The following is a 57,671-nucleotide window of genomic DNA, read 5'->3' as shown; positions in this document are numbered from 1 at the left end:
GCGACGGCCTGGATGGTGCAGCCGGCTCCATCGCCACCGGCAACTGCACCGGTGCCTGCGCCGATGCCATCCGCAACAACCCCGATGCGGTTGGCCCGAGCTCGGTCAGCGCGCACTTTTTCGAACAGGAGCGCAAGCGCAACACCTACTCCGCATCGTTGCAGTTCCAGCCGATCGAGAAGTTGAACGTCGAACTCAATGCAGTGAAGATCGACGCCAACTTCGACCACATGGCCCAGGCCATGTTCGCCTGGCAGGGCAACACGTATGGCAGCCTTGGTTCTCTGACCGACATCACCATCGAGGACGGGCTGATCACCGCCGCCAAGCACAAGGGTGCACGCATGGTGTTCGACATGCAGAACCGTCGCGCCAAGATCGAGTCGGAAACCTACGACATCAAGGCGGATTGGAACGACGAGCGCTGGTTCGCCTCCACCCACATCGGTTCGACGAAGGCCGAAGGCGGCCCGGAGCAGGTGTTTGGTGAATTCCTGGCAAGCGCCGACTACGACTGGTCAGTCCAGAATGGTCCTGGCACCCCGGCAACCTTGAACATCCACGGCCCCAATCCGTTCACCACGCCGGAGCTCTTCCGCATGGACGGCGGCTATGCCAGCACCAACTGCGCAACCACCAACAACTGGTGCTCCGGCTGGGGCGGCAATCTGGTGGAGAAGCCCACGCTGGACAAGGAGACCTACGGCCAGGTCGACTTCGGCATCAAGCTGGACTCCCCGGTTTACATGCTGCGCTTTGGCTACAAACAGCGCGCCCATGAAACCGGCCAGATCCAGCGTGGCGTCACCCTGCCCTCCGTACAGGGCTGGGGCGATGCCACCGCCGACATGTTCAAGCCACGCGACCTGCCGGACAACTACCTGAGCGGCTTCAGTGGCTATGGCGACCTCAACCGCCGCTTCACCATCGATGGCTGGGCGTTGGCAGACTACATCCGCGGCAACACCTGGCTTGCGCCGTACCAGACTGCACCGGTCCCCACCACGAAGGGCAATGCGGAGTTCATCCGCAACACCTGGACCATCGAGGAAGACATCCAGGCCGCCTACGTGCAGGCTGACTTCAGCTATGAGCGCCTGCGCGGCAACATCGGCGTGCGTTATGTCAGCACCAAGCTGGATTCAAGCGCCTACTCCTGCAACACCGGCTTGAATGGTTGCACGACCAGCCAGATGACACCGGCCCAGGTCGAAGCTTCCTATGACTACGTGACCCGCAGCAACAAGTACAGCAACGTCCTGCCGAATCTGAACCTGGTCTACGATGCGAGCGACGACGTTGTGCTGCGTTTCTCGGCGGCCAAGACCATGGCCCGTCCCAACTATGCGGATGTGTCCAGCTACCTGTTCCTGTCCGACCAGTCGCTGACGGGTGGCGGTGGCAACCCCAACCTCAAGCCCTACCGCTCCACCAACCTGGATTTCTCCGGCGAATGGTACTTCTCGCAGGATGCCATCCTGGCCGCCTCGATCTTCTACCGTGACGTCAGCGACTACGTGCTGCGCATCTCGCAGGAAGAAACGCACTACAACATCAACCAGCTGCGTGACGCGGTATTCCTGGTGGATCGTCCGCAGAACGCAGGGGATGCCAAGGTCAAGGGCTACTCGCTGGCATGGCAGCAGAACATCGGTGCAGGCTTCGGCATCATCGCCAACTACACCTATTCGGACGGCGAGGCTACCAATGGCAAGCCCCTGCCCTTCAACTCGAAGAATCAGTACAACCTGAGCCCGTTCTTCGAGAACGACAAGTGGAACGCCCGCATCACCTACAACTGGCGTGACAAGTACTTCACCCGCGTCAGCGGCGGCCGCGATGTATGGACGATGGAGTACCGCTCACTGGATGCATCGGTGGCCTACAAGGTCAATGACTACCTCAGCATCGGTCTTGAAGGCATGAACCTGCTGGACGAGCAGTATCACAGCTACTTCGGCAACGAGAAGTTGCTCAATGGTGCCTACAAGAGTGGCCGTCGTTACATGGCCTCACTGCGCTTCGCCTTCTAAGCCGTAATGCAACACCGCCTGGCGGGAGCCGAGTGCTCCCGCCAGGTTCCTGCCAGCCAACCAGCACGCACCGGGCATCACTGCATGGAACAGCCGAAAGCCAATACCCTTCATCGCCACCTTCCGCTGCTGGCGGTCCTGGCTTGCCTGCTGTTGCTGCCGGCACGCGCTGCAAGCGCTGCCGACGACCTCTCCGGCTACTGGCTCGGCGAGATCGGCAGCCCACGCGAGAAGGTCAGCATCGGGCTCAACCTGCAGGCCGACGCCAACGGCCGCTATGACATGCAACTTGATCTGCCCATCGCCCACCTGCGCTCACTGCCCCTGCACGGCAAGGCCGATCTCGACGACAGCAACACCCTGGTCCATCGCACCCTGCACATGGCGCTGCGGATGCAGGACAAGGAATTGACCGGCACCTTGCTGGGCAGCGGCGAACGCCTGCGCCTGCGCCGTGGCACGCCCGCCGCGCTTCCCAACGAATCCGCAGCAAACACAGCGCCCCAAGCCCTGCCAGGCCCGCGCTGGAAGGCCCACCTTGGTGGCCAGATTTTCGCCTCGCCGGTTGTCGCCGATGGCATTGCCTATATCGGCACCACCGCTGGCACTCTGTTTGCCATCGACCTTGCCGATGGCAGCCTGCGCTGGGGCAGCGCATTGGGCTACCCGGTCTATGCAAGCGCACAGGTCACCGACGATGCGGTCTTCATCAGCAGCGATGGTGGCTACCTGCATCGGCTTGACCGCAAGACCGGCCGCGAGCAGTGGCGCTCGTCGATCCAGGACGCGCGTAGCAGCCGCGAGCCCCCACAACCGCAATCGGCGGCCTGGGAATGGCAAGGCCCGCGCCCGCTGCTTGGCAACGGCCAGATCTATATCGGCGGCAGCGACGGCAGCGTGCAGGCGCTGGACATGCGCACCGGCGCCAGTCGTTGGAAGCGCCAGCTTGCTGGCCGTATCCAGCATGGACTGGCCAGCGACGGCACCCAGCTGTTCGCAATCACCGAGGCCGGCGTGGTGCAGGCCCTCAATGCACGTACCGGCACGCCGCTATGGCAGTACCGCCTGGCCGCACGCCCGGGCGCAGCACCGGTGGTGCATCGCGGCCGTGTGTTCTGCAACGACCGCAGCGGCGTGCTGCATGCAATCGATGCCAGCACCGGCAACCCGCTGTGGCTGACCCAGTTCTGGACCTCGTGGATCGAATCCGAGCCCTCCTTCGACGGCAACACGCTGTACATCGGCTCCTCGGACCTGCGCAAGGTGAGTGCCATCGATATCGTCAGTGGGCGTGTGCTGTGGCGCACCGATGTTGGTGGCTGGAGCTGGGGCACACCACTGGCGCTGGGCGATCATCTGCTGGTCGGCATGGCCGCTGGCCATCCCTATTTCCTTGAGCACGGCGCTGGCGTGGGCGTACTCGACCGACGCGATGGACGCCTGCTCGCCACCCATGCACTGCCCTCCGGGCGCGGCTTCCAGTGGGGCATCGCCGGCAACCTGGCCCATCATGCGAATGTGCTTGTTGCAGCCGATATCGAAGGCGTGCTGATGGGTTTTGCACTTGATGCGATGATCCAGTCGAGCACCGCAACCACCGCCCAGGTCTCTGTCGGGCCGCCCGTCTTGCCTTCCTCCCCCAGCGGATCGCAGCAACCGCAACATCAACTGTAAACGCAACAGCGGCTGTCAACGCGCCAGCCGTCAACAACGAGGAACCATGATGCACCGACACCGACTTTCCACCCATGCCCTGCACGCTGCGCTGCTGCTCGCCCTGGGCGCTGCCAGTGGCCATGCAGGTGCTGCCGCCAACAGTGCAAGCGTCCAACTGTTGCCGGTCGAAGTGACCGGCGCCAGCATCATCCCGCGCCCGGTATCGGTGTTGCCGGGCAACGGCCGCTTCTCCGTCGATGCATCCACCCGCGTCATCGCTGCCGAAGGCGCAGGCGAGGTCGCCAGCCAGTTCACCCAGCTGCTGGCACGCACCACGCCGTTGCAGCTCAAGGCGGACAGCAGTGGCCCGGCAAAGGGTGCCATCCAGTTCCGCATCCGCAAGGACAAGGCTGCGGCCTCGCCTGAGGCCTATGCACTGAGCATCAATGGCGACGGTGTGGTGATCGAGGCCGGCGACGCGCGCGGCCTGTTCTATGGCGCGATGTCGTTGTGGCAGCTGCTGGCAGCTGCGCCTTCGGCCAGCATCGCCCTGCCTGCGATGCAGGTCGAGGATGCACCGCGTTTCAACTGGCGCGGCTTCATGCTCGACTCGGCGCGGCACTTCCAGAGCATCGACGACATCAAGCTGATCCTTGATGCCATGGCCACGCACAAGCTCAACACCTTCCACTGGCATCTGACCGATGACCAGGGCTGGCGCATGGAGATCAAGCGCTACCCGAAGCTGACCGAAGTGGGCAGCTGCCGTGCTGCCGCGGGGGAAGCGGGCGTTGGTCCTGACGGCAAGCCGCACCTGTATTGCGGTTACTACACCCAGGAACAGATCCGTGATGTGGTCGCCTATGCCGCCGCACGTCATATCACCGTCGTTCCCGAAATCGACGTGCCGGGCCATGCACAGGCGGCCGTGGCGGCCTATCCGGAGCACGGCGTGGTCGACGGCCCGACCCAACCATCCGCCAATTGGGGCGTTAACCCCTATCTGTTCAACCCGCGCGAGGAGACGCTGCAGTTCCTGGAGAACATCCTGGCCGAAGTGCTGGAGATGTTCCCCGGCCAGTACATCCATATCGGCGGCGACGAGGCGGTGAAGTACCAGTGGCAGGATTCGCCGCAGGTGCAGGCCTATATCCGCGAGCTTGGCCTGAAGGACGAGGAAGCATTGCAGTCGCATATGCTCAAGCGGCTGGAAAAGTACCTGGAAGACCGCGACCGCAAGCTGATCGGCTGGGACGAGATCATCGAAGGCGGCCTGCCGCCGCAGGCCACGGTGATGTCCTGGCGCGGCATCGAAGGCGGCATCGAAGCGGCCACCCATGGCCACGACGTGGTGATGACCCCGGGCAACACCTTGTACCTGGATTTCCTGCAGACCAATCTGCCGGAAGAACCCACCGGCCGTCCGAAGTTCACCTCGATGCAGCGCGTCTACGCGTTCGACCCGGTGCCGGCCGAGCTGACCCCGGCGCAGCGCAAGCACGTGATCGGTGTGCAGGCCAACATGTGGACCGAACACACCCGCAACGGCAAGGACCTCAAGCACAACGTGTTCCCACGCCTGGCCGCGCTGTCCGAGATCGCCTGGACGCCGCTGCAGAACAAGAGCTACGACGACTTCCTCGCACGCCTGCCAGCGCAGTTGCAGCGCTACAAGGCATTGGGCATCGCCTATGGCCAGACCGCGCTGTCGGTGGCGATGAAGCGCCAGGATGATCGTGCAGCTGAAAAGGTGACGGTGGAACTGTCCAACCCGCTCAGCTACCGCGACATCCGTTACACCACCGACGGCAGCACGCCGACCGCGCAATCACCGGCCTATCCCGGCGCGCTGACCTTGCCGGTGCCGACCGTGCTGACCGCGTTGACCTTCTTCAACGGCAAGCCGGTCGCCGACAAGCCCAGCCAATGGAACTTCGATGCGCAGTCACTGCTGACCCGCACCGACAAGACCCTGGCGCAATGCCCGCAGGGCGGCCGTCTGCTGCTGCGTCTGGTCGATGACAACCCGCTGCACGGTGAGCGCGACAACTTCGACGTCACCATCTTCAACCCGTGCTGGCTGTGGGAAGACGCGCAGTTGCAGGACATCGCCTCGGTCAAGGTCCGCGCCGGCCGCATTCCCTACAACTTCGGTCTGCTGCGTCCGGAGGAAGCCAAGCGCGGCTTCCGCAAGCCGGTGAGCCAGCACGGCGAATTTGAAGTGCGTGCCGGCTGCGAGGGCCGCGTGCTGGCCACCGTGCCGCTGCCGCAGCAGCCGGGCAAGGATGGCTTCATTGAACTGGAAGCACCGCTGCAAGCCGGTGCCGAGCAGATCACCGACCTGTGCATGACCTTCAGCGGCGATACCCGTCCGCAGATGTGGGTGCTGGACCAGGTGCAGCTGCAGCCGAAGAAGTAAGGCCCGGGGAGAAATCGCCGGGAAGGCGCGGTGCGGTACGTGAGTCCTCTCCACCCACGTCCCGCACCGCACCGACTTTGCAAAATCACCGGCGCCATGACGGTGCCTGTGATGGCGCCAACGTAGCAGCCCAAGGGCCGCCTGCGTAAGTGCCATGACAGCGGAAATGGCTGATTTATCTAAAGAATTAAGTTGCAGCCGCAACCAGGCCCGGTTCTGACACCGCGCAGGCGGGACGCTATCGGCTCAACGCCCCTGCAGCCGCAGCAGTAAATCCCGCAGCGGCGTCAGCACAGTCAGCATGCCGATCAGTACACCACTGGTGTTGGCCAGGGCATCCATCGGATCGGCCATGCGCGTGGCGGTCAGCGCGCCCTGCGCCCACTCAATGCCAACGCCCATCGCCACCAATCCTGCGGCCACCCAGCACAGCGCGCGGCGGCTGCCGAACAGCTGCACCGCACTGGCGGACAGGATGAAGTAGGCCAGCAGGTGCTCGACCTTGTCGCTGTTCTGCGGCAGGTTCAGTTCGGGCGGCGGGATCAGGCACACCACGATCACCGCCAGCACCGCCGCACACCACAGGCCCAACCAGAACCCCTGCCGCCGCAGTGGCTTCAGCGTGGTGCTTACAGCCGCCACGTCAGGTCACCGAGCAGGAAGGCCGCCGACATGTCGACGTCACGGCTGAAGCCCATCACCTGGAAACGCTCGCCCATCTCGGTCGGCAAGGTCAGCCGCTTGAGCTGATCGCGCAGGCGCAGTTGACCGACTTCATCGGTGCGCGCTTCAGCCTGCAGCAGCAGATCGGTGATGCCATTGCCGAGCAGGAAGTTGGCCTGGTTGCTGTATCCGGCCAGGTCGAAACCGGCGTTGGTACCGGCTTCCGCCAGTGCGGTGAAGTCCACCGAGGCGGTGATGTCCTGCAGGCCCGGCCACAGGAACACGTCGTTGTGCACGCGGTGACGGTAGAACGCACGCATCGTGCCGTCATTACGCTCGCTCTGGTAGAACTCGCTGCGCGAATAGCCGTAGTCGACGAACAGCATCGCACCACGCTGCATGCCGCCGGCCACCGCCTGGATCCAGTACGGCAGCTGCGGCAGCACCTCGGAGCGGTAACCGTGCGCGAACGGCCGCTCCAGATAGCGCTCCACGTGCCGCACTGCGCCCAGCAGCAGCGGGTCCGCCGGTTGCGCACCGCGCACGAAGCGGCCTTCACCGTCGAGCTCCACGGTCTCTTCATAGATCTCGCCTTCGTCGGCGAGGAAACGCGGCGTCGGCAACGCATCGATCACCTCGTTGGCGAACAGTACGCCGTCCCAATCGTCATCGAACGGCCGGTCCAGCCACTCCACCAGTGCGAACACCGGCGGAATCAGTGCGCGCTCAAGGCGTTCGCGCTGGCGCTCGCGCAGGTCGGCGCTGGGTTCGAGGATGGCGTAGCGCTCGGGTAGCGCATCCAGTTCCAGCAGGCGCTTGAGCATGACTTCGGCAAACGCGCCACTGCCGCCGCCCAGTTCCAGCATGCGTGCCTGCGGGCCAAGCTGCTTCAGCACCGGCGCCACCGCGTTGGCGGTGGTGGCGGCAAACAGCGCGCCGATCTCCGGCGAGGTGACGAAGTCACCGGCGGCACCAAACTTGCTGGCACCGGCGCTGTAATAGCCCCAACCCGGCGCATACAGTGCCAACTCCATGAAGCGTGAAAACGGCACCGCACCGCCTTGGGCAAGAATTTCCGCACGCAGGTGCGCGGCCAGCTGCTCGCTGTGGGCAAGCGCGTCTGAATCGGGGATTGGCAGGTCGGAATGCATGATGCGGCGGTTTGCGAGGACAATGCACAGGATAGCTGAGTAAGGAAATCCCAGATGACAGAATCCCAACGGGTGGCCCTGGTCACCGGCAGCGCGCGCCGCATCGGCGCCGGCATTGCCCGTCACCTGCACGCCCATGGCTACCGCATCGCCCTGCATGCGCACCAGTCCAGCGAGGAGCTGCAATCACTGGCCTTCGACCTGGAGAGCGAGCGGGCGGGCAGCGTGTTGGCGCTGGAGGCCGATCTGCGCGACGTGGCCGCCCTGCCCGACCTGGTGGAACAGGCGGTCAGCCACTTCGGCCGGCTGGATGCGCTGGTCAACAATGCCTCCAACTTCTTCCCTACCCCGTTCGGGCAGGTCCAGCCGGAGCAATGGGATGAATTGTTCGCGGTGAATACGCGCGCACCGTTCTTCCTGGCGCAGGCCGCCGCCCCGCACCTGATCAAGCAGCGCGGCGCCATCGTCAACCTGACCGACCTGCACGCCACCCAGCCGCTGCGCGAGCACCCGGCCTACAGTTCGGCCAAGGCCGCGCTGGAGATGGTGACCCGCTCGCTGGCGCTGGAGCTGGCGCCACATGTACGGGTCAACGCGATTGCCCCCGGCGCCATCCTCTGGCCCGAACAGGGCAAGAGCGAGGCGGCCAAGCAGAAGCTGATGGAGCGCACTCCCCTGGACCGCCTCGGCACCCCGCACGAGATCGCCTCGGCGGTGCGCTGGCTGCTGGACGACGCCGGCTACATCACCGGCCAGACCCTGCGCCTGGACGGCGGCCGCCTGCTGACTTAGTGCCGCACCTGTAGTGCCGAGCCATGCTCGGCAGGGGGCTTTACCAGCGAAAGGCTGCCCTCACCCCAGCCCCTCTCCCGCAAGCGGGAGAGGGGCTCAAGAGCCCTTGGCCGCCCAAGACTCCCGTAGTGCCGAGCCATGCTCGGCAAGGGGCTTTACCGGTAACACCTATGCCGAGCATGGCTCGGCACTACAGGTACAGCGTTACAGCTCCACCGTATCGAACGCCTGCCCATGCTGCGGGTGCTGTTGCCACATCTGCTGCAGGCTCAGCCCGCGCACCGGGTCGATGAAATCCGGGGCGATGTCGGCCAGCGGCTTGAGTACGAACGCGTGCTTCAACTCCGGGCGAGGAATGCGCAGATGCCCCGGGCCTTCCACCACCAGGTCGCCGTAATAGACCACATCGATATCCAGGGTCCGGTCACTGAAACGCGGTCCGGAACGATCGCGGCCGTGCGCGTCCTCCACCGCGTGCAACCAATGATCCAACTCGCCCAGCGGCAGGTCGGTGTCCAGCATCACTGCGTTGTTGAGGAAGTCGGGTCCGTCGAATCCCACGGCCGGGGTGCGGTAGGCCGGGGAGACGCTGATCGCGCCAAAACGTTCGCGCAATACGGCAACAGCCGCTTGCAGGTAGTGCTGCGGTTGCAGGTTGCTGCCCAGGCTGAGGAGCACGGTGGTCATGAGTTGGTTTGCCTGCAGGCCCGCACGCGCCACGATGGACGAGCTTGAGCACCGCATCGTAGGGAGGGGGCGCACATGATAGGCCAGCCATCGCCAGCCCGCATATGCTTCAGCCCACGCCCAGTGCGTCCGCTACCGCACGGAACACCCGCTGCATCTCCAAGGGCTTGGGCAGCACATGCACGCTGAGACCCGAAGGCGCCTGGCCATCGGCGAACGCCGGCGCGTTGGCATCCTCCAGCACGATCGCCGGGCCGCGATAACCCATCGCCTGCATCTCCGCCAGCAGTTGTCCGGCCGACAACAACGGAATGCCGCTGTCCACCAGCACCACGTCCGGCAGGCCAGCCTCCTGAAGATGCCGCATCGCCACCGCGCCATCGCTGGCCAGACGCATGCGATAACCCTGGCTGGACAGCGCATTGCCCAGCAGCGACAGACGTGTGGCCTCGTCATCCACCACCAGCAGGCGCTCACCATGGCCGACCCGGGTTCGTTCCAGTGGTTCGGCATCTTCGCTGGCGGTGCTTTCGCACATCGGCAACAGCAGTTCGAAGGTCGTGCCTTCGCCAAGCTGACTCTGCACCTGGATCTGACCGCCTATGCTCTCGACGATGCGATGGCAGGACACCAGCCCCAAGCCGGTACCATCCGTCTTGGTAGTGAAGAAAGGCGTGAACAGGCGTTGCACCGTCGCTGCATCCATGCCGATGCCATCATCACTGACACGGATGCGCACCCTGTCGCTTTCGCCAGCCACACGCTCGGCGACCAGCCTCAGGCTGCCGCCGTCGGGCATGGCCTGGATGGCATTGAGCGCAAGATTCAGCAGTACCTGCTGCAGCTCGGTGTAATTGGCTTCAACCGCCATGCGGTCGTCTGAGACTTCAAGGTGCAGCTCGGCATTGCGCGGCAGGCTGCTCTTCAGCAGCATGCCCACCGCCTGGAACAGGCGCTGCAGTACGATCCGTTCGCTGGGCTGGCGTGAGCCGCGCACGAAGGACAGCATCGACTCGACCATCTCGTGGCCACGGCGCCCGCATTCGGCAATGACATCGGCCAGGCGGACGACCTTGGGATCATCGCTGCGGTCGCGGATCAGGTCGGGGATGATCAGCAGCGGTTGCAGGATGTTGCGCAGGTCGTGGCTGAGCCCCGCAGCGAGCAGGGCCAGGCTCTCCAGCCGTTGCGCACGCATCAACTCATCTTCCACCCGCAGCCGTTCCAGCTCACTGCGGGTCTCGCGCACCAGACGCGCCACCGCCGAGGGCAGCCGCGCCGGCTGGTGCTTGATGATGTAGTCATTGGCGCCATGCTGCAGCGCCTCCACCGCGGTTTCCTCACCCATCGTGCCGGAGACGAAGATGAAAGGTGCCCGGGGGTGCAACTCACGCAGGATCTGCAATGCCTGGTAGCCGGAGAAGCCCGGCATGCTCAGGTCGGACAGCACGACATCCGGTACGCCATCCGCCAAGGCAGCGCGCATTGCCGGCTCGTTGTCGACACGCTCGAACTCCAGCTCCAGGCCAGCCTCGAGCAACTGGTCGATGACCAGTTCGGCATCCTCCGGCGAATCCTCCACCAGCAGGATCCGCAGCAGCCCCAATGGCGCTCCCTTGTTCGGCATCTGTGTTTACTCGTGCTCCGGTGCCTGGTTGATCACCGCCCAGAAGGTGCCGATGGTACGCACCGCCTGGAAGAACTGGTCGACATCCACCGGCTTCACCACGTAGGCGTTGACCCCCATATCCCAGCTGCGGGCCAGGTCGCTTTCTTCGCGCGAAGAAGACAGGATCACCACCGGCAGGCGCTTGAGTTCCTCGTCTGCGCGGATCAGCCGCAGCACCTCCAGTCCATCCATGCGCGGCATCTTGATATCCAGCAGCAACACGGCCGGCAAGCCCTCCTCGCGCTGGGCGAAGGCGCCGCGCCGGAGCAGGAAGTCCATGGCCTCGACCCCGTCCTCGACATGCACGATGGGGTTGGCCAGGGAGGCATCGCGCAGCGCGTCGATCGCCATTTCGGCGTCGGCTTGGCTGTCTTCGGCAATCAGGATGGTACGCAGGGGACTCATTCCACGGTGTCCTTGTTGGATGTTTCGGTTGCCTGGGGAAGAACGAAGGTGAAGGTGGCGCCTTTATCGACCTGTGCGTCGGCCCAGATGCGGCCGCCGTGACGGGTCAATACCCGGCGTACGCTGGCCAGGCCAATGCCGGTGCCGGGGTACTCCGAGGCCTTGTGCAGGCGCTGGAACACACCGAACAACTTGGAAGCGTATTGCATGTCAAAACCGGCGCCATTGTCGGTGATGCTGAACTGGTGGCTGCCATCCGGCAGCTGCCTGGCGCTGACTTCGATCACCGCCTTGTCGCGACCGGCGGTGTACTTGACGGCGTTGCCGAGCAGGTTCAACCAGACCTGGCGCAGCATGTTCTCATCGCCGACCAACACCGGCAGCCTGCCGATCTGCCACTCCACCTCGCGTAGCTTGCCGTCCGCCCCGGCTTCGTTCTTCAGGTTGGAATCGAGCAGCGCGCGGGTATCGGCCACCAACGACTGCATGTCCACGCGCTGCAGGCGCATCGCTCCGCGGCCCAGCCGCGAATAGACCAGCAGATCATCGATCAAGGCCGCCATCAGCTGCGCCGAACTGCTGATCACCTCGAGGTAGTGCTGGGTCTTGCTGTCTATCGTCTCGCCCAGATGACGTGCCAGCTTGTCGGAGAAGCCGGCTACATGCCGCAGCGGCGCACGCAGGTCATGCGACACGGAGTAACTGAACGCTTCCAGCTCACGGTTGACGTCGGCCATCTGCTCTACTTTGCCTTCGAGCTGGCGGTTCAGCTCCTCCACGTGCTGCTGCACCGCACGCTGCACGGTGACATCACTGATCGTCATCAACACCACGTCATCTTCAGCGTCCGGCAAGGCCATGCGCCGTGCGTTGATCAACATCGTCCGTTGCATGCCATCCACGCTGCGTTGCTGGTGTTCGAAATCCCACAGCTCGCGCCCACGCAGCAGCACATCGGCCAGACGCTGGCGGACCAGCGGGTCTTCCCACGCACCCTCGCCTATGTCCTGCAGCTGACGCAGACTGATATCGGCGTCGTCGACGCCGTACAGCTCGGTGAATGCGGCGTTGTGCAGTACCACCCGCAGCTTGTCGTCGAGCAGCACGATGGGTTCACGCACGGTCTGCAGCACTGCGCTTGCGCGGGCACTGGCCTTGCTGAGGCGAAGCTCGACATCGGCACGGCCACCGATCTGCCGCTGCAACAGCCACAGCACCAGCCCCAACAGCAGCAACTGCACCGCCAGTGCGGTCCAGGTCACCATCGACGCAAGCTGTTGCTGGTCCCTCGCCTTGGCTGCGCGCTGCACCAGCAGCGCGTCCTCGTGATCCTGCAGCTCCTGCACCAGTTGCCGGATCGGGTATTGGAAAGTCATTTCCTCGATCAGCTCACGCTGTCGGGGTGAATCGGTGCTGGCGGCGATTTCCCTGGCCAGCGCCATGCGCCGCTCCAGCATCGAGTCCATCTTGCCGATGCGCACCAGCTGTTCCGGGCTGTCGCTGACAAGTTGCGCCAGTTCGGTCAGGTTGACGCCGATGCGGTCGGCTGTCTGCAGGCGCTCCTGCAGTGCCGGCGAATCGATGCCCTTGGACAAGGTCAGCGCCGCCGATTCGACGTCACGGATATCCGCCTGCAGGTTGTACAGGCGCGCGCCCACCGCCTGGGTATGCACGACCCAGTTGGACGCATTCACGCTGTCGGCCGCCAGCCGTTGCAGGGTCAAGGCCGGCACCACGATGATCAACAACGCGGCCAGCCCCAACCCGAACAGGCGCCAGCGGCTCCAGCCATCATCGGTCAATCGTGTTGCCATTCCTTCCCCTGCGTGCTGACGGACCGGCGCGTGTCGCGACGGCCCGGGGTTCATCGACGGTGTCGATCCGGAATCAGTCGATGGCAGCGTGACCAGCACGACAGCATCGCTGACTGTCGGCCAAGGATTGCACGAATAGGTGTACCCGTGCACTCCCCTGCAGCCGGACCTGCAGATACCGCCAGGCACACAAGCGGAAAAGCCTCAGCCAGCCTCGCCTGCGGGCTTGATCGCGTGCCCACCGAACTCGTTGCGCATCGCCGCCAGCATGCGGTCGCTGAACGAATTTTCCTGACGCGAGCGCAGCCGTTCCAGCAGCGACAAGGTAATCACCGGCGCAGGCACATCCAGATCGATGGCCTCGGCCACGGTCCAGCGGCCTTCGCCGGAGTCCTCCACATACGGCGCGATCCCGTCCAGCGCCGGATTGGCCTGCAGCGCGTTCGCACTGAGGTCCAGCAGCCAGGAACGCACCACGCTGCCATGTCGCCAGACTTCGGCCAGCTGGGCCAGGTCCAGCCCGAACTCGGCCTTCTTCTCCATCAACGCAAAGCCTTCGGCGTAGGCCTGCATCATTCCGTACTCGATGCCGTTGTGGACCATCTTGCTGAAGTGTCCGGCCCCGACCGGCCCCACATGGGCCCAGCCGCGGTCTGCGGCCGGCGCCAGCGCCTTGAACACGGGCGACAGGCGCGCCACCGCCTCGGCCTCACCGCCGACCATCAGGCAATAACCTTCCTGCAGTCCCCATACACCGCCGCTGGTGCCGCAATCCACGAACGCGACCCCGGCCTCGGCGCTGCGGGCGGCACGTTGCAGGGACGCCTTGTACCAGGAGTTGCCGCCGTCGATCACCACGTCGCCGGCCGACAACAGCGGCAACAACACATCGAGCGTGGCATCCACCGCCTTGGACGGCACCATCAACCACAAGGCGCGTGGCGCCGGCAGCGCCTGCACCAGCGCCTGCAGGCCATCCACGGTAGCGATACCGTGCCCGGCCACCTGCGCACGCGCCTGCTCACCGGGATCAAAGCCGGTGACCGCAATCCCCGCACGCTGCAGACGCTGCGCCATGTTGGCGCCCATGCGGCCCAGACCGATCATTCCCAATTCCATGCTGAAGCTCCTCCGACGGTAGTGGATATCCTGCTGCGCAGGCCCGCAGACGGGCCTGCAGCCAGCGTTGGTAGATGGTGGTGTGCAGATTGTGCAGCACCAGTTCGATGACAAACGGCGTACGCGGGTTGCGGTCCAGCAAACGCGCCACGTGATATCCAAGTGGGCGCACGCCCTGGCGGTGCACGTACAGCATCAGCTCGCGGTACACCGGGTCGGCCAGTACGGCATCCATCTGCGCCAGCACATCCTGCTGTGCCTCCGGCAGCGCCGCGCGCAAGGGGCCGTCACGCTCGTACAGCAGCCGCTCGAAGCGCCGCCAGCCGCTGCCTGGCAACTGCTGGGCCAGCTCCCACAACCGTTTGTTGAGTGCATCGTAATGGACGAAGCCGCCATGCCGCGCCAAGGCCCCGGCGGCCGCGGCACTGACATCGGTGATGACGAAATTCTCGGCCTGGTTGTTGATGTCATCCAGATAGGTGGCATCGAAAGCATGCACGATATAGCCCGGCGCACCCATGAACGCCTGCCGGCCCAACGCGGAGGTGCGCACCGCCTTGCCGTCACCGAACAATTCACCTGCGCTGCTGCCCAGCAGGATGCTCTGGGTGTCATGCAGGCTCAGGAAGGTGCCGATCGACAGTTCGCCGGAACTGAACGCAGTATCGAAGGCGGCATCACCGAACAACTCGCGCAGCGTCGCCAGCTGCGCCACCTGCCGCCCCACCCCGCACTCGGAACGTACCCGGCCGGAATAGAACGCCTCCAGCGCCACGGAATTGCGGGCCTGCGGCGCGTAGCCGCGACCAAAACTGCGAAAGCGTTGCCAACCCTGTGCACGCGCACCGCGTGCGCCAAACCCGATCCAGCCCAGTTGCAGCGCCGTGAAGCGATAACCCGGGTTGTCCTGCAAGCGCGAACTGGCGGTGCGCGCCGCATCCCCCAGCTGGAAGGCGTAGGCGCAGATGCTCGCCTGCTGCTGCAATACCTGCTCGGCCAGCTGTTCACGTTGTGCGGCGCTGTAGCCGCTCGGCACCTGCAAGCGCAGATCACCCTGCGCCTGCGCGTCGGCCAGCGAAGCGCGCCGGCATGGATCACCGCCGTTGATCTGAGGCGTGGGCCTCCCGCTCGCCTCAAGCTGCCAACCCAACTGCTCCAGCAACGCCATATGGCAGCCCGCCTCAGCCAACAACGGCATCGCCAGCGCGCACAGCAACAAGGTCCATCGGCCAGCCCGCTGCTTCGCGCGCCAGCCGAACCTCATCGTGCCGGTTCCGTCGGAACAGGCTGTGCCGCCTGCTCCACGTAGTACTGCAGGCGGCCGAAGAAATTGCGGTAGAACTGCGCGTCCTGCACGGTGCTGCTGGCAACCCGCACCAGCGAGTCGTCGTTGCTGCCAAACGGCAACGACACCGAGCCCAGCGCGCCGACGCCGACGCTGGCCGAAGTCGGCGATTTCTTCAACGCGTACCGGTCCTGCACCGCGCTGACGAACACCTGCGCCTTGTCCACGCCCTGCGCCGCGCAGGACACCCGCAGCACCAGTTGCTCATGCACCTCGTCCTTGGGCTGGAAGTTCTTGTTGCCTTCCACATTGCTCGCGTCGGCATGGGTGATCGCATAGCCCTGGCCCAGCAGCGCGCGTCGCGCGGCCTCGCAGGCCTGCGCCGGTGCAGCATCGACGCTGCGCGTATAGGTATCGCCCGAATCGAAGGATTCGCGCAGCAAGGTGCTGTTGACGGCTTTGTTTCCGCAGGCGGTGAGCAGCACGCTCACAGCGGCCAGCGCATGCAGCAGATGTCGGCGCATGGGCACCTCCACAGTCAGCGTAGATCCACAGCATAACGCCGCCAACGTAGCGCTACGTTGACGGCGTTGAATGCGTGCGCAAGCCATTGTCGCTGCGCTCAGCCAGGCTATGCGCAGCGTTTTGCTGCGTTCAGTCGGCCCAGCGGCCCGGGCCGGTGGACTGCGGCAGCACCTGCGCCGACAGCGGGCGGTCCTTCTCCAGCAGGTTCACGGCATCGGCCAGGATCGAGGCCGACTCCTTCAACAGCGGATCAGGGCGCTTTTCGGCGGCCTTCTCACGCGCCGCATCCTTGACGATGTCACGCTCGTTGCCGGTCAGGCCGTCGTCATTGCTGTCCTCGGCCAACGGATCCAGCGGCAGGCCAAGGTCCTTGCGGATCTGCTGGCGCTGCTTGCGCTGCGCTTCCTGCTTGTCGCGTTCGGCGCGGCGTTCTGCCTCGTTGAGCGAGACGTACTTCTTGGCGGCCTCGGTGCGGAACTGCTGCACGTCCTCTTCCCACCACTGGAACTCGCGGTCGGCGCGGATGCGGGTGTCGTGCTGGGTTTCCAGGCGCGGCACGATCGGAGCGAAGTTACCGTACTGGGTATGCGGCACGGCAGCGATGCGGGTCCACGGCAGCGCGTTGTCGTAGGTGCTTTCACCAAACTCGCTGGCATCGACGCTGGCCGGGAAGGCCAGGTCCGGCACCACGCCCTTGTGCTGGGTGCTGGAGCCGCTGACGCGGAAGAACTGGGCGATGGTCAGCTTGACCTGACCAAAGCGTTCCTTCTCGCTGGCCGGCCAACGGTCCAGCGGCACCACGTTCTGCACGGTGCCCTTGCCGAAGGTGGTTTCACCGATCACCAGTCCACGACCGTAGTCCTGGATGGCACCGGCAAAAATCTCCGAGGCCGAGGCCGAGCCACGGTTGATCAGCACCGCCAGCGGGCCGTCCCAGGCCACGGCCGGGTTGCGGTCGTTGTTGACGGTGACGCGGCCGCCGGATTCACGCACCTGCACCACCGGACCCTGCTCGATGAACAGACCGGTCAACTCGATGGCTTCGTCCAGCGAACCACCGCCGTTGTTGCGCAGGTCCAGCACCACGCCGTCCAGCTTGTCGGCCTTGAAACCGGCCAGCAGCTTGGCGACGTCGCGGGTAGCGGAGGCATAGTCGGCGGCATTGCGGCGACGGCCTTCGAAGTCCTGGTAGAAGGTCGGCAGCTTGACCACACCGATGCGGCGCTCCTGCTGGCCGGCAGTGCCCGGAATGGTCATGGTCTCGCCCTTGGCGGCCTGCTCGGACAGACGGATCTTCTGCCGGGTCAGGGTCAGCATGCGGTGCTTGCCGTCCACACCCTCGGCGGCCGGGATGTATTCCAGGCGCACCTGGGTATCCTTGGCACCGCGGATCTTGCCGACCACATCGTCAATGCGCCAGCCGATCACGTCTTCGATCGGGCCGGAACGGCCCTGGCCGACACCGACGATGCGGTCACCGGCCTTGAGCGTGCCGTCCATCGCCACCGGACCACCCGGCACCACCTCACGGATCACCACCATGTCGTCCTGGCGCTGCAGCTGGGCACCAATGCCCTCCAGCGACAGCGACATGGCCTGGTTGAAGTTCTCGGCCGTGCGCGGGGTGAAATAGTCGGTGTGCGGGTCGACGGCGCTGGTGTAGGCGTTCATGTAGAACGAGAACACGTCATCGCCCTTGAGCTCATTGATGGTCTTGAGCAGGGTGTCGTAACGCTTGTCCAGGGTCTTGCGGATGTCAGCGGCCGGCTTGCCGGCCAGCTTCAGCCGCAGCCAGTCGTTCTTGACCGACTTGCGCCACAGCTCGTCCAACTCGGCGTTGGTTGCCCACGGCACGTCCTTGCGGTCGTAGTTGAAGCGCTCTTCAACAGTGAAATCAGGCTCCTGCCGCAGCAGGCGACGGGCATAGGCCACGCGCTCGCCCACCCGCTGGCGGTACACCGCGAACACCTGGTAGGCCGGATCCAGCTCGCCGGAACGGATGGCGTCACCGGTCCGAGCCGCCAACGGCGCGAAGCGATCCACGTCCTCCTTGGTGAAGAACTGCTTGCCGCTGTCCAAGGACTCCAGGTAACGCTTGAACACGTCCTGCGAGGTCGCCGCATCCAGCTGGCGCGGGCGGTAGGCGTAACGGCTGTCCGACAACAAGCCGTAGACCAGCTTGGAGGTGGTGGCCTGGTCGATGGTCGCTGCCGAGGGCAAGGCCGTATCGGCGCGCGCCAGCAAGGCGGCGGGAGCGGTCAGCGCGAGGGCCAGCAGGAAAACGGGAACTCGGTAGTTCATCAAAATACTCGTGGCACCGAATGTTGTGGGGAGACTGCGGGCAAGTTCGACACGCCGACAGTGCCGAAAGTTTCGGCACTTGTCACCTTGCTTGGCTCCAGAGTAGCTGCCGCCCCGTAGCAGTTTGTGAATCGCTGCCGTGGCACCACTCGAATCGACGCGATCCCGGCTGCGGCAACGGGCCGCAGCGGGATGCGGGGGACTGGTTCAGACAGCGACGCCGGCACCGGCCGCCTGCTGGTCGGCATGGTAGGACGAACGCACCATCGGGCCGGAGGCAACATGGGTGAAGCCCAGTTCGTAGCCGTAATCCTCGAACGCCTTGTACTCCTCCGGCGTCCAGTAACGCAGCACCGGGTGGTGGTGGGCAGTCGGCTGCAGGTACTGGCCGATGGTCACCATTTCCACCTCGTGCGCGCGCAGGTCACGCAGGGTGGCCTGCACCTGCTCGAAGGTTTCGCCCAGGCCGAGCATGATGCCGGACTTGGTCGGCACGTTCGGATGCTGTGCCTTGAAGTTCTTCAGCAGGGTCAGCGACCACTGGTAATCCGCGCCCGGGCGTACGTTGCGGTACAGGTCCGGCACGGTTTCGATGTTGTGGTTGAACACGTCCGGCGGGTTCTGCGCGAGGATTTCCAGCGCGCGCTCCATGCGGCCCTTGCCACGGAAGTCCGGGGTCAGCACCTCGATGCGGGTGCCCGGCGACTTCTCGCGGATGGCAGTGATGCAGTCGACGAAGTGCTGGGCACCGCCGTCGCGCAGGTCATCACGGTCGACGCTGGTCACCACCACGTATTTCAGGCCCATGTCGGCCACGGTCTGTCCCAGGCTGGCGGGCTCATTGGCGTCCGGCGGCTTGGGCCGGCCGTGGGCCACGTCGCAGAACGAGCAGCGGCGGGTGCAGACCTCGCCCAGGATCATGAAGGTGGCGGTGCCATGGCCGAAGCATTCGTGGATGTTCGGGCAGCTGGCTTCCTCGCACACCGTCACCAGACGGTTCTCGCGCAGCTTGGCCTTGAGGTTGGCCACGGCATTGCCCGAGGGAATGCGCACGCGGATCCAGGAAGGCTTGCGCAGCATCGGCGCGTCGGCGAACTGCACCGGCGAGCGGTTGATCTTGTCGCCGCCAAGCTGTTTGACACCGGCCTGCAACGGCGCGGACGGGATGTCGCCCTGCACGACCTGCAGGGGAATGGAGCGCGTGGTGGATTCAGTCATGGCGTTATCAGCGGTCTCAGAGCCGCGTAGTCAGATCGGGCAGTTCGGGCGTCGGCTGCAAGGCCAGGCCGAACTGCTGGGCCAGATGGGACAGCAGCACCGACTTGACCGCTTCGATGCCCGAAGGACCGCCCAAGTCTAGCACCGAGGTCACCTGCATCCCGGCGTAGCCGCAGGGGTTGATGCGGTGGAAGGGCTCCAGGTCCAGCGACACATTGAACGCCAGCCCGTGGAAACTGCAGCCGCGGCGCACGCGGATGCCGAGCGCGGCAATCTTGGCCCCGCCGACGTAGACACCGGGCGCGCCGTCCATGCGTTCGGCACCGATGTTCCATTCATCCAGCGTATCGATGATGGCCTGCTCGATCCGGCACACGTAATCACGCACACCGATGCCGAGCCGGCGCAGGTCCAGCAACGGGTAGACCACGATCTGGCCGGGGCCGTGATAGGTCACCTGGCCACCGCGGTCCACGTGCAGCACCGGGATGTCGCCCGGCGCCAGCACATGCTCGTCCTTGCCGGCCTGGCCCAGGGTGAACACCGGATCGTGCTCGACTACCCACACCTCGTCGGTGCTGGCATCGGTACGGGCATCGGTGAACTGCTGCATGGCGTGCCAGACCGGCTCATAGCCTTGCCGGCCCAGATCACGCAGCAATGCGGGCCGCAGCGTCTTGCCCTGCGTTTCTGCCGCACAGGCGGTTACAGCGTCCACTTCACTTCCGGATGCTCACGCATCGCCGTGTGCGCGGCGTCGTACTGTTCACGGCTGTCGGCCTTGAAGGCGATGCGCACCGAGACGTACTTGCCGTTGGAGGACGCTTTCCAGCTGATGCGCTCTTCCAGCACCTCGATACCGGCGCTTTGCAGCAATTTGGGCAGCTCCGTCTCCAGACCGATATTGGCCGCGCCCATGGCGCTGAGCTCAAACGTACCGGGGAACTGGAAGCCGTGTTCAGGGTTGTCGGACTTGATTTCCATGCCGCCATTATCGGGGCGAACGCCTACAAACCCAAGGCCACTGCCGGATTGCAGCCTTCCATGCCGGCCACCTGTAGTGCCGAGCCATGCTCGGCAAGGGGCCTCCCGGCATCGCTCGCTGTGGGAGCGGCGTCAGCCGCGAAGCTCAAGGATGTTCAGGTTGCGGGCATTGCCATTGATGCAGATGGCCAGCTTCGCGGCTGACGCCGCTCCTGCAAGGCGCGTTGTCGGGGAGGCCCCTGCCGAGCATGGCCCGGCACCACAGCCCCGCCCAGAAACCAGAAGGGCCGCTTGCGCGGCCCTTCTGCGGGATAAACCCAGGCTTACTTGGACAGCTGCAGCAGGGTGGACGACACCCAGCCACGGTTGCCCAGTTCATCCTCGACTTCCCACATCACGCCTTCCTTGGTGCCGGTCGGGTACAGCATCATCCCGGCTTCCAGGGTGCGTACCGGCGCACCGGTACCGCGCGCATTCGCCAGCAGGCGACCGGCACGGGTGACCGTCACTGCCTGCTGCGCATTGGCGGCAGAAGCGTTCTCCGGCAGACCACCCAGCTGGGCGATGATGTCGGTATAGGCCTGCAGGTAGGCCATGGTGATCACCTGGCCGATCTCAGTGTTGGCATAACCACCAACGCCGGCCGCACCCAGGCCGCTACCACCGAACAGGCCGCCGCCGGCGCCAAAGCCCATGTCGCTCTTGCGCGCCGAGCCTTCGGAAATGGCCACCTGCTCCGACGAACGCACGTCGGTCACGGTCAGCACCACGTCAGCGGTCTTGCTGGTGAAGTTCAAGCCACCCACGATCGCGCCAGCGCGACCGCCGATCAGGCCACCCAGCAGGCCGCCAATGGCATTGCCACCGGCGTTGCTGTTCTGCGAGACCAGATCCGGGATCATCACGTAGTCGGCGGCCTTGATCTGGCCCTTGCCGACGTTGGAACGACCACGCAGGTCACCGCTGGCCGCCAATTCACGTTCGAACTGGCCTGCGGCCATACCGGCGCCACGGTCCACCAGGGTGAAACAACGCGAGCGGTTGACGAAGGCCTTGATCAGGCGCGACGGCGCCGGCAGCTGCTGGCCGGTCCACCAGTTGGTGGAGTCTTCCGGCTCGATCACCGACAGCGTACCGATCGGGCGCTGGCAGGTCGGAATCTGCGCGGCAGCCTGCTGGCGCTGCTGCTGCGCCTGGGTGCCCTTGGTCTTGAACGCGGCATGGGCCGGCTGGCTGCTGACTGCCGCAGCGATGCCCAGAGTGAGGACCGCTGCGGTGAGCGGCGAAAAAACGTTACGCATCTGATACTTCCCCATTAACCTGCACCTTACGAGGTGCGTTCCTTTGGCTTAGAGACCTTGCGGTAAGACTCTGTCCCTGATGTTACCTAGCAGACGAGCACGGTCCGGTCCGCCGGAATCCTAACCCAGACGGGCATCAGGATGCATGACGTTTTTGTGAGGGGGCTCCCTTTATGGGGCTGAAACGGCCGCTCCGCCCCCGGTTTCGGGCAACAGGAGCGCCAGACAAGGTCCGGCGACTGGCGATGGGCGGCGATCCACAGGACAGCCTGCCCTGCCCGGCCCCTCCGCCGGGGCCGCCGCACCGTCCCATCGGTGGCCGGCACAATCCCCGCCCCCGGACCCGCACCTCATGCCCAGAGCTCAGCCGGATCAGCGTCGCCAGGCCAACCTCCTGCCGGAACCGGACCGGCTCATGGCCAGCGGCGTCAGCGGACACGCATCGAACACCCTCCTGCAGTACCGAACCGCAATTTTCGAATCACGGCCTGCGCGCAACCCCGGGGACGGATGATGACTGTCCCACCGGAGCAAACCTCTATCCCGCCAGTCCGGCCAAAGGCAGGCGCGGAAAGAAGCGAAAATAGCCGTCGCGATCCGACATGCCACCTGCACCGCTGCTACCGCGCAGGAATCACGGCAACGTCCACGAACGCCACCTGTTGCGCGCACATGCGCATGAAAAGCCACCATCACACTCACAACAATCTGTCCGCTCGATAGCGATATGCCGGTCAACAACGCACCACTAAGCTGCATGTCATCCTGCTGGCGTGGAGCCTCCCCATGAAAAACGCTGCCCGAATGCTGTTGTTTACAGGCAGCCTCGCAATCGCACCGGCCTGGGCGGCGCAGCAATGCACGCAAAGTGCCCTGGATGATCACCCGCCTGCAATCAACTTCCGCGTCGACAATGATCTGCTGGGCGGCGCGCAGCAGGATCAGGGATACACCAATGGCGCGATGTTCACCTTGGTGTCGCCAAACCTGCAGGACTACACCGACGACCCCTGCCTGCCGCGCCTTGCGCGCTGGATGAATCGGCACCTGGAACGTTTACACCCCGGTGAGTTCCAGCAGCAGAACATGATCTTCAGCTTCGGCCAGGGTTTGTACACGCCTACTGACAGCACCCGCAGCGACTTGATCGAAGATGACCGCCCGTATGCGGCGGTGTTGATGGTCAATTTCGGTTACAACGCGCGCAACGGCAACCACCTGCGAACCACCCAGCTGGCCTTGGGAATGATCGGCCCTTCGGCACAGGGCAAGCAGGTACAGGACGCGGTGCACAGCGTCCTGGGCGATGAAGAATTCATGGGCTGGGACAACCAGTTGCACGACGAGCCGGTATTCAAACTGCTGCATGAGCGCATGCAGCGCTGGCCTGCGGAAGGCAACGCTGCAGGTTGGGGCTGGGACGCGATCAGCCATTGGGGCGGCGCTATCGGCAACCTTGCCACGTATGCCAATGTTGGCGGTGAAGTACGTTTTGGCTGGAAGTTGCCAGATGACTTCGGCAGTTCACCGATGCGCCCGGCCGGCGAAAACACGGCACCCACCCGCCGCGGCCGCGCCGAAGGCTGGTCCAGCCACCTGTTCGTCACCAGTGACGCGCGTTGGGTACTGCGCGACATCACATTGGATGGCAACACCTTCCGCAACAGTCACAGCGTGGACAAGCGGGCCTTGGTAGGCGACATCGGATATGGCGTTGCGGTGATGCGTGGCAAATGGAAATTCGCCCTGGCCCGCTACCACCGCACCCGCGAATTTGACGGTCAGAAACAGACCCCGGTATTCGGCAGCTTCACCATCAGTCGCACGCTTTGATTGCAGCGGTGAACAATTGCAGCCACTCGCGCTGTAAAAGCGACAAGGCAAAAAGCGCCCTCACCCCAACCCCTCTCCCGCACGCGGGAGAGGGGCTAATGTACTAGCAGCCGACGCATTGCCAGCCCCTCTCCCGCGTGCGGGAGAGGGGTTGGGGTGAGGGCGCTTTCGCTCCGGCTTTCGCTCCGGCTTTTGCTTTTGCTTTTGCATTTGCTTTTGCATTTGCTTCGGCTTTCGCTCTTCAGCTTTTGACTTACCGGGCCCCTTCCGCAGCGACGGAGCTGGCAGACAAGACCCCGGACGGGGCGGCGCACATGGATGTGCGTCGTTTTTCGACGAGACAGGGATGTCTCGTCGAAAAATCCTGCCAGCGGAGTGGACCCGCGCCGCGCAGCGGCGTGGGCGCGGAGGCAGGGTGTGCTTTCTTTGGGCCACGTTTCTTTGCACAAGCAAAGAAAGGTGTGCTCGCGCGCCGCAGGCGGGCGAAAGCTCTTGATCTTGATCTTGATCTTGGTTGCGGTTGCGGTTGCGGTTGGAACAAGAGCAAGAGCAAGAGCTTTCACTCCCCTTCGGGGAGCGAGTTACTTTTCTTTGCTTGTGCAAAGAAAAGATAACCAAAAGAAAGCACACCCTGCCTCCGCGCCCACGCCGCTGCGCGACGCGGGTCCACTCCGCCAGCGGGATTTTTCGACACGACATCCCTGTCGTGGCGAAAAACGACGTGCATCCATGCACGTCGCCCTTCGGGTTCTTCCCACTGGCTCCGTCGCTGCGGAAGAGGCCCGGTAAGTCAAAGTCCAAAGCAACCGCGACTGCAGCTGCAACTGCAACTGCGAAAGCTACCCCTCCCCAACCCTCCCCTTGCCTGCGGCAAAGGGAGGGAGCAAAGCTGCACTTGGGGCCAAAACGGCATCTGGAGCTGAGCTGCACTTGGCCAAGGGGCGACTGAGCGGCGCTCCGCAGGCAAAACAAAAGCGGCGTCGCTGCGCCCCATCAACCTGAACTCCAGTCGACAGAACACCGCAACGCCGCTCGGCCTTTCAGCCGGTAAGAGCTCTTATTCGGACTTCCACCACATCATGAAGGCATCCCACAGACGCTTGAAGAAACCACCCTCTTCCACCGCCTGCACCGCCACCAGCGGCGCCTCGGCAACCACCTTGCCGTCCAGCGACACCTTGACCGTGCCAATCTGCTGACCTGCAGTGATCGGCGCCACCAACTCCTTCGGCACGTCCATCGACGGCTTCAGATCGTTGTAACGGCCACGCGGCACGCTCACCAGCATCGGCTGCGCCACACCCAGCTGCACCTCATCGGCCGCACCCTTCCACACATGCTGCGTGGTCACCGCCTTGCCCGGCTCATACATGCGGTGGGTTTCGAAGAAACGGAAACCCCAGTTCAACAACGCCAGGCTGTCATCGGCACGCTGCTTCTCCGACGCGCCGCCCATCAGTACCGCGACCAGACGCTGGTCACCGCGCTGCGCCGAGCTCAGCAGGCAATAACCGGCAGCCGAAGTGTGGCCGGTCTTGATGCCGTCCACGCTCTGGTCACGCCACAACAGCAGGTTGCGGTTCGGCTGGGTGATCTTGCCTACCGTGAATTCCTTGATCTTGTTGTAGGCATAGGTCTCCGGGTAATCACGCACGAAGGCGCGACCCAGCAGTGCCAAGTCGTAGGCGCTGGACTGGTGGCCCTCGGCGTTCAGGCCGTGTGCGTTGACGAAGTGCGAGTCCTTCATGCCGATCTTGGCGGCGTAGCTGTTCATCAGCGCCGCAAAGGCTTCCTGGCTGCCGGCAGCATGTTCGGCCAACGCGATCGCCGCGTCGTTGCCGGACTGGATCGCCATGCCCTTTTCCATGTCTTCCAGACGCGCCGTCTGGTTGACCGGGAAACCGCTGTAGCTGCCATCGGTGCCTGCGCCGCCCTCACGCCAGGCGCGCTCGCTCATCATCACCTGGTCGTCCGGCTTGATCTTGCCGGTCTTCATTTCCGCAGCCAGCACGTAGGACGTCATCACCTTGGTGATGCTGGCCGGCGGCAGCGGGGTATGGATATTCTCGCCCGCCAGCACCTGGCCGGTGGCGTAGTCCATCAGCACCCATGCCGTGGCCGTGGTCGGAACCGGTGCCGGCGGCGTTGCCACCTGTGCCGGAGCGGCAGCGGCGGCCGGTGCAGGCGTCGGCGTCGGGGTGGGTGTCTGGGCGGAGGCCAGACCCACGGCGAGCGTGGTGGCCAGTGCAACGGCGGCAAAACGGAATTTCATCGGAAAACGGTTCCTGATGGACGAGGAAGAAAAATTCGGGCGGTCATTGTAGGGCGACGCCAGCCAGACGGCGGCACCCCGGTATGGCTGGGGTTAATCGCGGACCACTTGTGGCAGGCCAAATCCAAGACCGGCAATGCGCCCGGCAAGTTCCGTGGCGCTGTTGTTGTCGCTGGCCGGCACGCGCAGGCGCCACAAGGTACGGCCGCCGCTGACGATGTCACTGAGGCTGGCCCCGACGATACCGGCCGAGGTCAGCTGGCCCAAGGCCCTTGCAGCATTGTCACGGGAGGAGAAACTGGCCACCTGCAGCAGGATCGCGCCCAGCGCGCGGGAAGCAGGGTCAGGCTGTGCCGCTGGCGCGGCCTTCGGCACCGACGCTGCGGCCACCGCGCCGCCGGCCGGCGGCGTGAACTGCAGCAGCTCCGACGATGCCGGCAAGGCCTGGACGCGTACCGGGGCTGCCGCCGTGCTGGCCGCGCTGGTGGTGGCTGGACGACCGGTGGCGACACGCACCCCGTTGTCCTTCATCCAGGTTTCGAAATGGTCGGCGCTGCCGGCAACCGGTCGGGCCGGGGCGGCCGGCAGCTTCTCGACCAACTGGTCCATGCGGCTGGGTGCCGCTGCTGCGGGCCGCGTCGCCGGCACTGCGGCGGCAACCGTCGCAGCAGCACGCTCACGACGGACACGACGGCTGTCACCGGAGGCCTGCAGGTTCTCACTGCCGGGGGTCAGGCCATGCACCTCCACCCGGCCGGTGCCGCGCTGGGTGATGCCCAGCCGCACGGCAGCGGCATAGCTGAGGTCAATGACCCGGCCTTCATGGAACGGGCCACGATCATTGACGCGCACGATCACAGACTCGCCGTTGTCCAGGTTGGTCACCCGCGCAAAACTCGGCAGCGGCAAGGTCTTGTGCGCGGCGGTGAAGGCGTACATGTCGTACACCTCACGGTTGGAGGTGAGGCGCCCGTGGAATTTCTGCCCGTAGTACGAGGCAGTGCCCTGCTCCACGTAGTTATCGACGCGATCCATGATCTGGTACTGCTTGCCCAGCACCGTATACGGCGACCGATTGCCGACCGCCGAGCGCGCCTCGTTGGTCACTACCGGCTCGGGAATGCAATCCACATTGGGTATGTAGCTCGGCGTGGAGTCGCTTACACCGGGCTTGTACAGGCCGCCAGCGGTGTAGTTGCCACGGGTGGACAGGTCTTCCTGCGCCTTGGCATAAGGTGAGCCCTCAGGGCATTCACCGCGTGCACTGCCACGCCCGTGCACCACCGTCGCCGGCCGCGATGCCGAGCTGGCACCCGCTGTACCGGATGCCGACTTCTTGGGGGCGCTGCTGCAGGCGGCCAGCCCGAGCACGATCAACGCAGGGACCAGCCACTTGATGTTCATGCCGGGGGGAGCTCCTTGCCGGCGATGGCCTGGGACAGCTGGAACACGGCCATCGCGTACATTTTGGAGATGTTGTAGCGGGTGATTGCGTAGTAGTTCTGGAAGCCCAGCCAGTACTGCTTGCCGTCGCTGCCTTCCAAGGTCACCGGGGTAGCCTTGGCGTTGACCGCGCGCACCGGCGTGACCGGCTGGTAACCACGCGCCGCCAGCTCGGTAACGGTGTAGGTCGGGGTCCAGTCGGTGGGATTGAACTCCTCGAAGCCGGCCTGCAGCGTCGCCGGTACCGCAACGGTGCCACCGCGGATCCAGCCGCCCTTCTTGACGAAGTAATTGGCGATGGACGAGAACACATCGTCATAGCTGTTGAACAGGTCACGGCGGCCGTCGCCATTGCCGTCCACCGCGAAGTCCAGGTAGCTGGACGGCATGAACTGGCCCATGCCCATGGCGCCGGCATAGCTGCCCTTGATGCTGGTGATGTCCAGCTTCTCCAGCGCACTGAGTTCGAACAGCTTGGCCAGTTCGTCGCGGAAGAACAGCTCGCGGCGCACTTCGCGCTCCAGCTTGGCCGGGTCGCCGCTGCGCGGGTACTTGAAGGCCAGCGTGTACAGCGCATCCAGCACGCGGTGGTTGCCGGCATTGCGGCCGTAACTGGTCTCCACGCCGATGATGGACACGATCACTTCGGCCGGCACGCCGGTGCGCTCCTGCACCCGCATCAGCTCATCGCGGTGCTGCGCCAGGAAGTTGCGACCGCCATCGATGCGGGCCTGGGTGATGAACATCGGCCGGTATTCGTTCCACGGCTTGACCCGTTCGGCCGGACGCGACATCGCCGCGATGATCGGCTCGCGGATCTGCGCCTGGGCCAGGGTAGCTTCGATATAGGCCGGGTCGATGCGGTACTTGGCCGCCGTATCGCGCACGAAATTGGCGCGGGCGGTTTCAAACGGCACCGGGGTCAGATCCACCGGCGGCAGGCTTGCCTGGGCCTCGGGGACGGCCTCGGCCGGGCCGGCATTGGGCTTGACCGGCGTTTCCGCCGGGGCCGGCAGGGGGGCAGGAGACTTCGGCTGGGTTGCGCAGGCAACCATGCCGAGGGTGAGGCAACAAACCAGGGCGCGTCTAATCATCGGGCGAGATTAGCAGGTCGAAGATGAATTTCCATCAATAAGACCATGAATCACAACAGGATTGAAGCGCTCGGCCACTGCTCGCGGCGGCCTTTGAACGTGAATGCGCCAGACAGGCGGCCAACTCTCCCAAACACGGCATTGGCCCCCAAATGGAACGCAAGCCCTCCGCCCCGCCCGGACTGCCCAGCGGGGTGGTTCGATCTTGCGAGTGCCGTACCGGTGCCTTCCACTTCTGATGGGGGCAACCACGGGCGAATCGGCCTGATGGCGTTGCAGTCCTTCACATAGCAGCTGCACCCACTGCCGACGCCTCGGGCTGGGAATCCCGCAACCGCTGCGGGTCAGGGCTCCGTAATCTGAATGATCTTCGCGCCAAACCCTTGGAGATCATCAAAACTCAAAATACGCAGACGACCTTCAGGATCTTCAGAAATGCGGAAAGGGCGCGGCAATGTTCCGTCAATCTCGGCGCGCGCCGTCTTTCCAGTGGAGAGGGTGTAGATATAAACCAGCGTATCCCGAGGCGGAAGCGAATCCTTTTCCGAAAGGGTCATCCCCCCCGGATCCAGCGAAGGAAGGTCGGCCTGCCCTATCAAGTGATCGTCGTCGAGAATGACCCAATAAATCGCGGTTGCGTCATCGAAACCATCGGGGTCTCTCGGCGGCGTGTCGATGTCTTCGAATGATTTGGCTAAATATTCAGCGGAAGCAATCGCATACCCCGCTTCACCGATAGAGAGCAACGCCCATTTCCGGTCCGGGCTGACTTTAGCATCAGAAATCCTTCCCGATTGGGAAGCAGTCCTTATCACGCCCAGATTGTGTCTAATGATCTGCGCGCGCTCAGGCCCAGACTCGTCCAGCCAGACTGGCAAGTCTCGTAGCCGTCGCGGTGCTACCTCGTCCACTGGCACACCTGTCAGCCGATAGCGAACTGCCCGCTGGTCCGGCGACGCTATCGATGACAACGTTGCAGGCTTTTCTTCCGGTGACGAAACCGCCACCGCCACCGCTTCGGATGTGCAACCCGACACGAGAACCGCGCCAAACAGGATCAGGCAAAGCAGCACCCGGCTGCTGTGAAAGAAGGTCGCACTGTTCCGCGATAGGCGTAGCTGCTTCATCGATTCATCCTTAAATCTTCAGGCAATACGTCGGCGACGGCATCGCGGATGTTCCGACCGACCTGCTGCAACCCGGACACGCACCCGCTCTTTCAAAAATACCCGCGACGCATGACGCTCGGGCACACACGAAAGCATACAAACGCGCTCTTCGGAGCCAGGGGATCAAGGCTCCGGAATCTGAATAATCTTCGCGCCAAGCAATTCGAGATTAAAATTATTTGCAATAACGATACGGCCCCCAGGACCTTCGATAATATCGAAAGGACGCGGCAATGTTCCGTCAATCTCGGCGCGCGTCGTTGTTCCGCTGGAAACGGTGTAGATATAGATCAGCGTATCCCGAGGCGGAAGCGAATCCTTTTCCGAAAGGGTCATCCCTACCCCCGGATCCAATGAAGGAAGGTCGGCCTGCCCGATCAAGTGATCGTCGTCGAAAACCATCCAACCAATAGCGGTTGCGTCATCGAAACCATCAGGGATCCTCGGCGGCCTGGGGATATCTTCAAATGATTTGGCCAGTGATTCAGCGGAAGCAATCGCATACCCCGCTTCGCCGATATCGAGCAAAACCCATTTCTGATCCGGGCTGACTTCAGAACCAGAAATCTTGTCCCAACCGGGAGCAGACCTTATCACGCCCAGATTGTGTCTAATGATCCGCGCGCGCTCAGATCCAGATCCAGATCCAGATCCAGATCCGACCAGCATGTCTAGCAATCTTCCTAGCCGTCGTGGTGATGCCTCGTCCACTGGCACCGTTGTCAGCAGATAGCGAACTGCCCGCTGTTCAGTCGGCGGTCGCGATGGCGATGTTGTGATGGGGGGCTCAGCAGATGAGGCCGCCACTGCCACCGCTTCGGATGTGCAACCCGTCACGAGAATCGCGCCAAACAGGATCAGGGAAAGCAGCACCCGGCTGCTGTGAAAGAGTGCATTGGTCCGCAATAGGCGTAGCTGCCTCATTGATTCATCCTTAAATCTTCAAGCAATGCGCCGGCGATGGCATCGCAGATACTCCAACCGACCTGCTGCAGCCCGGAAAAGCAGCCGCTCTTTCCAGAAAGTGTAAGCGGCGCATGACGTTCGGGCATGCGAGAAAGCATACAAACCCGGCCTTCGGGGTCGGGGGATCAAGGCTCCGGAATCTGAATGATCTTCGCGCCAAACTTCTCGAGATCATAAAAATTCACCACAAAGAGACGACCTTCAGAATTTTCAGAAATATTAAGAGGGCGCGGCAATGTGCCGTCAATCTCGGCGCGCGTCGTTGTTCCGCTGGAAATGGTATAGATATAGATCAGCGTATCGCGGGGCGGAAGCGAATCCTTTTCGGAAAGGGTCATCCCCACCCCCGGATCCAGCGACGGAAGGTCGGCCTGCCCGATCAGGTGATCATCATCAAGAATGAACCAACTGAATCCAGTCGCATCCTCGAACCCATCAGGCCGCTCCGGTGGCCTGGCGATATCCTCAAATGATTCAGCGGAAGCAACTGCATATTCCCCTTCACCGAAATAGATAAGAACCCACTTCCGATTTGGACTAACTTTGAAACTAAAAATTGTCCCCCCCGCCGGAGCGGACCTAATTGTCTTGCGATTTTGATCAACGATCCGCGCGCTCTCAGACCCCGACCCGACCAGCATAAAAGGAAACTTCCCGAGCGGTCTCGATGGCGCCTCGCTCACCGGAATGGGCGTCAGCATATAGCGAGCTACCCGCTGGTCAGACGACGCCAACCTTGCTGGTTTTTCTTCCATTGACGAAGCCGCCACCGCAACCGCTTCCGATGTGCAACCTGACACGAGAACCGTGCCCAACAGGATCAGGCAACGGAGTACGCGGATACGGTGAAGGATTGCATTGTTCCGCAATAGGCGTAACTGGTTCATTGATTCATCCTCAAATCTTCAAGCAATGCCCCGGCGACGGCATCGCAGATATCCTGCCTGACCTGCTCGTAGCCATCATCGATGCTGAGCAACCTATCGACGCTCTCGTTATCGATGAACTCCACCTCCAGGAGTGCAGCACGCAAGGGGTGATAGACGGCTGTATTCTCCAACGTGTCATCACTTAGAACCGCAAGTGCCCTTTCAGATTTAATCCCACGATTCCTTGCCCCGGCATCATGCGCGCGAATTGCGTTGTAAGCCGCGTCATTCACTCTTTGCGCCAACGCAGTGTCCTGATCAAAATTTACATTGCTGGCACGAGGGCGCACCAGTGTCTCGGTGCCTCTTGCCACCGTATTTGCGCCATTGAAATGGATGCTTAGTAGAATATCGCCCCCCTTGTTCCGGCCCACAGATGCGCGCGCTTCCCCGCTTAGGTTTCTGTCCTCGGTTCGCGTCATGTAAACCCGTAGATTTTGATTCTCACCGACACGCAACGCGCGCAATGCCGTTCTGGTCCGCAGGCCAAAATCAAGCGTCAGTTCCTTTTCCAGAACGCGACTGGTATGTGATGTCGCATTGTTGGCCGAGGAGCCCGCTGCGTTGCCCTCGCCCCCATGCCCCGGGTCGATCACGATGATGCCCGGCACTTCCAGGTCGATCAGCTCGACTGCTGCAGCCTCGCCTTCCAACTGCACGCTGATGCGCGCGGCATTGAACGCGATGGGGGGAAGGTTGATGCGGATGGCCGTGTGGCCGGTAGCGTCCACGGTGGTGGTTGCCTGCTCCTGACTGACGCGAGCAAACCCGGTGGCGGTGAACTCGGCGGGGGTCTCAAAGCGGTCACGATGCGCCACTGCCGCCTGCGCCCAATCGCCGCGAAAAACAGCGCCGGCTGCCTCCTCGCCTTCTGCCACAGGGCGCACGAACAGCGGCACCATCGTCCATGTCACCGTCTTGCCTGCATGGAGATTGTCGGGGCGACCTTCGCTCCAGATGCGAATCTTCAGCTCGCGGTGCGCGATACGGTTGTCCGCGGGCTCAACCTTGACCATCGGGTGTCTATGTGGAACCGCCTGCGGCTCGGTTGAGCCTTCGACCGCCACACCGTTTTCGTTTGCGTCGCCATCATCCACGAAGATTTCCGGTGCAAGCGCAATGGCGTCGATATGCAGTACGTTCTCCGGCCTTTCGACCAGAACTTCCCTGCGTGCCGTCTTGGATATGGGCGAGGTGGCGGATTCGGCAATGCGGCGAAAGATGTGCTGCGCGACAGGGACAATGATCATCGGCTCAAACCCCCTTCACTTCCAAAGACAGCATTTCGGAGCTTGCTGTTTTCACCACCTGCGTGCGCCCGAGGGAATCGGTGACGCCCTCCAGATAGCTGCCGTCCTCGAGCAGGATGCGATAGGAAACGTTGGGCAGAGGCTCGCCGCTTGTCTTGTCCTTCAGCACAAAACCTTCGTCGAACAACTTGAGCCGGGTGTCCGGTAACTTTGGCAGTCCAATTACCCTGAACTCGCCCTGCAGAAATGGGTGGTCACTGGCCTTGACGATGAAGTTACCGGGCATGTCATAGTTCCTTTATCTACGATGCACTTCCATGGAGATTTATAGCAGTGACGCTGATCATCGCCGCCGATACGCAGGATCATCTAATCCTCGCCGGAGATCATTGCGCAGTATTGACGCAGCAGTCAAACCCAGACGCACCGGAGTGTGTGCTCACCAATTACCGCAAGGTTTACCCTTGGAAATACGGTGCTATCGCCGCTTCCGGCGATGTTTTTCTGAAGATCAATTTTTTGAGATTATTCTTAAAAAACGTGAGCGATGGCGGCCCCATAAATCTTGCTCAGCTTGCCAAAACTGCCAAACAGATCCGTACAAACAGCGGTGTCCCACCTGATATCTCCACCGGAAATATCTTCTTCACCGCACCTGGACGCGTAGGGTTTCAGCTGCATTGCGTATCAGTCAAAACCGACCGCATCCTTTGCGAGATCATCAAACCTTTGGTCACGCAGTTTTCGTCCGCAGACAAGCTGCTTGAACAAGCCGAATACAATGCATTCAACAAGCAGCTGCGCCCGGCCTTCTTCTTTGATGATATCCATGCGTTCCATCGCCACCACCTTGATCTGCTGACGGCATTTTTTGCCGGTTACAGTGCAGGCGATGCGCGGGTAACGGCATCGTTTGATGTGTGCATGCTGGACAAGAAAACCGGTATCGGGACGTTCTGGCATATGTCGAAACCGCCAAAACAACTGGCCTATGTCCATCTTTCCGAAGATGAGAGCGACGCCGCACCCGGATACCCCTGCTACGTTGGCGGCATAGACAACAGTTTGCTGGCAGGCTTGTCCTGTCAGTGACGGCTACCAGCCATGCAGAAAGGGCGCGTGACAGCGCCGGCGACAGCTTCACAAGCGGCGCTCAAAGGTAAAAAAGGAGCGTCGGCCATCTCCCCATCCCGCAGAGATGACCGACACTCGCGTCAGCGCCCGGGGGACCCGGGACGACGGCTCCCCCCGTCATCCCGCCAGATGCCAACCTGCCAGCAGCCCCATACGGCGAGCTGGCAGTCACAGCGCGATGCGCGCGCCAGTGACGGGACATAGTGTGAAGGTTTAGTGAAACCAGGTGTTTGATCTGGATCAAAGCTCACAACATTGGCGCGGATCAATACGCGATCCGCGCAACAGCATTGCGTCAGCCGCCGTGCACCGGGCGATGCGCACGCACCGCCATCACCAGACCAAAGCCGGCCAGCAGCGACACCGCCGAGGTGCCGCCGTAGCTGATCAAAGGCATCGGCACACCTACCACCGGCAACAGCCCGGAGATCATGCCGCCGTTGACCAGGATGTAGACGAAGAACGCCAGGCCGGTGGCGCCCGCCAGCAGGCGCGAATAGGTATCGCGCGAATCCACCGCGATCCACAGGCAGCGCCCGATCACGAACAGGTACAGCGCCAGCACCACGGCCACGCCCACCCAGCCGTACTCCTCACTGAGCACCGAGAAGGCGAAGTCGGTGGTCTGCTCGGGGATGAAGTTCAGGTGTGACTGCGAGCCCAGCCCCCAGCCCTTGCCGGTCAGCCCACCGGAACCAATGGCGATCTTGGACTGGATGATGTTCCAGCCCGCGCCCAGCGCATCGCTCTCGGGGTCGAGGAACATCATGATGCGGTCCTTCTGGTACGGCCGCAGCAGCCAGAACCAGGCCACCGGCGCGGCTGCGGCAACACCGCCCACGCCCACGCCCACCCACCACCACGGCAGGCCGGCCAGCAACAATACGAAGGCACCGCTGGCGGCGATCAGCACGCCGGTACCGAAGTCCGGCTGCAACATCACCAGCCCGGTCGGCACGCCGATGATCACCGCCGCCACCAGCACCACCGGAATGCGCGGCGGCAAGGGCATGCGGTTGAGGTACCAGGCCACCATCATCGGCAGGCTGACCTTCAACAACTCGGCCGGCTGCAGGTAGAACAGCCCCAGGTTCAACCACTGTCGCCCGTACTTGCCGGTGCCAAGTACGAATACCGCCAGCAGCGGCAGCATCGAGAATGCATAGATCATCGGCGTCCACGCGCGGATGCGCAGGATCGATACCCGCGCGATCGCCCACATGGCCACCAGCCCCACCGCGAAGCGGGCGCCCTGCGCCATCACCAGGCCGCTGCCACCGGCGCTGTCCAGCACCGACAGGCCAATGGCCATCAAGGCAAGCAGGGCAAACAGCAGCGGCCAGTCCAGGCCGCGGCTGAGCCGCTGGCCCATCTCCAATGCCCAGCGCAGGAAATCCCTCATCGACGTGCCTCCACAGGCGTTGCTGCCGGCGTCGGCGGACGTGTCGTCGCCGGCGCAACGCCGGGCTGCGCCTCAGGCACCGGCTGCGGCGGCGCAGCCGGCAACGGCGCAGGCGCGCCGACCATGATCGGCAGATCGGCAAACTGCGGCGCAACCAACTCACCGCGCGCGCGCCAACCCGCGTCTTCGGTATCAAAAGTGGCCACGCCCACCGCCACCGTGCCGCGCTCGGCATCCAGCGGCTGCAGGCCTTCGGGCATGACCCCGAGCAACCAGGCATCAAACACCTTGCGCGCGATCGGGGCGGCGGCAGAACCACCGTAGCCACCGCCTTCCACCGCGATGGCAATCGCGATCACGGGCTCCTCGGCCGGCGCAAAACCCACGAACAGCGCGCGATGGCGCAGATGCATCGGCAGGCTGCGCGGATTCAAGGCAGCCGTACCCTTGCGGCTGATGACCTGGGCGGTACCGGTCTTGCCTGCCATGCGGTATTGCGCACCGGCTGCGGACCGCCAACCACTGCCGCCGGGCTGCATGGTGCCCATCATGCCCTCGCGCACCGCCTGCACGTTGGCCGGATTGGGGCTGATCGGCCGGCTCGCCGGTTGCGGCGTCGGCGCCCAGTCGTGGTCGAAGCCGGCACGCTGCTCCATGACCAGATGCGGCCTGCGCAACTGGCCGGTGGCCAGGCCGCCAACACCACGCACCAATTGCAGCGGCGTGACCTTCCACAGGCCCTGGCCGATGCTGGCATTGACGGTGTCACCCGGATACCAGCGCTCCTTGTTGGACTTGAGCTTGGCCGCCGGCGACGGCAGGATCCCGCCGATCTCGCCGGCCAGATCGATGCCGGTGGGCTGGCCAAAGCCATAGCGGTTGCCCATGTAGTCGTCATAGCGCTCGATGCCCATGTCGATACCGAGCTGGTAGTAATAGGTATTGACCGACTGGGTGATCGATTTGCGCAGATCGGTCCAGCCATGGCCGCCACGGTTGGCGTCACCCCAGCCACGACTGACACCCGGCAGGTAGAACATGCCGCGCGACAGGATCTTGTCTTCCGGGCGGCGCAGGCCGCTGTCCAGGCCGGCCAGGCCGAGGAAGGGCTTCACCGTCGAACCCGGCGCCACGCCGCCCAACACCAGGCGGTTGAACTGCGGCCGCGAGGGATTCTCGTTGAGCATCTTGAAGTCGGCGTGGGAAATGCCGTTGACGAACAGATTGGGATCGAACGACGGCAGGCTGACCATGGCCAGGATCTCGCCGGTGCGCGGATCGATCGCCACCGCCGAGCCTTCCTGCTCGCCGAACGCCGCCACCATGGCGCGTTGCAGGTCGGCATCGATCGACAGCCGCAGATCGGTGCCCGACTGCGCCGGCACCCGCCCCACCGTACGGATCGCACGGCCCTGCACATTGGTCTCGACCTGCTCGTAGCCGATCTTGCCGCGCAGCTGGGTTTCGTAGAAACGCTCCAACCCGGACTTGCCGATGTGCGTCAGTGCCGCATTGCCCTCGCCCAGCTCTTCCAGATCCTTGTCGTCGACACGGCCGACGTAGCCGATGATGTGGCCGAACAGATCGCCGTAGGGATAGCGGCGGGTCAGATAGGGTTCCAGTTCCACGCCCGGATAGCGCCAGCGGTCCACGGCGAAACGCGCCATCTCGTCGTCGCTGACCCGCAGCTTCAGCGTCACCGGCATGAAGCCGCGGCGCGCCTTGCGCGATTGCTTGAAGCGCTCGATGTCTTCTTCGCTGAGCGAGAAGATCTTCTGCAGCCCGGCCAGGGTGGCGTCCATGTCCGCGACCTTGTCGGCAGTCACGTCCAGGCGGAAGGCCGGCACGTTCTCGGCCAGCAGGCGGCCGTTGCGGTCGTAGATCAAGCCACGCCCGGGCACCACCGGCCGCGCCTTGATGCGGTTGGCTTCGGAGCGGGTGGCGTAGATGTCGTGGTCCAGCACCTGCAGCTTGAAATACCAGGCCGCCAGGAAACCCAGGGCCAGTACCACCCCGAGAAAACCGATGGCCGCACGCCGCCGGAACTGCTCGGCCTCGGCATGCGGGTTCTTGCTCTGGCGGCGCGACGCCATACGTCAGCGCCCGCGCTTGCCCAGCCGCACCGCATCCAGCAGTACATACAGCGGCAGCCACAAGGCCATGCCCAGCAGCGGCGCCACCCAGTAGCTCCACGGCAGCAGCGGCTCACCCACCAGCAGGTGGATGGCAGCATCGATCACGCGATCGTTGAACAACAGCCCGCCCATGGCCAGAGCCTGCTGCGACAGCGGAAAGAATCGGATACGCGCACGGAAGCGCTGCAGGATGAAGGCCATCACCACCAGCCGCAGCGCCTGCTCGCCGAGAATGCCACCAAACATCACATCGGCCAGCAGACCGATGCAGAAGGCGAAGCCCAACCCGACCTTGTCCGGGGTTTCGATCACCCAATAGGCCAGCACCAGCGCCAACCAGTACGGGCGCACCGGCAGCAGCAGCTCGGGCAGCGGGATCAACGCCAGCAGCAAGGCCAGCACGAAACTGACCGGCATCACCCAGCCCTTGTTGCGCAGACGACTCATGGGCGCACCTGCGGCGGGCTTGGGTTGTCAGCGCTCGCCGGTGCTGCCGGGCGTGTGGGCTCGGTGGCTGGCGTTGTCGCCGGGGCGGGTGCTGGGCCTACAGCAGCCGGCTCGCTCGCTGGCGTGCTTGACGGGGCCTGCGTGGCCACCGCAGCCGGAGGATTGGTGGCGTTGCCGGCGGCAGGAACAACGGCAGCTGCCGCGCCCATGCGGTTGACCGGAGCCATGGATGGGCCGCCCGCAGCCGTGGCTTCCGGCGCCGATTCGCCTGCATTGCTGTCCGGCAATTGCGGCAGCGCCGGCACCGAACGCAGCAGCAGCACGTTGCGACCACGGTCCAGCTTGGCCGCCGGCTCCAGCTCGCCGACCAGGAACGCATGGGTATCGTCCGGACGCAGCTTCAGGATCTTGCCGACCGGGAAGCCGGCCGGGAAACGCCCGCCCAGACCGGAGGTGACGATCTCATCGCCTACTTCCACGCCCGCGCTGAGCGGGATGTCGCGCAGTTCCAGGCGGTCGCCACGACCGTAGACGATCAGCCGCACGCCGTTGCGCGCCACCGCCACCGGTACCGCGTGGTCCGGATCGGTCAGCAGCAGCACGGTCGAATGTGCAGGCGTCACCGCGATCACCTGGCCCATCAGGCCACCGGCATCGATCACCGCCTGGCCCACGTGCACGCCGGCGCGGCTACCCGAATCCAGCACCAGACGCTGCTTCACCGGGTCCAGGTCGATATCGAGGATGGGGGCCAGCTGCACGTCCAGGCCATTGCGCTCGGCCACGTTGAGCAGCTCGCGCAGCTGGGCATTGTCCAGCGCGGCGGTCTGCAGCCGGGTCAGGCGTGCATTGGCGATCAACAGCTGGTTGCGCAACTCGCGGTTCTCGCTGACCAGTTGGTTATGGCTGGCCGCATTGTCCTTGACCGAGGCCCCCACCCGGCCCGGCACACCGGCCAGCGCCCACACCGGCTGCACCAGCACATTGGCCTGGGCACGCAGACGCGACATCCAGCCGCCCTGGTCATCCAGCACGATCAAGGTGATGGCCAAGGCCAGGTACGCCAGCAGACGCAGCGTGCTGCTGGCATCCCCCTGACGGGAGGCTACGGGAGGACCGGCGTAAGGGGGCACGACAGAAGGCTGGGAGTGGGAAATGAAGAATCAGGTATGGAAACGGCGCGACTGGCGTCACGCCGATGGTTCGGGGAAGCGGATGCCGGAGAGTGGAACCAGATGCAGGAAGCCCTGCCCCCCATTCCCGCTTCCCCAGCCCCCATTCCCTGCGGATCACTCCGGCGCAAAGAACTCGTTGCCGTGCATGTCGACCAGCTCCAGCGCACGACCGCCACCGCGGGCCACGCAGGTCAGCGGGTCATCGGCCACCTGCACGTGCAGGCCGGTTTCCTCGGAGATCAGGCGGTCCAGGTCACGCAGCAGGGCGCCACCACCGGTCAGCACGATGCCGCGCTCGGCGACGTCGGCGCACAGTTCCGGCGGGGTCTGCTCCAGTGCCAGTTTGACCGCCGAAACGATGCCCGACAGCGGCTCGTGCAGGGCTTCCAACACTTCGTTGGAGCTGATCTTGATCATCTTCGGCACGCCCTCGGCGAGGTTGCGGCCGGAGATTTCCATCTCGATCACTTCCGCCTGCGGGTAGGCGCAGCCCAGCTCCACCTTGATGCGTTCGGCGGTGGCTTCACCGATCAGCATGCCGTGGTTACGACGCACGTAATTGGTGATGGACTCGTCGAAACGGTCGCCGCCAATGCGCACCGAGGCCGAATAGACAATGCCGTTCAGCGAGATGACTGCCACTTCGGTGGTGCCGCCGCCGATATCGATGACCATCGAGCCGCGCGCCTCGGTGACCGGCATGCCGGCACCGATCGCAGCTGCCATCGGCTCCTCGATCAGGAACACATCACGCGCACCGGCCTCCTCGGCCGATTCCTTGATGGCGCGGCGCTCGACCTGGGTGGAGCCGGCCGGCACGCAGACCAGCACGCGCGGGCTGGGGCGCAGCACGCGCGACTTGTGCACCTTCTTGATGAAGTGCTTGAGCATCGCCTCGGTATAGGTGAAGTCGGCGATGACGCCGTCCTTCATCGGGCGGATGGTGGTGATATGGCCCGGGGTACGGCCGAGCATCTGCTTGGCCTCGGCGCCGACGGCAGCCACCGAACGGGTGCCACCGATGGCACGGTCCTGGCGCACGGCGACGACGGATGGCTCGTTCAGCACAATGCCCTGGCCGCGCACATAGATGAGGGTGTTGGCCGTGCCCAGGTCAATGGACAGGTCATTGGAGAACATGCCACGCAGCTTCTTGAACATCTGGGAAGTGATCCTGAGGGGTGTCGCGCCCACGCCGGTTGGCGAAAAAATGGGCAGAAAATGAGGGCAGTTAGCCTATCAACCCACCCCCGCCCGAGCAAGGAAAATCCACGGAAAATCGAGGCTTTCGACCACGCCGGGCAGCTGCGGTACATCCTTGCTTGTGGCCGTGGGCCGCCGCAGCCGGTAACCTTACGCACTTTGGCGCGCCATCGCGCCGGGTCGTCTGCGCGTGCGCGACGGCCTTTCCCTTTTACGTATAGGCCTGTTCGCAATGTCCGCTTTGATCTGTGGTTCCCTAGCCTTTGACACCATCATGGTGTTCCCGGACCAGTTCAAGAACCACATCCTGCCGGACAAGGTGCACATCCTGAACGTGTCGTTCCTGGTACCGCGCATGCGCCGCGAACTGGGCGGCTGCGCCGGCAACATCGCCTACAACCTGAAGCTGCTGGGCGGCAGCCCGATCCCGATGGGCACCGTTGGCCAGGACTTCGGCCCGTACCGCGAGCACTTCGAGCGCATGGGCATCGACCTGAGCCAGGTGCGGGTGCTGGAAGACATGTTCACCCCGCAGTGCTTCATCACCACCGACCACGACAACAACCAGATCACCGCCTTCCACCCGGGCGCGATGATGCGCTCGCACGACAACCACGTGCGCGATGTGCCGGGCGTCACCTTCGGCATCGTCGCGCCGGACGGCCGTGAGGGCATGATCCAGAACGCCGCCGAATTCGTGGAATGCGGCATCCCCTTCATCTTCGATCCGGGCCAGGCGCTGCCGTTGTTCAACGGCCCGGAACTGCGCGAATTCATCGAGCAGGCCGACTATGTGGTGGTCAACGACTACGAGTCCAACCTGCTGCAGCAGCGCACCGGCTGGAGCGAGACCGACATCGTCGCCCGGACCAAGGCCTACATCACCACCCAGGGCCCGCGCGGCGCCATCATCCACACCCCGGAGAAGAGCTTCGACATCCCGCCAGCGCACGAGCGCCGCGTGGTCGACCCGACCGGTTGTGGCGACGCCTTCCGCGCCGGCCTGATCTTCGGCATCGAGAAGGGCATGGACTGGCTGACCGTCGGCCGCATGAGCAACCTGATGGGCGCGCTGAAGGTGGAACACCCCGGCACGCAGAACCAGCGCTTCGACTTCGCCGAGTTCAACGAGCAGTTCAAGCAGCAGTTCGGCTACAGCCTCTGAGAAAAACGGCGCTTCGGCGCCGTTTTTTTTGCATGGGCCGCCGACCGTGCAAACGGCAAACGGTAGTGCCGAGCCATGCTCGGCAGAGGCTTTCCTGGCAATCCATCGGCCGCGTGACATCTGTAGGAGCGGCGTAAGCCGCGAAGCTGGCAATGCTGGATTACAGGCGAATCCGGCCATCTGTTGGTGCGCCAGCTTCGAGGCTTCACCGGTAACGCCCCAGCCGAGCATGGCTCGGCTCTACCGGGATTCTGCGGCCTGCCACTGCTGCAGCAACTGCGCACAATCGCGCAACTGCCACTGCGCCATGCCCGGCCACGGGTCATCCGGCACATTGATCAGGATGCCCGGCACGCCGGCAGCCTTCGCGGTGGCCAGATCGTAGTAATGATCCCCAACCATCCGCATCTGCGCCGGCAACACGTGCCAGCGCGCCGCAAAGAACTGCAAGCCAGCCGGTGACGGCTTGGGCGCCACTTCCCAGCGGCCGATGATTTCCTCGCTGGCAAAGCAATCCGCCACACCAATCGCCGCCAGGGTCACTTCCGCCAGCTCGCGTGCATTGCGGGTAAGGATGCCCAGCCGACAACCAGCGGCATGCAGCGCGCGAACCAGGGCCACCGCCCCCGGCGCTGCGACCGATGCCTCGGCCAGCTCCCGCTCGTGCTGCATCAGCCAGGCGTGGCTGTCAGCGGCCTGCTGCGGCGGCAGGCCGGCCAGGTGTTCAAGAATGTCCGCACCGGAAGGAATCTGCAGCTCGCGCCGGATCAATTCGAAATCATGCACCGGCTCGGTCAGGGTGCCGTCCATGTCGAACACCCAATGACGGCTGGCGGCGACGTCGCAACGCCCCGCCCTGTCTGCAAGCACCGGCCTCAATCCCAGTTCGGCATCTGGCTGCCGTCCAAGCCACCGACCTCGAACACCGCCTTGCGGGTGCCGCCAGCCTGCACCGGGAACTCGATCTCGATGACCTTGGCCTTGCGTGCCTGCCGCCACAGGCCGCGGTTGTCATCGATGAACATGGCAATGGCCTCGTCGGTATCCGGGCGATGCGCGGCCATGCTGCGGGCCGGCGCACCATCAACGCTGACCTTGACCTGGCAGGCGCGGTAGCAGGCCTTGGCGAAGTCGCTGGACTGCAGTACCAAGTAAGCGTGGCGCTTCCACTCCGGGTGATCGCGGAACACCAGGTTCACCTGCTTGGGACCGGTGCTATCCACTTCCACCCGGTCCTTGCTGAGGATCGCGGCCGAGCGCTGGGTACCGCCCTTGACCGGCACCTGGTTGTAGCTCCACAAAGCCTGCATGCGGCGCAGTTCGCTGGCGGCTGCGGCCTTCTCCCGCACTTCGGCAAAGCCCGGCTCGATGCGCTTGGCGGTTTCCGAGTCCGGGTACTGGTCAAGCAATGCAGCACCATGGATCCGCGCCCGCTCCCAATCGGCGCCCGTAACCGCCGTGTCGTAGAGCTTGCCGATGCCCTCGGCGTCGGCTTCGCGCTTGGCGCGCTCCTGCGCGGCAGCGGCCTCCTGTTGCTGGCGCTCGGCCTCCGGGTTGCTGCAGGCGGCGAGGGCAAAGACGCAGAGGGCGCCGAGGATCAGGGGTTTCATCAAACAGCTCCGGTGAACAGGGCGCGTGGTGAGCGCGATGGGCTTCACTTTAGAGCATGTTGGGGATTGGGAGGCACGATCCTTTTCCGCATTCGCGTTTGCCTGCGCTTTTGCTTTGCCCTGCCTTTATGCCGTCATTCCCGCGCAGGCGGGAATCGCTCTGGCTCTTTGGCTTCGCGTAACACCAAATGCAAAGGCAAGGGCAACAACAAGAGCGATTCCCGCCTGCGCGGGAATGACGGCACTAGAAGCAACAGCAACAGCGGCAACAACAACAGCAACAACTACAACCGCAGCCCTCACTCCCCGCCCATCCGCCACCAATGCGTCGAAGGCGCAGGCGCACGGATATCCAGACGCTCACCCATCTGCGGCGCGGTCAGCAGCACGCCCTGCTCTGCCGCCAATGCGGTGATCCGCTCGAACGGCTCGGTCCAGGGATGCAAAGCCAGGTCAAACGTACCGTTATGGATCGGCATCATCACCTTGCCGCGTACATCCAGATGCGCCTGCAGGCTCTGCTCCGGCTGCATGTGCACGCCGGGCCACTGGGCGTCGTAGGCACCGGTCTCGACCATCGCCAGATCAAACGGGCCGTAGCGTTCGCCGATCTTCGCAAAGCCATCGAAGTAACCACTGTCGCCACTGAAGAAGATCCGCGTGCTGCCGGTATCGATCACCCACGATGCCCACAGGGTGCGATTGCCATCGGACAAACCGCGACCGGAGAAATGCTGCGCAGGTGTGGCCGCGATTTTCAGGCCCTCCACCCGGGCTTCCTGCCACCAGTCCAGCTGGGTGATCTTTTCCTCAGGCACGCCCCAGGCCTGCAGGCGATCGCCCACCCCCAGCGCAGTGACGAAGTGCCGCACTTTCGGCGCCAACGCCAGCACCGCGTCGTGGTCGAGGTGATCGTAGTGGTCATGCGAAATGATGACGCCGGTGATTTCCGGCAACTCATCAATCGACAGCGGCGGCGCATGGAAGCGCTTGGGCCCCATGAACGAGAACGGCGAAACGCGCTCGGAGAATACCGGGTCGGTCAGCCAGAAGTGACCATCCAGCTTCATCAGCATGGTCGAGTGACCCAGCCGCCACAGGCTGTCGTCCGGTGCGTCCAGCAAGGCCTGCCGGGTCAAGGCATGTACCGGAATCGCCACCTGCGGCGTCGCATCGGCCGGCTTGTCGAACAGGAACCGCCACCACACCTTCACGCCACGCACGAAACCAAGCGGGGCCTGCTTGGCCACGTTGTGGAAACGCCCCTCGCCGTATTGCGGCGACTGGTCATAGGAAGCGGCGGGATGCGCGCCGCAGGTCAGCAGGCCAATGGACATGGCAATCAGCACCGTAATCGGAAGGAGGAAACGAGGCAGGCGACGCTTCATGGCTGGGCTTGCCGGTAAAAGTACACTGGCGAGTCTACTTCCATTTCAAGGAAAGTAAACTGAACGGTGTAAAATAAGCGGATGACCGACGCCAAGCGCCCGCTCCGCCTGACCGACCGCAAACGCGAAGCCATCCTGCGCGCGGCAGTGGCCGAGTTCCGTGAACTGGGCTTTGCCGGCACCAGCATGGACCGCATCGCCGCCACCGCCGAGGTATCCAAGCGCACCGTCTACAACCACTTCGCCAGCAAGGACGAGCTGTTCACCGCCATCCTCTGGCAACTGTGGGAAGCCAGCCAGTCGCTGGACGCGCTCGCCTACGATCCAGCCAGACCACTGCGCGAACAGTTGCTGGGCTTCGTCGCGCAGAAGCTGCGCCTGCTCAGCGACATCAGCTTCATCGATCTGTCGCGGGTGGCCATGGCCGAGCTGGTGCATGCACCGGAACGGGCACGGGTGATGATGGACAAGCTGGCCGAGAAGGAAGAAGGCCTGACCACGTGGATCCGCGCCGCGCAGGCCGATGGCCGCCTGCGCGACGACATCACCCCGGCCGACGCCGCCCATCAGCTGCAGGGCATGGTCAAGGCGTTCGCGTTCTGGCCCCAGATCGCCATGGGTGCCGCGCCCTTGGACGCCAGCGCGCAGCAGCGGCTGATGCACGACTGCGTGGACATGTTCCTGGCCGTGCGCGCGCCCTGAGCGCAGCGCACGCCCACTCCGGTAGCGTGCAGCCTGCCGCAGGAATCATCACCCGGCTGCACGAACAGCCGGATTGACTACAAATGTAGTTACCTTTGACACTGCGACGGCGACCTGCCCGTTCGTACACTCCGCGAATACGCCCGCCGGGCCCTTCGCAGACACACGCAACGTGCGCACCTCCCTGAGATGGTCATCGCTATTGCTGTCCGTACTCCCGCTCCATGCCCTCGCCGCCGATCAATGGATCCTGGCCACCGATCTATGGGGCAACAGCGCCAGGCAGACCTTGAATCTGGATGTGCAAGGCACGCAGGTCAGCGGAACATTGGGGGGCGACCCGATCAGCGGCAGCTTGAACGGCGCGCAGCTGAAGTTCACCGCAACCGGCAGCGACGGCCAGGTCTATCACTACGATGGCCGCATCGATGGCAGCCGCATGCAGGGTCGCAGCGACGAGCCGGACACCAACAACCGCAGCGCGCGTGCAACGCATGATTTCAGCGCCTGGCGAGTGCCGTCACGGCCGGACAAGGTACCGCGCCTGCATGACTTCACCCCAAGCGACTACTCCAATACCTTCAGCGCCGAGCGCGCGCCGGCGTTGGTGATCTGGCCTGGCGATTCGGTGCGGACCAAAACCCTGGACTCCGGTGGCGTCGACGAACACGGCATCACCCGTGCCTTGTTCGGCAATCCGCAGGTCGGGCCGTTCTTCGTCGCCGGTGCCGAGCCCGGCGACACGCTGGCGATCACCCTCCGTTCGCTCAAGCTCAATCGCGACTACGCCGACAGCCTCGACGGTATCGTCGGCCGCCTGAAGACACCGCGCATCGCCATCGAGACCGCGTCGCTGGGCAAGCCGGTGCGTTGGGAACTGGATCGCATGCGCGGCATGGCGCGGCCGCAGGGCGCCAGCGGCGCATTGAAGAACTTCGAGATTCCGGTCAAGCCGATGCTCGGCGGTCTCGCGGTGGCACCCGGCTTCGGCTATCCGCCGCTCTCCACCGGCGACACCGGCGACTTTGGCGGCAACATGGATTTCAACGCCGTGGTCGAAGGCAACACGGTCTACCTTGAGGTGCAGCAACCCGGCGCATTGCTGTACGTCGGCGACGGCCATGCCCTGCAGGGCGACGGTGAAACCAGCCAATGGGCATTGGAGACATCGCTGGACGTGGTGCTGAAAGTGGAGCTGATCAAGAAACAGTCCATCGCCACACCGCGCGTTGAATCCCCCACGCAGATCATGACCCTGGGGCAGGCGGGTTCCAGCGACGATGCGCTGCGGCTGGCGACGTCGGGGATGCTGCAATGGCTGCGCCAGTCCTACGGGCTGGATATGTCGCAGGCTACCCAGGTGCTGGGCGTGGCGGTGCAGTACAGCGTGGTCAATCTTGCCGGTCGCAGTGTTGGGGTGGTGGCAAAGATCGACAAGGCGATATTGAAGGAGCTTCCGCTTGCGGCGGCAAAGAGCGGCAATTGAGGCTGCGGTCGAGTCTGATTGCGGCTACGGCGCAGGAAGCCGAAGCGCTCGGGAGCGCCGTACAACCTGCACAATAACGCCGCCGCCCGGTAGTGCCGAGCCATGCTCGGCAGAGGCCTTACCGGTAACGCCCAGCCGAGCATGGCTCGGCTCTACAAAAAGGCTCCGCGCAAACGGCCCCGGCTGCGCAGCGCTTACCCGGGCTACAACTACCTGCAGAATTCGAGGCAGCACAAAAACAGACGGCGAGCCGAAGCTCGCCGTCTGGGTTGAAGCCAACTGAAGCCGATTACTGCTTCGGCGCAGCTTCCTGCTTCGGTGCAGCTTCCGCCTTGGCGATCATGTCTTCCACCGACGCGGTGGTGATCGGGTGGTAGCCCGGCTTGGCCTTGGCGAACACTTCCTTGGCGAAGGCCAGACCTTCCGGCGTCTTCAGCAGTTCAGCGTAGATCGGCAGCACCAGCTTGCGGCGGCCCACCTTCTGGATGAACTCGCCAGCGGCCGCCTGCGCATCGGTATAGCCACTGCGGATTGCCAGCGGATACCAACGCATCGCGATCTCGCCGTTCGGGGTGCCGGTGAAGTGGTAACCCTTGTCCAGCGCGGCCAGCTTCTCGATCGGCTGGGTTGCACCCAGGCCGTCAATGAAGCGTACCCACTCCTGGGTGTTCCACTCGCGGGTCACCTGGTTGCTCGGCAGCGCGCTGCTGCCGAGGAAGGCGATGCGTGCCGTGTCGACCACCGCAAAGTTGCGCGAACGTGCCTTGGTGGCGAACGCCGGAATACCCGGCTCTTCCAGCCATGCCTTCAGCTCGGCCTCGGTGACCGCCGTCGGATTCTTCGGCAGCAGATTCTTGGTCATGTACGCGACGAACTGGTCGGTGTTGGCGCTCTGGAAGGCATGGTCGTTGAACCAGCCACGCAGGAACGGGTCAAACACCGCACGGCCAAAGCGCTGCTCCAGGAACTGCAGGAACCAGGCACCCTTGACGTAGGCGACATTGCTCAGCGCTTCGTCCGGATCACGCTCGTTGAGCGGCGGCAGCGCCAGTGCCTGGTCGGCCGGGCTCATGTCCTTCACTTCGTTGAGCAGATCGGTCTGGTCGATCTCGCGCTCCATCTCGGCCATCTCCGTGCCATACAGCGCCTCGGTGATGCGGCCCTGCACGTAGGTGGTGAAACCTTCGTTGAGCCAGATGTCCTTCCAGCTGGCGTTGGTCACCAGGTTGCCGGACCAGCTATGCGCGAGCTCGTGCGCGACCAGCGACACCAGCGACTTGTCGCCAACGATGACGGTCGGGGTGGCGAAGGTCAGGCGCGGGTTTTCCATGCCACCGAACGGGAACGACGGCGGCAGCACCAGCATGTCGTAACGGCCCCAGCGGTATTCGCCGTACAGGTTCTCGGCGGCACCGATCATCTTCTCGGTGTCTTCGAATTCCTTGGTGGCCTTGCTGACCATGGTCGGCTCGGCCCACACGCCGGAGCGCTCGGAGATCGGCTCGAACACCAGGTCACCGGCGGCAATGGCCAGCAGGTAGGACGGGATCGGCTGCGGCATCTTGAAGGCGTAATCGCCATCACGTGCAGCCTTCGGATCGTTGTCGGCGCTCATCAGCACCATCACGTCCGGGCGGCTGGTGACATGCGCGCTATAGGTGAAGCGGACGCTCGGGGTGTCCTGCAACGGCACCCACGAACGGGCGTGGATCGCCTGCGACTGGCTGAACATGAAGGGCAGCTTCTTGCCCTCGGTCATCGACGGCTCCAGCCACTGCAGGCCAGAAGCGGTCGGCGCGGTGTGGTAGGTGATGCGTACCGAGGTCGGCTGGTCCGGGGTTTCGATGCTCAGCTTGCTGCCGAACACCTTGTCGGCCGGTGCCAGCGCGAACTGCAGCGGGGTGGCAGCGCCGTCCGCGGCGAGGGCCTCGACCTTCTCCACGCTCAGCTCGCGGGTGTCGAGCAGCAGCTGCTTGGCCGCCTTGTCCTTCCACTCCAGCGTATACGTGGCGGTGCCACCGATCTGCTTGGCGTCGAAATCGACCTTCAGGTCCAGCGCCACGTCCTTGATGACGACCTTTTCGGGCTCTGCATAGGAGCTTTCATCGTGGCTGCGGCTGACGGTATTCACGGCGGCGGCGGGCTTCTGGGCGACGGGGTCGACGGTGGGGGCTGCGGGCTCTTTGGCGCAGCCAGCGACGAGCGCCACGGCCAAGGGCAGCATCAGGAACGAAGAACGCATTGATCTGGAACCGGTTCAGGGAACAACCGTTGATTTTAAACCCGAAAGTCCCCGGCCGATGCGGCAGTGCGGCAAGCAACGTCCTGCAGGCTTTGCACAAGCTGCCGGCATGCGTGAATCAGCTCCCGAACCACGGTAGTGCCGAGCCATGCTCGGCAGGGGCCTTACCAGCAGAGCCAGAAGCTGAAAAGCCAACCCCTCCCCAACCCTCCCCTTGGCCTGCGGCCAATGGGAGGGAGCACAGACGTAGTGCCGAGCCACGCTCGGCAGGAGCCTTACCAGCAGCGCCAGAAGCTGAAAAGCCACCCCCTCCCCAGCCCTCCCCTTGGCCTGCGCCAAAGGGAGGGAGCACAGACGTAGTGCCGAGCCATGCTCGGCAGGAGCCTTACCAGCAGAGCCAGAAGCTGAGAAGCCAACCCCTCCCCAGCCCTCCCCTTGGCCTGCGGCCAAAGGGAGGGAGCACAGACGTAGTGCCGAGCCACGCTCGGCTGGAGCCTTACCAGCAGCGCCAGAAGCTGAAAAGCCAACCCCTCCCCAACCCTCCCCTTGGCCTGCGGCCAAAGGGAGGGAGCACAGACGTAGTGCCGAGCCGTGCTCGGCAGGGGCCTTACCCGCAAAAAACAAAACCAGCAGCACCGCTTCCCCATACGAAAAAGGCGGCCCATGGCCGCCCTTTCCTCAACCCACCCAGCAACCAAGCCTCAAAGCTTGTAACCGGAGTGAATCGACACAATCCCCGCACTCAGGTTCTTGTAATGGCAGCGGCCAAAACCGGCCTCGCTCATCATCGCCTTCAGCTCTTCCTGCGGCGGGTGCTTGCGGATGCTCTCAGCCAGGTACTGGTAGCTGTCGGCATCACCGCGCGCAAACAGCTTGCCCAGCTTCGGCAGCACCTTGAACGAATGGAAATCGTAGACCGGCTTGAACCAGTCCACGGTCACTTCCGAGAACTCCAGCACGCGCGCCTGCCCGCCTACCTTCAGCACGCGGTACATCTCGCGCAGCGCCGCTTCCTTGTCGGTCACATTGCGCAGGCCGAAGGAAATGGTCACCAGATCAAAACTCTGGTCCGGGAAAGGCAGCGCCTCCGCATTGAGCTGCACCCACTCGAAGCCTGAGACCTGGCCGCGGTTGGTCAGACGGTCGCGTCCCACCGACAACATGCCGGCGTTGATGTCGCCCAGTACCACGCTGCCTTCGGCACCGATGCGCTCCTTCAGCAGCACCGCGATGTCACCGGTACCGCCGGCCAGATCCAGCACGCGGTCGCCCGGCTTCACCTGCGCGGTAGCGACGAAGTAGCGCTTCCACAGCCGATGAATACCCAGGCTCATCAGGTCGTTCATCAGGTCGTAGTTGTCGGCCACGGAAGTGAACACCTGGCCGACAAGCTTCTGCTTGTCCTTGGCCGGTACATCGCGGAAGCCGAAGTGGGTGGTGCCGGTCTTGTAGGGGGATTCGCTCATGCCGCTGATTATCGCACCGACAGCCCGATTGCGCCGCCAGCAGGCTGAATCCGGCCGCTATGATGATCGCCACGGCACCACAAGGACCTTGCATGATCACCACCCCGGACTACCGCGCCCTGCTCGAAACCGCCATCGCCGAGGCCCGCGAGGGCCTGGCCGAAGGCGGCATCCCGATTGGCGCGGCGCTGTACCACAACGATGGCCGCCTGCTCGGCTGCGGCCACAACCGCCGCATCCAGGAAGATGATCCCTCCATCCATGGCGAAACCGACGCCTTCCGCAAGGCTGGCCGCCAGCGCGGTTACCGTAACACCATCATGGTCACCACCCTGGCCCCGTGCTGGTACTGCAGCGGATTGGTCCGCCAGTTCAATATCGGCACCGTGGTGGTGGGCGAATCGGTCAGCTTCCCGGGTGGCATCGACTGGCTGCGCGAGAACGGCGTGAACGTCATCGACCTGAATGACGCCAGCTGCATCGAGATGATGGGCCGCTACATCGCCGAGAATCCGGACGTCTGGAATGAAGATATCGGCGAATAACGGGGCTGAATCTGAATAAACCCCTATTAATCTCACAAGGAAATTAGACGCTGTAGCAAGATCGTAAGAAAAACAGCGCTATGCTCGGGGTACAGGGGCACTGCCATCGAGGTGAAGCGATGTATACAACGCCCATCCAACACAGCAGTCGCCAATCCCTCCAGCGTGCTGGGGAGCAATTGCGACAGCAGTACGCACGACATCGCTGCTCGGCCCCGTTCTGGGATGCCTACCAACAGGTTCAGCGTGAACTGGTAGCGGCATATCCGGAACACCAGGCCGAGCTCTGCAACCGTCTGGCGGTATTTGCCCAACGCCTGGGCGCGGTTGAGAAGGCTCAGTTACTGGAGCTGGCGGTCAACGAAGCATAAGAAAAACCGGGCTTGGCCCGGTTTTTTTTGCCTTGCTTCTGTAGTGCCGAGCCATGCTCGGCAGGGGCTTCACCGGTAGCCCATCAGGTTTGTAGGAGTGGCATGAGCCGCGAAGCTGGCATCGCTGAAATCACCGGCATACATGCCACCTGATGAATCACTGGCTGCGCTGCTTACGCCGTTTGTGTTTGTCGGGAAAGCCCCTGCCGAGCATGGCTCGGCACTACACCACCTCACTTTCGCCGAGCGCTTTCTGCCCCCTCCCTTTTGCGCAGCAAAGGGGAGGGTTGGGGAGGGGTTGGCTTTTGGGCCTTTCAGGCATTGCCAGCTGCGCGGTTTGCGTTCGCTTGGAAAGCCCCTGCCGAGCATGGCTCGGCACTACACCACCTCACTTTCGCCGAGCGCTTTCTGCCCCCTCCCTTTTGCGCAGCAAAGGGGAGGGTTGGGGAGGGGTTGGCTTTTGGGCCTTTCAGGCATTGCCAGCTGCGCGGTTTGCGTTCGCTTGGAAAGCCCCTGCCGAGCATGGCTCGGCACTACACCACCTCACTTACGCCGAGCGCTTTCTGCCCGCTCTCTTTTGCGCAGCAAAGGGGAGGGTTGGGGAGGGGTTGGCTTTTGGGCTTTCCAGGCCCAGAGCTGCCCTCACCCCAATTCCCGCTCCGCGCCCCGGCCCTTGCGCTGGCGCAAGTTCGTTCAACAGGGGCACAAACCGATGGTTTGTAAACGCCCCTCTTTCACCCCGCAGGCGGGAGAGGGGCAAAAAAACAAAAGGCGCCGTTCGGCGCCTTTTGCTCCCAACTACCCTGCCCTGTTACTGCTGCGGCAGGTCGCCGTTCTTGGCCAGCTGCTTGCGGTTGAACAAGCGCTGCACCACCACGAAGAACAGCGGGATGAAGAACAGGCCGAGCAAGGTGCCCACCACCATGCCGCCCAACACGCCGGTACCGATGGCGCGCTGTGCACCCGAACCCGCACCGGAGGCGATCGCCAGCGGCAACACGCCCAGACCGAAGGCCAGCGAGGTCATGATGATCGGACGCAGACGGTCGCGGACCGCGTGCATCGTCGCTTCGATCACTCCTGCCCCCTTCTCAAGGTGCTCCTTGGCGAACTCGACGATCAGGATCGCGTTCTTCGAGGTCAAGCCCACGGTGGTCAACATCGCCACCTGGAAGTAGACGTCGCGCTCCATGCCGCGCATGGTGTTGGCCAGTACCGCGCCGAGAATACCCAGCGGCGCAACCATCAGCACCGCGGTCGGCACGCTCCAGCTTTCATACAGCGCAGCCAGGCACAGGAACACGATCAGCAGGGACAGCGTGTACAGCAGCGGCGTCTGCGAACCGGCCTCGCGTTCCTGGTAGGACACGGCGGTCCACTCGATGCTGAAGCCCGGCGGCAGTTGCTTGGCCAGCTTTTCCACTTCCAGCATGGCGTCACCCGAGGCCACGCCCGGTGCGGCTTCGCCCTGGATTTCCAGTGCGGAGACACCGTTGTAACGCTCAAGGCGCGGCGAACCGTAATCCCAGCGCTGGCTGGCGAACGCCGAGAACGGCACCATCTCGCCCGAGGAATTTTTCACCGTCCACAGGTTGAAATCTTCCGGGTTCATGCGGAAGCCGTCATCGGCCTGCACGTAGACGCGCTTGACGCGGCCACGGTCGATGAAGTCATCGACGTAGCTTGAACCCCAGGCGGTAGCCAGCGTGCTGTTGATGGTGTCCAGCGACAGACCGTGCGCACCGGCCTTGGCCACGTCGATGTCCAGACGCAGCTGCGGGGTATCATCCAGACCGTTCGGGCGCACGTTGGCCAGCAGCTTGCTTTCGCCCGCCATGCCCAACAGCTGGTTGCGTGCATTGACCAGTGCATCGTGGCCAGCGCCGCTGTTGTCCTTCAGGAAGAAGGTGTAACCCGAGGCGATACCCAGCTCCGGCATGGCCGGCGGCGGGAAGGCGAAGATGAAGGCGTCCTTGATCTGGCCCAGGGCAGCCATCGCGCGGCCGGTGATCGGCCCAACGCCCTGGTCGGCACTGCGCTCGCTCCAGTCCTTGAGCTTGACGAAGGCCATGCCCGAGTTCTGGCCCATGCCGGAGAAGCTGAAGCCCTGCACCGAGAACACCGATTCAACCGCGTCCTTCTCGTTCTTCAGGAAGTGGTCTTCCAGCTTGTAGATCGACTCCAGAGTGCGTTCCTGGGTGGCGCCGACCGGTGCATTGACCAGCGCCATCAGGATGCCCTGGTCTTCGTTGGGCAGGAACGAGCTGGGCAGGCGCGCGAACAGCAGGCCCATCACCACCGCCAGTGCCAGGAACACCGCCATGAAACGGCCCGGACGATGCAGGATGCCGCGCACGCCGCGTTGGTAGGTGCCACTGGTGCGGTCAAAGCCGTTGTTGAACCAGTTGAAGAAACGGCCCGAGATACCGGTGTGGGCAACGTGATGCTCGCCCTTCTTCAGCGGCTTGAGCATGGTGGCGCACAGTGCCGGGGTCAGCACGATGGCAACCAGCACCGACAAGGCCATCGCCGAAACAATGGTCGCCGAGAACTGCCGGTAGATGACGCCGGTGGAGCCACTCATGAAGGCCATCGGCACGAACACCGCCGACAACACCAGGCCGATACCGACCAGTGCGCCGGTGATCTGGCTCATCGACTTGCGGGTGGCTTCCAGCGGCGACAGTCCTTCCTCGGACATGATGCGCTCGACGTTCTCCACCACCACGATGGCGTCATCGACCAATAGACCGATCGCCAGCACCATCGCGAACATGGTCAGCATGTTGATGGAGAAGCCCAGCACCGCGAGGATGCCGAAGGTACCCAGCAACACCACCGGCACGGCGATGGTCGGGATCAGTGTGGCGCGGAAGTTCTGCAGGAACAGATACATCACCACGAACACCAGCACGATGGCTTCCAGCAGGGTCTTGACCACGCCCTTGATCGACACCTTCACGAACGGCGTGGTGTCGTAGGGAATCACCGCGGTCATGCCGGCCGGGAAGTTGGCCTTCAGCTCGTCCAGGGTCTTGCTGACGCCTTCGGCGGTTTCCAGCGCGTTCGCACCGGTGGCCAGGGTGATGGCCAGGCCGGAGGCCGGCTTGCCGTTGTAGCGGGTGACGAAGTCGTAGGTTTCCGCGCCCAGCTCGACGCGGGCGACATCGCCCAGCTTCAGGGTGGAGCCGTCGCTCTCGGTGCGGATCACGATGTTGCGGAACTGCTCCGGCGTCTGCAGGCGGTCCTGCGCATTGATGGTGGCGTTGAGCTGCTGGCCCTTGACCGCCGGCGCACCACCCAACTGGCCCACGGCAACCTGCGCGTTCTGCGCCCTGACCGAAGCGGTGACCTCGTCAACCGAGACCTTGTAGGTCTGCAGCTTGGTCGGGTCCAGCCAGATGCGCATGGCGTACTTGCCACCGAACACCTGGATCGAACCCACGCCCGGCACGCGGCTCAGCGGATCGACGACATTGGAACCGACGTAATCGGAGATGTCGTTCTCATCCATGCTGCCGTCTTCGGAAACAAAGCCCAGCACGTTGAGGAAGCCCGAGCTGGACTTGGCAACGTTGATGCCCTGACGCTGCACTTCCTGCGGCAACAAGGGCATCGCCAGCTGCAGCTTGTTCTGCACCTGCACCTGGGCGATGTCGGAGTTGGTGCCGCTCTCGAAGGTCAGGGTGATGCTGGCCTGGCCGTTGGAAGAACTGTTGGAGGAGAAGTACATCAGGCCGTCCAGGCCCTTCATGTTCTGCTCGATGATCTGCGTCACCGAGTCCTCGACCACCTTGGCCGAAGCACCCGGGTAGTTGGCGGAAATGGACACCGCAGGCGGCGCGACCTCGGGATACATCGAGATCGGCAGCTTGAGCATTGCCAGCGCGCCGGCAAGCATGATGATGATGGCGATGACCCACGCAAAGATGGGCCTGTCGATAAAGAAGCGTGCCATGTAGTTCTCCGCTTACTTCTTTTCAGCCGGCGCCGCGGCGGGCGCGGCGGCGGGCTTGGCGGCTTCGGCACCCTTTTCGGTGGCCTGCACCGGCATCCCCGGGCCAATCTTCTGCAGGCCTTCGACAATGACCTTGTCGCCTGCCTTCAGACCGTCCTCGACCAGCCACTTGTCACCGACGGTGCGGCTGACCTTGACCGGACGAACGGCAACCTTGCCCTCGGCATCCACCACCATCGCCGAGGTATCGCCCTTGGGATCGCGCGCGATGCCCTGCATCGGCACCAGCAGTGCGTTCGGGCGCACGCCACTGCCCAGCACGGCACGCACGAACATGCCCGGCATCAGTACCTGGTCCGGGTTCTCCACGCGCACGCGCATCAGGTAACTGCCGGTGGCCGGGTCAACGCTGACTTCGGAGAACTCCAGCTTGCCCTTGTGGGCGAAGGTGCTGCCGTCTTCCAGCACGATGTCGACCGGCAGTTCCGAAGCGCCTTCCAGACGGCCGGCAGCCAGTTCGCGGCGAAGCTGCAGCAGTTCGGCCGACGACTGGGTGACGTCGATATAGATCGGATCGAGCTGGTTGATGGTGGCCAGCGGCTCGGCCTGGCCGGCGCTGACCAGCGCGCCCTGGGTGACCGAGGACTTGCCGATCTGGCCGCTGATCGGCGCGGTGATGCGGGCATAACCCAGCGTCACGTTGGCCGCATCCAGGGATGCGCGGGCGGCAAGCACGTCTGCCTCGGCCTGCTTCCAGGCGGCCTGTGCGTTCTCGTCATCCTGCACGCTGATCACCCGCGACTTGACCAGCTCGCTGCTGCGGCGCGCGGCCAGTCGGGCAGCATTGGCGCTGGCTTCGGCACGGGCCAGCTGCGCGCGGGCGCTGTTGGCCTGCGCGCGGTAAGCGGCGTCATCCAGCTGGTACAGCGGATCGCCGGCCTTGACCACGCTGCCTTCGGTGAACAGGCGCTTGGCGACGATGCCACTGACCTGCGGGCGCACTTCGGCAACCTGGTAGCCGTTTGCACGGCCGGCCAATTCACGGGTCAAAGTGACCGTTTCCGGCTTCAGCGTGACCACGGTGACCTGACCCGGCCCACCCTGCTGCGGCGGCTCTCCGCCGCCCTTGCAGGCAACGAGCGCGACGGATAGTGCAAGGGAAAGCGCGACGAGACGGTAGCGACTGATAGCAGGCATGGGAGAGGAGCTCAATGAGGAAAAGTGGCGCTCGAGGATCGGGCGGAACATGAGATACGCCCGGGCATATCCTTCCGTACCACATACGTTACGGGCACAGCCGTGGCAACCGCCACCACTACGCACATCACGGCCATCCTGCAGAGCAAGCCGCGGAAATATACATACATACACGGATGTTTGTAAACGGGTACAATTCAGGTCGGTTTCATCCAGCATTTGCACAGAGCAATGGCCAGAAAGACCAAAGAAGAGGCAGCGGCCACGCGCGAAAGCATCCTGGATGCCGCGCTGGCCTGTTTCCATGAACACGGCGTCGCCGGCAGCTCGCTGGCGGCGATAGGCGAGCGCGCGGGCGTCTCCCGTGGCGCGGTGTACTGGCACTTCAAGAACAAGACCGAAGTGCTGGAAGCGATGATCAACCGCGAGCGCGTGCCGTTCATCAAGCGCCTGCGCCAGACCTACTCGCCGCTGCGCAACACCCCAATCCTGGACCTGCGCTCGGCGATGCTGGTGTCCTTGAGCGAGTTGGCCACCGATCCGCGATTGCGCGAGATGATGGAAATCATGCTGCGCAACGACCTGTCCACCGAAAGCCTGGCGATGCAGCAACTGCAGCACGACAGCGTCGAAGAAGAGATGGCGATTTTCCGCCGAGCCTTTGAACGCGCGCGCGAACTGGGCCAATTGCGCGATGGTGTGAACACCGCAACCAGCGCGCGCATCCTCCATGCAGGCCTGACCGGCGTGCTGTACAGCGCCATGCTCGAGCCCACCCAGTTCGACCTGGAGCGCGACAGCCGCGAGATGCTGGACGCATTGATGGCGCACTACGTGCAGCCCGGCGTGTTCATACCCGGCGCTGATCCTTCGCCGCTGCCACCACCAGACGAAGACTAAGCAAGACCTGTAGTGCCGAGCCATGCTCGGCAGAGGCCGTACCGAGCAAAGTTACAGCGCCGCAGCAGCCTTGTAGGAGCGGCGTGAGCCGCGAAGCAAGCGATGGCGAAGGAAAGGCAAAAGCACCCCTCCCAACCCTCCCCTTGCCTGCGGCAAAGGGAGGGCTA

47 protein-coding genes (1 of these 47 running past the window's edge) are annotated in these 57,671 nt (G+C 63.9%); 12 read left to right on the top strand and 35 right to left on the bottom strand.

The genetic code is table 11. The features are described from left to right. The 3 genes from RT131_RS12040 to RT131_RS12030 all read left to right on the top strand — a co-directional run. Nucleotides 1-2,033, top strand: the 3' portion of a protein-coding gene (locus RT131_RS12040; RefSeq protein WP_313173046.1) for a TonB-dependent receptor. 727 nt of this gene lie to the left of the window's left edge; 2,033 of the gene's 2,760 nt are visible here — the last part of the coding sequence; its start codon lies off the left edge, out of view; the stop codon is at nt 2,031-2,033. A gap of 84 nt (nt 2,034-2,117) precedes the next feature. After that, nucleotides 2,118-3,707, top strand: coding sequence for a PQQ-binding-like beta-propeller repeat protein (locus tag RT131_RS12035; RefSeq protein WP_313173045.1), 1,590 nt, complete (start codon nt 2,118-2,120; stop codon nt 3,705-3,707). A 49-nt stretch (nt 3,708-3,756) separates the two neighbouring features. Beyond that, on the top strand, nt 3,757-6,108 hold the full coding sequence (locus RT131_RS12030; RefSeq protein WP_313173044.1) for a family 20 glycosylhydrolase: 2,352 nt from the start codon (nt 3,757-3,759) through the stop codon (nt 6,106-6,108). 246 nt (nt 6,109-6,354) lie between these two features. On the opposite strand, the gene RT131_RS12025 is transcribed toward RT131_RS12030, so the two are convergent. After that, nucleotides 6,355-6,750, bottom strand: a complete 396-nt coding sequence (locus RT131_RS12025; protein WP_313173043.1) for a VanZ family protein — start codon at nt 6,748-6,750, stop codon at nt 6,355-6,357. After that, nucleotides 6,738-7,922 carry an SAM-dependent methyltransferase gene (locus tag RT131_RS12020; protein ID WP_313173042.1) on the bottom strand — a complete coding sequence of 395 codons (1,185 nt, stop codon included), beginning with the start codon at nt 7,920-7,922 and terminating at the stop codon, nt 6,738-6,740. Before RT131_RS12020 ends, RT131_RS12025 begins: the two co-directional genes overlap by 13 nt. Before the next feature lie 54 nt (nt 7,923-7,976). On the opposite strand from RT131_RS12020, the gene RT131_RS12015 reads away from it, so the two are divergent. After that, entirely contained in the window at nt 7,977-8,714 is a 738-nt protein-coding gene (locus tag RT131_RS12015; protein WP_303747474.1) for a pteridine reductase, read from the top strand. Between the two features lie 204 nt (nt 8,715-8,918). Here the strand turns inward: RT131_RS12015 and folK are convergent, their stop codons facing one another. The 12 genes from folK to RT131_RS11955 all read right to left on the bottom strand — a co-directional run bounded on the left by folK (nt 8,919) and on the right by RT131_RS11955 (nt 22,022). After that, on the bottom strand, nt 8,919-9,401 hold the full coding sequence (gene folK, locus RT131_RS12010; protein ID WP_313173041.1) for a 2-amino-4-hydroxy-6-hydroxymethyldihydropteridine diphosphokinase: 483 nt from the start codon (nt 9,399-9,401) through the stop codon (nt 8,919-8,921). Nucleotides 9,402-9,510: 109 nt separating this feature from the next. Beyond that, entirely contained in the window at nt 9,511-11,028 is a 1,518-nt protein-coding gene (locus tag RT131_RS12005; protein ID WP_313173040.1) for a response regulator, read from the bottom strand. Nucleotides 11,029-11,034: 6 nt separating this feature from the next. Continuing rightward, a complete protein-coding gene (locus RT131_RS12000; protein WP_313173039.1) occupies nt 11,035-11,475 on the bottom strand; it encodes a response regulator in 441 nt (146 codons plus the stop codon). Further along, the gene (locus tag RT131_RS11995) at nt 11,472-13,289 is read right to left on the bottom strand and encodes an ATP-binding protein (RefSeq protein WP_313173038.1); all 1,818 of its coding nucleotides are present in this window, start codon (nt 13,287-13,289) and stop codon (nt 11,472-11,474) included. The genes RT131_RS12000 and RT131_RS11995 overlap by 4 nt, the downstream gene beginning before the upstream one ends. 204 nt (nt 13,290-13,493) lie before the next feature. Beyond that, complete coding sequence (gene gnd / locus RT131_RS11990) at nt 13,494-14,408, bottom strand: phosphogluconate dehydrogenase (NAD(+)-dependent, decarboxylating) (RefSeq protein ID WP_313173037.1); 915 nt, start codon at nt 14,406-14,408, stop codon at nt 13,494-13,496. After that, a complete protein-coding gene (locus RT131_RS11985; RefSeq protein WP_313173136.1) occupies nt 14,320-15,606 on the bottom strand; it encodes a hypothetical protein in 1,287 nt (428 codons plus the stop codon). Before RT131_RS11985 ends, gnd begins: the two co-directional genes overlap by 89 nt. A 62-nt stretch (nt 15,607-15,668) precedes the next feature. Further along, entirely contained in the window at nt 15,669-16,217 is a 549-nt protein-coding gene (locus RT131_RS11980; RefSeq protein ID WP_313173036.1) for a DUF2242 domain-containing protein, read from the bottom strand. Nucleotides 16,218-16,347: 130 nt separating this feature from the next. Beyond that, on the bottom strand, nt 16,348-18,519 hold the full coding sequence (locus RT131_RS11975; protein ID WP_313173035.1) for a carboxy terminal-processing peptidase: 2,172 nt from the start codon (nt 18,517-18,519) through the stop codon (nt 16,348-16,350). A gap of 207 nt (nt 18,520-18,726) precedes the next feature. Further along, entirely contained in the window at nt 18,727-19,737 is a 1,011-nt protein-coding gene (lipA, locus tag RT131_RS11970) for a lipoyl synthase (protein WP_313173034.1), read from the bottom strand. A 16-nt stretch (nt 19,738-19,753) separates the two neighbouring features. Next, nucleotides 19,754-20,455 carry a lipoyl(octanoyl) transferase LipB gene (lipB, locus tag RT131_RS11965; protein ID WP_313173033.1) on the bottom strand — a complete coding sequence of 234 codons (702 nt, stop codon included), beginning with the start codon at nt 20,453-20,455 and terminating at the stop codon, nt 19,754-19,756. After that, a complete protein-coding gene (locus RT131_RS11960; RefSeq protein ID WP_313173032.1) occupies nt 20,443-20,721 on the bottom strand; it encodes a DUF493 family protein in 279 nt (92 codons plus the stop codon). Before RT131_RS11960 ends, lipB begins: the two co-directional genes overlap by 13 nt. Nucleotides 20,722-21,044: 323 nt before the next feature. Further along, nucleotides 21,045-22,022 carry a CsgG/HfaB family protein gene (locus RT131_RS11955; protein ID WP_313173031.1) on the bottom strand — a complete coding sequence of 326 codons (978 nt, stop codon included), beginning with the start codon at nt 22,020-22,022 and terminating at the stop codon, nt 21,045-21,047. 786 nt (nt 22,023-22,808) lie between these two features. Here RT131_RS11955 and RT131_RS11950 point away from each other — a divergent pair. Then, on the top strand, nt 22,809-23,855 hold the full coding sequence (locus tag RT131_RS11950) for a lipid A deacylase LpxR family protein (RefSeq protein ID WP_313173030.1): 1,047 nt from the start codon (nt 22,809-22,811) through the stop codon (nt 23,853-23,855). Between the two features lie 1,057 nt (nt 23,856-24,912). Here the strand turns inward: RT131_RS11950 and RT131_RS11945 are convergent. The 9 genes from RT131_RS11945 to RT131_RS11905 form a co-directional block, all read right to left on the bottom strand. Continuing rightward, nucleotides 24,913-26,127: a D-alanyl-D-alanine carboxypeptidase family protein gene (locus RT131_RS11945; RefSeq protein WP_313173029.1), complete on the bottom strand. Its 1,215-nt coding sequence runs from the start codon at nt 26,125-26,127 to the stop codon at nt 24,913-24,915. A 93-nt stretch (nt 26,128-26,220) separates the two neighbouring features. Then, nucleotides 26,221-27,531 carry a septal ring lytic transglycosylase RlpA family protein gene (locus RT131_RS11940; protein ID WP_313173028.1) on the bottom strand — a complete coding sequence of 437 codons (1,311 nt, stop codon included), beginning with the start codon at nt 27,529-27,531 and terminating at the stop codon, nt 26,221-26,223. Then, nucleotides 27,528-28,664: a lytic murein transglycosylase B gene (gene mltB, locus RT131_RS11935; protein ID WP_313173027.1), complete on the bottom strand. Its 1,137-nt coding sequence runs from the start codon at nt 28,662-28,664 to the stop codon at nt 27,528-27,530. Before mltB ends, RT131_RS11940 begins: the two co-directional genes overlap by 4 nt. A gap of 344 nt (nt 28,665-29,008) precedes the next feature. Further along, the gene (locus RT131_RS11930) at nt 29,009-29,791 is read right to left on the bottom strand and encodes a hypothetical protein (RefSeq protein WP_313173026.1); all 783 of its coding nucleotides are present in this window, start codon (nt 29,789-29,791) and stop codon (nt 29,009-29,011) included. 165 nt (nt 29,792-29,956) lie between these two features. Continuing rightward, on the bottom strand, nt 29,957-30,757 hold the full coding sequence (locus RT131_RS11925; RefSeq protein WP_313173025.1) for a hypothetical protein: 801 nt from the start codon (nt 30,755-30,757) through the stop codon (nt 29,957-29,959). Then, the gene (locus RT131_RS11920) at nt 30,754-30,885 is read right to left on the bottom strand and encodes a hypothetical protein (protein ID WP_313173024.1); all 132 of its coding nucleotides are present in this window, start codon (nt 30,883-30,885) and stop codon (nt 30,754-30,756) included. The genes RT131_RS11925 and RT131_RS11920 overlap by 4 nt, the downstream gene beginning before the upstream one ends. 39 nt (nt 30,886-30,924) lie before the next feature. Then, entirely contained in the window at nt 30,925-31,686 is a 762-nt protein-coding gene (locus RT131_RS11915) for a hypothetical protein (protein WP_313173023.1), read from the bottom strand. Further along, nucleotides 31,683-32,978 (bottom strand): N-acetylmuramoyl-L-alanine amidase, encoded by a 1,296-nt coding sequence (locus RT131_RS11910; protein ID WP_313173022.1) that lies wholly within the window; start codon nt 32,976-32,978, stop codon nt 31,683-31,685. Before RT131_RS11910 ends, RT131_RS11915 begins: the two co-directional genes overlap by 4 nt. A 4-nt stretch (nt 32,979-32,982) precedes the next feature. After that, nucleotides 32,983-33,264 carry a hypothetical protein gene (locus tag RT131_RS11905; protein WP_313173021.1) on the bottom strand — a complete coding sequence of 94 codons (282 nt, stop codon included), beginning with the start codon at nt 33,262-33,264 and terminating at the stop codon, nt 32,983-32,985. 47 nt (nt 33,265-33,311) lie between these two features. Here RT131_RS11905 and RT131_RS11900 point away from each other — a divergent pair, with 47 nt between their 5' ends. Next, nucleotides 33,312-34,070, top strand: coding sequence for a hypothetical protein (locus tag RT131_RS11900; protein WP_313173020.1), 759 nt, complete (start codon nt 33,312-33,314; stop codon nt 34,068-34,070). 337 nt (nt 34,071-34,407) lie between these two features. Here RT131_RS11900 and rodA read toward each other — a convergent pair whose 3' ends face one another. From rodA to RT131_RS11875, 5 genes are all read right to left on the bottom strand, one after another. Further along, nucleotides 34,408-35,514 (bottom strand): rod shape-determining protein RodA, encoded by a 1,107-nt coding sequence (gene rodA / locus RT131_RS11895; protein WP_313173019.1) that lies wholly within the window; start codon nt 35,512-35,514, stop codon nt 34,408-34,410. Next, complete coding sequence (gene mrdA / locus RT131_RS11890) at nt 35,511-37,607, bottom strand: penicillin-binding protein 2 (RefSeq protein ID WP_313173018.1); 2,097 nt, start codon at nt 37,605-37,607, stop codon at nt 35,511-35,513. The genes rodA and mrdA overlap by 4 nt, the downstream gene beginning before the upstream one ends. Before the next feature lie 3 nt (nt 37,608-37,610). Then, nucleotides 37,611-38,096 (bottom strand): rod shape-determining protein MreD, encoded by a 486-nt coding sequence (mreD, locus tag RT131_RS11885; RefSeq protein ID WP_313173017.1) that lies wholly within the window; start codon nt 38,094-38,096, stop codon nt 37,611-37,613. Further along, the gene (gene mreC / locus RT131_RS11880; RefSeq protein ID WP_313173016.1) at nt 38,093-39,229 is read right to left on the bottom strand and encodes a rod shape-determining protein MreC; all 1,137 of its coding nucleotides are present in this window, start codon (nt 39,227-39,229) and stop codon (nt 38,093-38,095) included. The genes mreD and mreC overlap by 4 nt, the downstream gene beginning before the upstream one ends. 156 nt (nt 39,230-39,385) lie before the next feature. After that, on the bottom strand, nt 39,386-40,432 hold the full coding sequence (locus tag RT131_RS11875) for a rod shape-determining protein (RefSeq protein ID WP_005419402.1): 1,047 nt from the start codon (nt 40,430-40,432) through the stop codon (nt 39,386-39,388). A 274-nt stretch (nt 40,433-40,706) separates the two neighbouring features. On the opposite strand from RT131_RS11875, the gene RT131_RS11870 reads away from it, so the two are divergent. Then, a complete protein-coding gene (locus RT131_RS11870) occupies nt 40,707-41,639 on the top strand; it encodes a carbohydrate kinase family protein (RefSeq protein ID WP_313173015.1) in 933 nt (310 codons plus the stop codon). A 240-nt stretch (nt 41,640-41,879) separates the two neighbouring features. Here RT131_RS11870 and RT131_RS11865 read toward each other — a convergent pair whose 3' ends face one another. From RT131_RS11865 to RT131_RS11855, 3 genes are all read right to left on the bottom strand, one after another. Beyond that, nucleotides 41,880-42,449, bottom strand: a complete 570-nt coding sequence (locus RT131_RS11865) for an HAD family hydrolase (RefSeq protein WP_313173135.1) — start codon at nt 42,447-42,449, stop codon at nt 41,880-41,882. Between the two features lie 65 nt (nt 42,450-42,514). Beyond that, the gene (locus RT131_RS11860; protein WP_313173014.1) at nt 42,515-43,249 is read right to left on the bottom strand and encodes a hypothetical protein; all 735 of its coding nucleotides are present in this window, start codon (nt 43,247-43,249) and stop codon (nt 42,515-42,517) included. A gap of 299 nt (nt 43,250-43,548) precedes the next feature. Next, complete coding sequence (locus RT131_RS11855) at nt 43,549-44,586, bottom strand: MBL fold metallo-hydrolase (RefSeq protein ID WP_313173013.1); 1,038 nt, start codon at nt 44,584-44,586, stop codon at nt 43,549-43,551. Between the two features lie 132 nt (nt 44,587-44,718). Between RT131_RS11855 and RT131_RS11850 the strand changes: the two genes are divergently transcribed. Together RT131_RS11850 and RT131_RS11845 are read left to right on the top strand one after the other, a co-directional pair. Then, nucleotides 44,719-45,339 carry a TetR/AcrR family transcriptional regulator gene (locus RT131_RS11850; protein WP_313173012.1) on the top strand — a complete coding sequence of 207 codons (621 nt, stop codon included), beginning with the start codon at nt 44,719-44,721 and terminating at the stop codon, nt 45,337-45,339. A gap of 172 nt (nt 45,340-45,511) precedes the next feature. Continuing rightward, nucleotides 45,512-46,825 carry an acetamidase/formamidase family protein gene (locus RT131_RS11845; RefSeq protein ID WP_313173011.1) on the top strand — a complete coding sequence of 438 codons (1,314 nt, stop codon included), beginning with the start codon at nt 45,512-45,514 and terminating at the stop codon, nt 46,823-46,825. 289 nt (nt 46,826-47,114) lie between these two features. Here RT131_RS11845 and RT131_RS11840 read toward each other — a convergent pair whose 3' ends face one another. Continuing rightward, on the bottom strand, nt 47,115-49,067 hold the full coding sequence (locus RT131_RS11840) for a M1 family metallopeptidase (RefSeq protein WP_313173010.1): 1,953 nt from the start codon (nt 49,065-49,067) through the stop codon (nt 47,115-47,117). Between the two features lie 701 nt (nt 49,068-49,768). Then, a complete protein-coding gene (gene ubiE / locus RT131_RS11835; protein WP_282270503.1) occupies nt 49,769-50,533 on the bottom strand; it encodes a bifunctional demethylmenaquinone methyltransferase/2-methoxy-6-polyprenyl-1,4-benzoquinol methylase UbiE in 765 nt (254 codons plus the stop codon). 92 nt (nt 50,534-50,625) lie between these two features. Between ubiE and RT131_RS11830 the strand changes: the two genes are divergently transcribed. Then, complete coding sequence (locus RT131_RS11830; protein WP_313173009.1) at nt 50,626-51,078, top strand: nucleoside deaminase; 453 nt, start codon at nt 50,626-50,628, stop codon at nt 51,076-51,078. Between the two features lie 119 nt (nt 51,079-51,197). After that, nucleotides 51,198-51,449 (top strand): hypothetical protein, encoded by a 252-nt coding sequence (locus tag RT131_RS11825; RefSeq protein WP_296250912.1) that lies wholly within the window; start codon nt 51,198-51,200, stop codon nt 51,447-51,449. Nucleotides 51,450-52,260: 811 nt separating this feature from the next. On the opposite strand, the gene smeE is transcribed toward RT131_RS11825, so the two are convergent. Continuing rightward, a complete protein-coding gene (gene smeE, locus RT131_RS11820; protein ID WP_313173008.1) occupies nt 52,261-55,407 on the bottom strand; it encodes a multidrug efflux RND transporter permease subunit SmeE in 3,147 nt (1,048 codons plus the stop codon). A 12-nt stretch (nt 55,408-55,419) separates the two neighbouring features. Next, complete coding sequence (locus RT131_RS11815; protein WP_313173007.1) at nt 55,420-56,604, bottom strand: efflux RND transporter periplasmic adaptor subunit; 1,185 nt, start codon at nt 56,602-56,604, stop codon at nt 55,420-55,422. A 231-nt stretch (nt 56,605-56,835) separates the two neighbouring features. Here RT131_RS11815 and RT131_RS11810 point away from each other — a divergent pair, with 231 nt between their 5' ends. Next, a complete protein-coding gene (locus RT131_RS11810; RefSeq protein WP_313173006.1) occupies nt 56,836-57,504 on the top strand; it encodes a TetR family transcriptional regulator in 669 nt (222 codons plus the stop codon). Nucleotides 57,505-57,671 lie beyond the last annotated feature (167 nt).

Origin of the sequence: Stenotrophomonas sp. (assembly GCF_032066555.1) — a bacterium.
In the GTDB taxonomy this organism is placed as follows: domain Bacteria; phylum Pseudomonadota; class Gammaproteobacteria; order Xanthomonadales; family Xanthomonadaceae; genus Stenotrophomonas.
The sequence above is the reverse complement of the archived record's forward strand: the minus strand, read 5'-3'. Positions and strand labels throughout refer to the sequence as shown.

Coding starts and splice junctions, on each gene's coding strand:
- gnd (WP_313173037.1), bottom strand. CDS start 14,408: ATGGAATTGGGAATGATCGGTCTGGGCCGCATGGGCGCCAACATGGCG.
- RT131_RS12000 (WP_313173039.1), bottom strand. CDS start 11,475: ATGAGTCCCCTGCGTACCATCCTGATTGCCGAAGACAGCCAAGCCGAC.
- RT131_RS11920 (WP_313173024.1), bottom strand. CDS start 30,885: ATGCCCGAACGTCATGCGCCGCTTACACTTTCTGGAAAGAGCGGCTGC.
- RT131_RS11955 (WP_313173031.1), bottom strand. CDS start 22,022: ATGCGTAACGTTTTTTCGCCGCTCACCGCAGCGGTCCTCACTCTGGGC.
- RT131_RS11975 (WP_313173035.1), bottom strand. CDS start 18,519: ATGAACTACCGAGTTCCCGTTTTCCTGCTGGCCCTCGCGCTGACCGCT.
- mrdA (WP_313173018.1), bottom strand. CDS start 37,607: ATGGCGTCGCGCCGCCAGAGCAAGAACCCGCATGCCGAGGCCGAGCAG.
- RT131_RS11915 (WP_313173023.1), bottom strand. CDS start 31,686: ATGAACCAGTTACGCCTATTGCGGAACAATGCAATCCTTCACCGTATC.
- RT131_RS11995 (WP_313173038.1), bottom strand. CDS start 13,289: ATGGCAACACGATTGACCGATGATGGCTGGAGCCGCTGGCGCCTGTTC.
- RT131_RS11850 (WP_313173012.1), top strand. CDS start 44,719: ATGACCGACGCCAAGCGCCCGCTCCGCCTGACCGACCGCAAACGCGAA.
- RT131_RS12015 (WP_303747474.1), top strand. CDS start 7,977: ATGACAGAATCCCAACGGGTGGCCCTGGTCACCGGCAGCGCGCGCCGC.
- RT131_RS12020 (WP_313173042.1), bottom strand. CDS start 7,922: ATGCATTCCGACCTGCCAATCCCCGATTCAGACGCGCTTGCCCACAGC.
- RT131_RS11940 (WP_313173028.1), bottom strand. CDS start 27,531: ATGAACATCAAGTGGCTGGTCCCTGCGTTGATCGTGCTCGGGCTGGCC.
- RT131_RS11985 (WP_313173136.1), bottom strand. CDS start 15,606: ATGCCGTTGTTGGCTGAGGCGGGCTGCCATATGGCGTTGCTGGAGCAG.
- RT131_RS12035 (WP_313173045.1), top strand. CDS start 2,118: ATGGAACAGCCGAAAGCCAATACCCTTCATCGCCACCTTCCGCTGCTG.
- RT131_RS11945 (WP_313173029.1), bottom strand. CDS start 26,127: ATGAAATTCCGTTTTGCCGCCGTTGCACTGGCCACCACGCTCGCCGTG.
- folK (WP_313173041.1), bottom strand. CDS start 9,401: ATGACCACCGTGCTCCTCAGCCTGGGCAGCAACCTGCAACCGCAGCAC.
- mltB (WP_313173027.1), bottom strand. CDS start 28,664: ATGATTAGACGCGCCCTGGTTTGTTGCCTCACCCTCGGCATGGTTGCC.
- RT131_RS11840 (WP_313173010.1), bottom strand. CDS start 49,067: ATGCGTTCTTCGTTCCTGATGCTGCCCTTGGCCGTGGCGCTCGTCGCT.
- RT131_RS12030 (WP_313173044.1), top strand. CDS start 3,757: ATGCACCGACACCGACTTTCCACCCATGCCCTGCACGCTGCGCTGCTG.
- RT131_RS11980 (WP_313173036.1), bottom strand. CDS start 16,217: ATGCGCCGACATCTGCTGCATGCGCTGGCCGCTGTGAGCGTGCTGCTC.
- RT131_RS11825 (WP_296250912.1), top strand. CDS start 51,198: ATGTATACAACGCCCATCCAACACAGCAGTCGCCAATCCCTCCAGCGT.
- RT131_RS11925 (WP_313173025.1), bottom strand. CDS start 30,757: ATGAGGCAGCTACGCCTATTGCGGACCAATGCACTCTTTCACAGCAGC.
- RT131_RS11960 (WP_313173032.1), bottom strand. CDS start 20,721: ATGGAAATCAAGTCCGACAACCCTGAACACGGCTTCCAGTTCCCCGGT.
- RT131_RS11875 (WP_005419402.1), bottom strand. CDS start 40,432: ATGTTCAAGAAGCTGCGTGGCATGTTCTCCAATGACCTGTCCATTGAC.
- RT131_RS11860 (WP_313173014.1), bottom strand. CDS start 43,249: ATGAAACCCCTGATCCTCGGCGCCCTCTGCGTCTTTGCCCTCGCCGCC.
- RT131_RS11865 (WP_313173135.1), bottom strand. CDS start 42,449: ATGGACGGCACCCTGACCGAGCCGGTGCATGATTTCGAATTGATCCGG.
- mreD (WP_313173017.1), bottom strand. CDS start 38,096: ATGAGTCGTCTGCGCAACAAGGGCTGGGTGATGCCGGTCAGTTTCGTG.
- RT131_RS12005 (WP_313173040.1), bottom strand. CDS start 11,028: ATGCCGAACAAGGGAGCGCCATTGGGGCTGCTGCGGATCCTGCTGGTG.
- RT131_RS11870 (WP_313173015.1), top strand. CDS start 40,707: ATGTCCGCTTTGATCTGTGGTTCCCTAGCCTTTGACACCATCATGGTG.
- RT131_RS11910 (WP_313173022.1), bottom strand. CDS start 32,978: ATGATCATTGTCCCTGTCGCGCAGCACATCTTTCGCCGCATTGCCGAA.
- ubiE (WP_282270503.1), bottom strand. CDS start 50,533: ATGAGCGAATCCCCCTACAAGACCGGCACCACCCACTTCGGCTTCCGC.
- RT131_RS11855 (WP_313173013.1), bottom strand. CDS start 44,586: ATGTCCATTGGCCTGCTGACCTGCGGCGCGCATCCCGCCGCTTCCTAT.
- RT131_RS11905 (WP_313173021.1), bottom strand. CDS start 33,264: ATGCCCGGTAACTTCATCGTCAAGGCCAGTGACCACCCATTTCTGCAG.
- RT131_RS11815 (WP_313173007.1), bottom strand. CDS start 56,604: ATGCCTGCTATCAGTCGCTACCGTCTCGTCGCGCTTTCCCTTGCACTA.
- RT131_RS11930 (WP_313173026.1), bottom strand. CDS start 29,791: ATGAAGCAGCTACGCCTATCGCGGAACAGTGCGACCTTCTTTCACAGC.
- rodA (WP_313173019.1), bottom strand. CDS start 35,514: ATGAGGGATTTCCTGCGCTGGGCATTGGAGATGGGCCAGCGGCTCAGC.
- lipA (WP_313173034.1), bottom strand. CDS start 19,737: ATGACTGAATCCACCACGCGCTCCATTCCCCTGCAGGTCGTGCAGGGC.
- RT131_RS11830 (WP_313173009.1), top strand. CDS start 50,626: ATGATCACCACCCCGGACTACCGCGCCCTGCTCGAAACCGCCATCGCC.
- RT131_RS11810 (WP_313173006.1), top strand. CDS start 56,836: ATGGCCAGAAAGACCAAAGAAGAGGCAGCGGCCACGCGCGAAAGCATC.
- RT131_RS11950 (WP_313173030.1), top strand. CDS start 22,809: ATGAAAAACGCTGCCCGAATGCTGTTGTTTACAGGCAGCCTCGCAATC.
- smeE (WP_313173008.1), bottom strand. CDS start 55,407: ATGGCACGCTTCTTTATCGACAGGCCCATCTTTGCGTGGGTCATCGCC.